The organism is Bacillus suaedaesalsae, assembly GCF_016890225.1.
Classification (GTDB): domain Bacteria; phylum Bacillota; class Bacilli; order Bacillales; family SA4; genus Bacillus_BS; species Bacillus_BS suaedaesalsae.
In genome coordinates, this window is sequence record NZ_JAFELM010000016.1 from 115,343 (window position 1) to 173,013 (window position 57,671).

Sequence of the window (57,671 nt, forward strand, 5' to 3'; positions counted from 1 at the left end):
AAAAAACAACGCAAACAACGTTTACGTGCAATGGGTCAAGGAAAACCCGCTAAAAAGCAATTACTGTATTCACCACCTATGCCAACAACAATTACAGAGACTAGCAATATGGAGTTCTCTTCTAGTTATCCAACAACTGTATCAGAAGTCGCTCAGAATCAGTCTGCTCTTTCATTAGAAGATGTTATTCAATTTTTATCCTCCATGAATGGAAATCAATATAACCAATCCATTATGAGGTATGAAAACGAGGCACTTGCTCGTGAAAACGAAATGCTCAAAAAACAAAATGAAGAACTTGAGAGAAAAGCTGAACAGTTAGATCGTGAATTCAAAACAGTTGAAGAAGACCACCAAACATTACTACAAATCATGAATCGCGCAAGAAAACTCGTATTGTTTGATGAAGAAGAAAGGCCTGCGACTAAGTTTAAAATGGACCGTAACGGTAACTTAGAAAAGCTTGCTGAATAATAAAAGAGCCTAGTTTGAAGATTCCCTCTCAAACTAGGCTCCATTTATTTTATGATAACCTCTGTCCCAATCGGAACGATTTCAAATAGCTGCTCGATATGAGCGTTATGTAGTCGTACACAACCTTGGGAAACATCTTTTCCTATTGAATTCGGATTACTCGTACCATGAATACCGTATGTTCTTCCAGTTGTATCCGGCACATTTAGCCCGATCCAGCGTGTCCCTAATGGGTTTAAAGGGTCACCTCCAGCTATTTTCTTTGGTGTGTATTCAGGATTTTTAAATTTTGTTATGACTTGAAAAGTCCCTCTTGGTGTTAAGGACTCTTTACCAGTTGCTACTGAATACGTTTTATAGACATTTTTATCTTTATATAAGGTTAAAGTATGATTGTTTAGTAGAATTTCGATTGACCAGCTAGTTTCGTTTATAGGTTCACTTGCTTTATAGAAGGGATTTGGAATGAATAGAGATTGACCTGCAGGAACCTGCTCTCCTATGCTATTAACATCTTTTATCAACTTTAAATAGTCTGAGAACTGATAGTAATGATTCATAATCCCAAATAACGTTTCTTTTTCTTTCACCGTATGTTTCGTTAGTTTCCCTTGATTAAACACAATCAAACTCTCTCCAGTTTTCACCTCAGAGGAATGGTTAATTTCAGTCATATACTGAACGATTTGTGATTTACTAAAATATTTTCTTCCTATTGAAAATAGCGTTTCTCCCTTATGAACTACATGTTTCCCTAAATAATATGGATTTGGAACTTTGATTGTATCTCCAACTTTTACGTCTACACTAGGATCATCTATACCATTGTAGTTAATCAAATACTGAAGTTTATCGTTCTTGTAATATCGCTTGGCGATACTATATAAGGTTTCTTTCTCATCTAACGTATGATGAATGATTACAACTCCACTAGTTGCCTGTGGCTTGATAGATTCCTGCTTTTCTTTTTTGTTCACTCCTTTAACAATCGGTGAACTTAGAGGAGAAACCGTTTTCCCTTCATTTTTTTGAATCACAACTTTTGGTTTCTCTGTTTCTACAAGCTCTTGTTTCACTTCAATTTCTTGAACCGGCTTAGTTTCCTCTGATTTTTCTACTTGTTTTTCTTTACTCACCATATCCGTTTTTACAATTGGTTTCTCCACTTCTACACTTTGATATTCATATAAGAAAAAAATTGAAATGCATATTATAATAGACGGTATTACTAGTTGTATTGCTCTTCTATTCTTGCGTTTTTGTTTGTACGTTTCTTTTCTTGACCTAGGTTCCATGTACCGCACTCTCATTTTCCAAAATTTGTCGATTACTTCCGAATCCTTCTCATTGTAATGGATACCATTTTAGACAACCATAGGTTGTAACACTTATTTTCCTATTTACATTACTAGTTCAAAGGAAATAGAGAATGTACAAACATCACCCAATAGTCCTAAGTAATATCTATAGCATGGTATGATATAATATGGAGCGCAACTATACGTAAGAGGAGTTAAGAATATGTCACTACTCACTCAACCACATTGGAGAATTATTGATCAAAGTTCATTAGGGTCACTTTTTGAGGCAAAACAATCATTTGCCATTGATGACACACTTTGTGCTTCTGTTGGAAGTAAGCTTTCACCTCCTGTTCTCCGTTCATGGGTTCATCATAATACGATTGTACTTGGTATCCAAGATACTCGTTTACCTCATTTAAGAGAAGGAGTTTCTTGGTTGCAATCACAAGGCTATCACTCCATTGTGAGAAATTCCGGTGGATTGGCAGTTGTTCTAGATCGAGATGTATTGAATTTATCGATAATTTTTCCTGATAGTGAAAAAGGAATTGATATAAATCGTGGATATGATGCGATGGTAGAGCTTGTTACCTATATACTAAAGGACTATCAAGTAGCCTTCGAAACAAGAGAAATAGTTGGATCGTACTGCCCGGGTAGTTATGACTTGAGCATTGACGGTCAAAAATTCGCAGGGATCTCCCAACGAAGATTACGTGGTGGTATTGCTGTTCAAATCTATTTATGTGTTGCCGGAAGCGGATCTGGCCGGGCTGAACTAATCAAAAACTTTTATGAAATTGGAAAGTCAGAAGATGAATCAAAATTCTCACCACCGATTATTGTACCAACAACAATGGCTTCACTTTCGGAGCTTCTAAATAAAGAGATAACAATACCACAAATTATGTTCTCATGCATGGTTGCGTTAAGGAATCTTGGTGCAACGTTAGAAAACTCTGGGTTAACGCTAGATGAAATTCCCGTATATGAAGGAAACTTAGACAGAATGATTGAAAGAAATGATAAGGCACTAGGTAGCTTAGGAACGAACCAATAAATCTTAAACTCATCAAAATTAAATATCGATTATTGAAAAGGAGCACATGTAAAATTTGTGCTCCTTTTTCTACATCCTACATGTTAAAATAAGGAAAAACAGAGGTGAAGCATGAGGAGAAATAAACCATTTTATCTTGTTTGCTTTTTGTTAACTCTTATCCTTTCTATTAATCCAACTACCGGTCAATATGAAACTTCTCATTACTACGGAAAGCCCACAATCGTTTTTTCTTATTATGGAGGATCGAATTTCGGTATTAATTTCCTTGGTCTTCTTATTAATTTCGCCATCCTTTTCTGTATGATTAGCCTACTCATTAGACTATATAGATTTTTATTTGTCCCTTCTCATCATTCCAACAATGATCATCTATGATAGTAACCGAAAGGAGAATTGTTTTTGCAAAACAAATTAAGAAAGTCTTACAAAGATAAATCCATATCCGGTGTTTGCGGTGGTTTAGCAGAGTTTTTTGGTATTTCTTCTCTTGCTGTGAGGTTAATATTCATTTTTTTACCTGCTAATTTACTCATCTATATTATTCTCGCTAATACGATGCACGATAACCCACCTTCATTGTAAAACTTCATTGATCCCATTGATAAGAAAGAGGCTGGGACATAACTAAATATATCATCCTAAACGGTTAATAATTCCGGAAGAACAAGTTCGTTCCATTGCGCTGCAGACACTCGCTTTCCGCGGGGAGGAAGCTGATGGTTATTTTCACTATCGTGAAAAAACCTACCTCCTCGGCTGCGCCTGCGGGGTCTCAGCCTTTCCTCTATCTCCCGCAGGAGTCGAGTGTCTTTCGCTCCATTCCACTAGTTTTTTAAAGAGTATGCAAAATAAAACAAATCTAAAGCAACAAATAAAGACCCGAACTATAGGTGAAAGATTCATTAAAATATCGCCTAATAGTTCGGGTTTATCACTGGCTGAAATACTTATGTCAAAGCCTTCTTCTCCTCTATAACGATTGCGCTGCAGTAATCAATGCTAACTTATAGACATCTTCTTCATTACAACCACGTGATAAATCATTAACTGGCTTGTTTAAGCCTTGTAAAATTGGTCCGATTGCTTCAAAGTTTCCTAGTCGTTGCGCTATTTTATAGCCAATGTTACCCGCTTCAAGACTTGGAAAGATAAATACATTCGCATCCCCTTTTAACACAGAATCAGGTGCCTTCTTCGCAGCTACGGAAGGAACGAAAGCTGCATCAAACTGGAATTCTCCATCAAGCACTAAGTTTGAATCTAATTCTTTTGCTATTCTCACTGCCTCTACTACTCTTTCTGTTTCAGGTGATTTTGCTGAGCCCTTCGTAGAAAAACTAAGCATTGCTACACGTGGAACAATTCCAAACAAACTAGCTGTTTTTGCACTTTCAACTGCAATTTCCGCTAAATCCTGACTATCTGGAGAAATGTTAATTGCACAATCAGCAAAAACATACTTTTCTTCAGCTCTTACCATAATGAACACACCGGATGTTTTCTTCACACCTTGTTTCGTTTTAATAATTTGCAAAGCAGGTCTGACTGTATCTGCTGTAGAGTGTGCTGCTCCACTTACTAAGCCCGCTGCCTTTTCCATATAGACGAGCATTGTACCAAAGTAGTTTTCATCCATCAGAATTTTTTTCGCACCTTCTTCCGTTGCTTTTCCTTTTCTTCTTTCAACAAAAGCCCGAACCATCTCATCTTGTTCTTCATAATTGGCAGGGTCTAAAATCTCGACTCCGTTTAACCCTAATCCTTTTTCAGCTGCTTTATTTTTTATTTCTGTCTCATTACCTATTAAAATGGGAGTTAGTATCCCTTCTTCTGCTAAACGATTTGTTGCAGATAAAATTCTCTCATCTGTTCCTTCAGGAAATACAATTTTAATATTTTTTCCTTCAACTGCATTCTTTACTGTTTGAAATAAATCACTCACTCTTTTTCCTCCTACTGTTTTTTAATAACGGGGTATATTCTGATTTCCATGGACTGCTGGCAAGTGCCAAAAAATCAACAATGCTCTAAAATAGTCAACTATTTCTGTATGTACACAAACTGTAAGGCCATTTCTATCCTTCCCAAATATACCAAAACTTATCGTATGATTCGTCACAAAATCGTTAAGAATACACATGGGTTTACGAACATCTATTTAGGTAAAACTATGATATAGTATTGATGTATACATATTCTTTTTGTTCTATGAGCGAAGGTATGCTCATGAATGCACAATTATTTATTATAAAGGAGTGTTATAGATGAGTGAAGCAGCAAAAACTCTTGATGGATGGTATTCGTTACATGAATTCCGTTCTATGAATTGGACTGCTTGGAAAAGCCTAAGCAGTGATGAAAGACAAATGGCAATTTCTGAGTTTCAAGGTTTACTTGAAAAGTGGGGTACGGCTGAAAATAGTAAAACAGGTAGCCATGCACTATACACAGTTGTTGGTCAAAAAGCAGACTTTATGTTCATGCTATTACGTCCAACTCTAGAAGAAATTAATGAATTAGAGATGGAATTCAACAAAACTATGTTGGCTGAATTTACAATCCCTACATATTCATATGTATCAGTCGTAGAATTAAGTAACTACCTTCCTGCAGGTGAAGATCCATATCAAAATCCTGAAATTCTTGCCCGTTTATACCCTACTTTACCAAAATGGAAGCACATCTGTTTCTATCCAATGGACAAAAAGCGTGATGGTGAAGATAACTGGTACATGCTTCCTATGGAAGACCGCCGCAGCATGATGAGAAGCCACGGTATGATTGGTAGACAATATGCAGGTAAAGTGAAGCAAATTATCACAGGTTCTGTTGGTTTTGATGATTACGAGTGGGGAGTAACGCTATTCTCAGATGACCCACTTCAATTCAAAAAGCTAGTCTATGAAATGAGATTTGATGAAGTAAGCGCACGCTTTGGTGATTTCGGTTCATTCTTTGTTGGGAACATTCTTCCAAGCGAAAAGCTACCTCAATTTTTACACGTTAATTAATACATGATGCCTCCTTATTTTAATAAGGGGGCTTTTCTTTTTTTAGTCATAATCTGATTTCACCATACATAGTATCAATAGTGGATTGATAGTCCTTTTCAATAAAAGTTGCTGCACCATTTTCAACACCAGCCCATATGCTAGTAAAGGATTTTACTGTGAATAGGAAGGGTGAGAGGATGGCTGTAGTTGCTCATACTGAAGAGGATGTGAAGCTTTTAGCTCGACTTTTACGTGCTGAGGCTGAAGGAGAAGGAAAACAAGGAATGCTATTGGTTGGAAATGTAGGGGTCAATCGTGCTCGTGCTGCTTGTTTAGATTTTAAGAAAATCACCAATATCCGCCAAATGGTGTATCAAAGTCCTGGTGGTTTTGAAGCAACACAAAAGGGCTATTTTTATCAAGCTGCTAGACCAACTGAAATTGAATTAGCACGAAGAGTTCTAAAAGGTCAACGTTTCAACCCTGCTGAATTTTCGTTATGGTTCTTTAAGCCAGGAGGGAATTGCCCTGCTCAGTGGTATAACCAGTGGAACACAGGGAGATTTAAATCACACTGCTTTTACAAACCAACTTCGGAGAATTGTCCAGATGTGTATCGTTAATCTTCATTACTAGGAGGGGTTTTCATGAATCAAAAGTATGCACAAACAAGTCCTTATGGATATTATGGTACTTCGTTTCCAACACAAGGGATGCAACAAGTACCTCCAGGACTGACGTATAACCCGTATGCTCAAGCAGGTGGACCGTTAGTTCAGCCTGGTGCTCCCAATGTAGGGATGCAAAATCCAGCTGATTTTGTACCTGGTATGCTTCCCTTAGAACAATCCTATATTGAAAATATTTTACGTTTAAACAAAGGTAAGCTCGCAACTGTTTACATGACATTCGAGAACAATCGTGAGGTATTTAAAGGAATTGTTGAAGCGGCAGGTCGTGACCATATCATATTAAGTGATCCTCAAACTGGAATGAGATACTTACTATTAATGGTATACCTAAATTACATTACATTCGATGAAGAATTAGCTTATGAATATCCTTTTGGTTCTGCATCTGCAGCACAACCAATAACAACTTATAGCCCTAGATAAAAATATATGGCTATAGGGGCAACATGCTCCCACACTTGAACAGAATGTGCTGAATTCAGTGTTGTGCCCAGGGTGTAACGCCCCCTATAGTTTGCTGAAAATCCTTATAATAGAGCACATTCCATTTCAAGCAACATACTACTTAAAAGAAATAACTTATTCCACCAATGGCCAATAAAAGCAACAGAGTATCCACTACCTTTGGATACTCTGTTTCTATTTTACAAGTATTTCACAGCCCCAATAATCACCATTAACCAAGCAATTAAAAAGGCAACTCCACCTAATGGAGTGATTGGCCCAAAAAATTTAATACCTGTTGTACTTAATGCATATAGACTACCAGAGAATAAAACAATGCCGATAAACATAAGCCATCCTGCCCATGTAAAGGACGCAACATTTTCATACTTGCCTACTAGTAGACCAATAACTAATAGACCAAGAGCATGGAACATTTGGTATGTTACTCCGGTTTTCCAAACTTCAAGCATTTTCGTTGATAGCTTACCTTCTAGACCATGTGCACCAAATGCACCTAGGCCGACTCCAATTAATGCATTAATCGCACCTAATACGATAAATAATTTCATTTTTTTCACACCTTATATATATTTTTTCTTCCATCATAATAGATTAGCCTTCAAAAATCCAAGATAATTCCTTGTTGCCCTAATTATGATATAATTATCCTAATATTCCAAAAATAATTAGGAGGCATATATGTTTCCGTACAACATTCAACCACTCGGTGATACTAGCTTACTCATAACATACTCACACAATCAGCCAGATAAGTTACTAAACCATATTCACGATACTGCACGAATACTATATGAAATAAAGCACCCCGCAATGATAGATGTTATTCCAGCATTTGAAACAATAGCCATTGAATATGACGTATCATTATGTACGTTTAAACACATGAAAAAGGTCGTTATTCCTTATCTTGAAGAAAAACGAAATTCCATCTCAATTGCTCCTGCACATCATAGAATACCGATTTGTTATGATGAAAAGGTTGCCCTAGACCTTATTGAAATGTCTCATACACACAACCTCACTCCTGAAGAAGTAATTGCGATTCATCAAGAAACTACATATAAAGTTGCGCTCATGGGTTTCCTCCCTGGATTTCCTTATTTAACGGGACTTGATAAACGATTACAAACACCACGAAAGTCAACACCAAGGACCTATGTTTCAAAAGGAGCAGTCGGAATTGGAGGAAATTACACAGGTATTTATTCTCTTGCATCTCCTGGTGGCTGGAATATTATCGGACAAACTCCTATCCAGCTTTTTAACCTATCCAATACAAAACCCTTTTTATTTCAACCGGGAGATACGTTATCATTCTATGCAATAACTCTTGAGGAATTGGAGGCTACTAAATGAAACAAATTGATATAAACTGTGACTTAGGTGAAGGATTTGGACACTATACAATAGGGCAGGATGATGTGCTTCTGCAGTATATTTCATCAGCAAATATTGCCTGTGGATTTCATGCAGGTGACCCGAATATTATGAATGCCACAATCAAAAAGGCAAAAGAAAAGGGAGTGAATGTTGGCGCACATCCAGGATTCTATGACTTACACGGATTTGGAAGACGCCCCCTTCACCTAGAGGCAGACGAAATCAAGCATTTAATGCTTTATCAACTTGGTGCAATTCAAGCCCTATGTTATGCAGAGCATGTAACGTTAACCCATGTTAAACCACACGGTGCTTTATATAATATGGCTTCAACTGAACCGTATATCGCAAAAGCAATTGCCCTAGCTGTAAAAGTATTTGATCCAAATTTAGTTGTCTATGGTCTGGCTGATAGTGAACTTATTCAAGCTTGCATCGATTTAAATGTACCGTATGCCATTGAAGCATTTATCGATCGAACTTACCAAGATGATGGAACGTTAACACCAAGATATCTTGAAAATTCATCCATAGCTACAATTGAGGAATCAGTTGCACAAGCCCTATCCATTATTGAAAGCAATGAAGTTACAACCATATCTGGCTCAACTATTCGAATAGAAGCAGATACACTTTGTATTCACGGTGATCATCAAGGCTCTGTAAAGTTAGCACAGGAATTACAAAAGGCACTAACCAATAGAGGTGTCCAAATAAAACCTTTAGGAGTACAAAAGTGAGTAGGAAACCAATTATTCATATAGAGAAAACAGGATTAGCAACTAGCTTTCAAGATAAAGGGAGATATGGATTTCAGCGTTATGGGGTTGTTACATCTGGTGCCATGGATTCTTTCGCTTTTCAAACAGCAAATGGACTAGTAGGGAATCCTCTAAACGCAGTATGTCTTGAACTATGTATAGTTGGCCCCACTCTCACCTTCCTTGACACTGTTACCTTCGCTATATGTGGTGCAAACCTTTCTCCGATATTAAATTCAACGCCAATTTTAGGATGGAGAACATATACCGCAAAAAGAGGTGATACACTCGAATTTGGAAAACAAATCGAAGGAACCTTTGCGTATTTAGCAATTAGAGGTAGTTTTGAAGTTGAAGAGGTATTAGGAAGTAAATCCACCTATACAAAGGCCGAAATTGGGACAACAGTGACCCCGAAGACGATATACTATAGTACTCACTCTACCCTGCTAAAAAGAAATCGAGGACTTATACAAAAAGAAATCCCTACGTATCATCATCATATAGAAGTTCGTTATATTAGAGGACCACATTTAGATTACTTGCAAGAAGATGCTGTCTCTAACTTTGAAGAACAAATTTTCACCTACACGCTTGGGGATCGAATGGGATTTCGATTACAGGGAGAAAGCCCTATACAATCTAAACAACAATCACTACCTTCCGACCCAATCCCTTTAGGCGGAATACAAATCCCTCCAGATGGTTGCCCAATTGTTTTACTTGCTGACCGTCAGACAACAGGAGGTTATCCAAGAATTGGGACGATCATTAGTTACGATATCCCTAAATTCGTACAACTACCTCTTCAAGGTAAAGTGTCGTTTTATCCAATTTCAGTTGAAAAAGCACAACAATTACATAGAAGGTCTATCTTTACTTACAATTAGGCTGGGACATAACTAAATAAATCATCCTCAAAGGCGAATATTATCTAAATTATTCTACCTATTAAGTATTATTTATCAGTTAAGCTGTAAGATCAAATTCGTTCCATTGCGCTAGTTTTTATAAATAGTATGCAAAATCAAACAAATCTAAAGCAACAAATTAACCCGAACTATTAGGTAAAAGATTCATTAAAATATCGCCTAATAGTTCGGGTTTATCATTGGCCGAAATACTTATGTTCCATCCTCATTTATTCTTATCGACTTGACAGGTAAATTTGAAGAGCCTCTTTCACACCAGCTTCATCCTCATCTACCTGGAATTCATAATGATCACCATCTAGCTTTGCTTCAAGATTTTGATAACCTTGCGCCTGTAAGAAATCATTAACATCTGAAATGGTTTCTGATTGAGTTAATAACGTTTTATGACCAACAAACTCACCATTTACATAAACATCATAGCGATCATGATTTAATTTCGTATCCGTACTCGAATGTATCTCATCGAATATAAAAGCACCACTATACAATCCATTTGTATTATTCGTCATGTAAGTACCTCCATTTTTCATTTCTTTACAGTCAGTTTTTCCTACAAAGAATGAAATATGGTTGGTAATGTTTACAGTTTAAAAGTCAAATAATGAATCACTATTTGAATCTACGTCATTGTCTTCTTTCTTGTTTGTAACAGATTCTATTTTATGTATCGGTGTCTGCTTTGAACGTATATGCTCCTCGCTTGTCATTCTTTCTTCTAAAACAAGTCCACAAAGCGTTTTAATCACAATGAGGTGCTCACGTAATGCATGGTTGTCTTTGGCTTCATATGCTTTTTGTAATTCGCGGTCCATTTTATTTAATATCGTTGAAATTGTCACTTCCATTGTCTCACAACCTAACTTATTATTGACGTTATCGTATCGCATAGCATACTAATTTACAATGCACTATTTTTCACTTGTAACTGTCAATTCATACAAAGTTTGGAGTTTTTACCTAACGTGTAATGATATAATGGAATGACAAGCCTATATATAGAAAAAGGAGTTAAACGTATGAAGTCATTTATTGAAGAAGCTAAGCTAGTGATTTTTGATTTAGATGGTACTCTATATGAAGATACGGATCATTTTGATTATTACGCTGACCTTATGAAGGCACAGTTACATAACGAAGAACTTCAACAAAAATTCCAGCAGGATTATGAGGCAATGAAAGCTGGTAACCATGTTGTGAAGATTGGAAAAGCATATGATGTTGAAAATGATTATGTGTTAACGCTTGATCCAATGAGCTTAACCGTTACAGAAGTACACGACTGGGATGGAAATGTAGTAGATACTTCTTCTATGTATGCAGAGCCTCTTACATTTAATTTTGAAAATATGATTGCCATTGGGGATGGTTGGTGGCTTCCATTTGCTGCAGCCAAACATTATGGAGTTGAAGACACTTATACTAGCTACAATAAGACAAAAGAGTATATGGTAACAGACAATTTTCAATTAACAAAAACTGCAGGACTTAAACAAGGACTTCTCGAACTAAAAGAATCGAAAAAAATTGTTCTATGTACGAACAGTGATATCGATGATGTTGGTCGTTTGTTAAAAGAATTAGAACTCGATACCGTATTTGAACATATCTTAACTTCTTCCATGAAGCCTACAAAAACAGAAGAACATTTCAAAAAGTTATTAGCACAATATGAAGTTGAGCCACACGAAGCCGTTTCAGTTGGTGATAACTTTATAAATGAAATTGCTCCCGCTCTTAAGCTTGGAATGAAGGCCGTCTACATTCACTCCGCTTCAGACGAACGTAATGAAAACTTATTTACAATCCCTACGTTGGCGAATGTTTGGTAATAACAATCATAAGAGGCTGCCCAAAAGTCATGAAAAGTTGACTAATTGGGCCGCCTCTTTTATTTCTTTAAAATATGTTTGCTCCATTACACTATGTAGTAGATGAATTACCTTGAAAAGCAGCTGACTCTATATGGGTCGTCATTAAACTATCTTTAGAGTCAGCCACTTTCATTATGCAGACAATGTGTTCTGCTGTATTTGTTTTTCATATCGTGCATTTCCAGCATAATAAAACCACATACTTGCCGCAATTACGCCACCAATTATGAAGAACAATAGCTGTCCGCTATATTGACTTAATATCCAACCTCCGAACATCGGACCTGCTGAATGACCAATTGATCGAAACTGCGCCGCCCCAAAATAAGTTCCCCTCATTTCGTCTGGAGCAATTTTATCGATGAATACACTTCCAGAAGGAAACAAGAAAATCTCACCAATCGTCACAATTGTCATGGAAAGGATGAATCCCGTCCAGCCACCTGATAATCCAAAGCCGATGAAGCCCGCTGTAAACAATAAACTACCAATCATCATCGCATGAAGTGTTTTCCATCTCTCTGCTAACCGACTAAGAGGTATTTGCAGGAGAACTACTGTTATCGCATTCGCTGATAAAAGAACTGAATATAGTACAACACCATCTTCTAATGATGAATTTAAATGCTGTGGCAGTGAAGATTCAATTTGAGAATAACCGATGTTGACTAGAATACCACCCACTATAAAATAGCGTAATGATACATCTCGACCAATCACGCGAAAAGCCTCTTTAAACGAAGCAACTGCTTTTCCTTCATTCACATTCGTGATTTTATATTTATTCATTAGGATTAATAAGACGATTCCATAAATCATATATGCAATCCCCGTAATAACAAACGTTAAGTTGGCTGAGATCATCCCTAAATAGGCTCCTAAAAGCGGTCCTACCGATGCCCCAATATTAATGGCCATATAACGCATGGAAAAAACCTTTAGTCTCTTTTCTTTTTCCGTTACATCAGCCATTAATGCTTGGCTGGTCGGTTCAAAAAAGGACCTTGAAAGGCCGTTTACTGCATTTAATAGCATAAATGCCAGTACATGCTCTGAAAATGCGAATCCAAAGAACACGGCTGCCCACACAAAAATAGTTGTTAACATGACGACTTTTCTACCGTAACGATCGGACAAATGTCCACCAATAAAACCACCTATTGTCCCTGTTAAAGGGCCTATTCCAATTGTAAGGCCAATTAATATAGGACTAACATCAGTTGTCCTTGACAAGTATAGCGCTAGAAACGGCATGGCCGCAAAGCTAGCTCCTCTAGCGAAAACTGTGCCCGCTAATAATGTCCATACAATAGGATGATAGGACTTAAATGTTTTCCTCATCCTGTTTCTCCTGCTCTCTTCATTGAAGTGTTATTTTTGTTTTGCCTCGAACTTCATACATGGGTTCCCTGACGATTGATGAACAGCAACTGACGGCATATGTGGTGTTTTGAAATTAAACGCCTTGCAACCTCTTGGAAACCGTTTATCCCATGTTGTATAAAAATGTTTGCATTGAAAACAATTTACACGTTTTTGTGTCATGCATATCAACCCTACCCTGAATTCATGAATTCCGCTATCGCCCATTCTCATATCTTTTACTTGAGCAATAGAATAATTATATATCATAACTCCACTTGCGCATGTAAACAAGATGGAAATTTTTGCTTAAGAAAGGAATGAGATGATAATGAAAGAAAATAAAAATCCTCTCTCCAAAAGAGATGAACCGATACATCATATTATGAAATCAATTGATAACTTCTTCCACTCTAGGCCTTTGCAAGGTGCAATAGGCTCCCTTGATGAGTTTTTCGGTCGAAGCAAAGCATTTGGAATTCCCATTGACTTATATGAAACAAATACAGAACTCGTCATAAAGGCTGAAATCCCTGGGGTAAAGCGTGAGCAAATCCAATTAGATATTGAAGGACATTATCTTCGGATCTCTGTAGAGCACAAAGAAGAAAACGAAGTGACTCATCGTAATCATAACTTTTACCGTAGAGAACGTTCATATCAACACTCAGAACGCAGCATTCAATTGCCCTATGCTATTTCTGAGAAACACTGTAAGGCTACCTATCAAAATGGTATCTTGACGATTACAGCACCAAGAGGTACAAAGGTGAAAAAGCGTATTCAAATTGATGAAGCGTAACAAAAATACACGGAAGCAATCGCTACCGTGTTTTTATTTTGGCCACTCCAAGAGCAAAATGACTCCACAATATGTTTTCGATTAGTTCAGCTTGCGACTCCTCACACTCTATAATGAGTATAATTTCCGAATGCTTCCCCTTTAGTCTCCTTCTTCTTTTCTTAACCACTAACTCAATAAAGAGGCTAATTAAAAATCCTAAAAGGAAGCCAATAAACGCCGAGATTAGCCCCCAGTAGATTGGTCCCCATTTCAATTTAAATCCGATACTTGCACCAACAACTGAAAATGCGGTAGCAAGAGCCATTCCTATATCAATAAGTGAAGTACCATCGGAACGATGAATGTTATCAAAAATTTTTCGGTTTTCTGACCGATTATCTAATGGGATCGCAAAAATATTCTCCTTATTTATTCCCTTTTTCTCTAATGTTGAAATAGCCATCTCTAAAAAAATGGTACTTTCATATGTAGAAAATAATTGCATGTTCATCTCTTCACCTTAATTCCTTTTAATACGTGAAAACTTGGTGAATGATAATGTTCGTTTAGAAACTTTCTTTGTTCTTTTTTGAATAATTTATTATTTTCAACGGTATTCATATAAGAGTCATATATAGCAAATCCATAAACAGATGGTAAGAATAATAGCCATTCTGGATCCAAAGCAGAAGTTGCCTTTTGAATTTCCCCTAACAACAATAGAGATACCCCTTCTAATGCATGAGAATTGTAAAAAAAGATAACGACCCAGATGATGACGAAAAAGGATGTTAAGATTCTATGTAAGTAGAGTTGTCCAAGCCCTGGTACAAAAAGCGACCATAAGACAGCAAATACAGGATTTCGCTTATCTAAATAGTTAATTTCTAATGATCCTATACTAAATGTGTTGTAACGATGGTCCTCTCGATCTGCCAGGAGATAAACCTTATTTAAATCCACTGTTGTTCGATAACTGTCCCATATCCCAAAAATATAAACAGGTATATACATGAGCAGCCATCTTGTGTCCAATACACTCTTTGCTAGTTCAATATCTCCTTGGAAAGAATAGATCATAGCCAAATTAACATTCGCTTGAATATTCACAATCACTTCCCACATAAATAGTAGATATCCTCTAATATATTTTGATAATAGGAGATGACCGAAACCTGGGAATGCTGCAGACCACCAAGCAATAATATACGGACTTCTTAAATGGATCTGAGTAGTTCCTAAAATACTTACATGAGCTTTATATCGCCTGGCACTATTATCATTATTGTAGTTTTCCATGATGCCACCTTACATTGTTTTTTCTATAGTTTTCTACCAATTATAATTTTTATCCCTGTTATTAGATGAATAACCAAAAAGAAGTGACTCTCGTCAATAAGAGTCACTTCTTTTTCAGAATTAGTAGGCCTTTGCCCAATATACCATTTGCTTCGCTCCTTTATCACAGCAAACACAAGTCGTTGTCAATTCTTCCTGTTCAAAAGGTATACATCTAGATGTTGCTCCTGTTTCTTCCTTTATACGATCTTCACAAGCTTGATCGCCACACCACATTGACTTAATAAATCCACCTTCAGCTTCAAGTTTCTCCTTAAAACTTTCCAGGTTTGTTACGGATTTTGTTTTTTCTTCGCGTAGCTGTAGTGCTTTATCATATAAATTTTGTTGGATATCTTCTAACAGCTGTTCAATTGTTTCATGTAGTTGATCTGTTGCCACTACAATCTTTTCAGCGGTATCACGTCTAACAAGAACTACCTGCTTGTTTTCAATATCCTTTGGTCCTACCTCTAAACGAAGTGGGATCCCCTTCATTTCATATTCATTAAACTTCCAGCCCGGCTTTTTATCACTAGCATCAATGTCAACACGTGCTAATTTAGAAAGCTCACCCTTTAATCCATAGGCATAATCTAATACACCTTCTTTATGCTGGGCAATTGGCACAATCATCACTTGAGTTGGTGCAGCTTTTGGAGGAATAACAAGCCCACGATTGTCACCGTGTACCATTATCAGTGCACCAATTACACGCGTTGTGAAGCCCCACGATGTTTGATGAACATACTGCAACTTACCTTCTTTATCTGTGTATTGAATGCCAAATGACTTCGCAAAGCCATCACCAAGATGATGAGATGTTGCTGTTTGTAATGCTTTGCCGTCATGCATTAAGCTTTCGATTGTGTACGTAAACTTAGCACCTGCAAATTTTTCCTTTTCTGTCTTTTGACCTTTCACTACTGGAATGGCGAGTACCTTTTCACAAATCTCAGCATACACATCAAGCATTCTTGTTGTTTCTTCATGCGCATCCTCATCTGTTGCATGAGCTGTATGACCTTCTTGCCATAAAAATTCTAACGTACGCAAGAATGGTCTTGTTGTTTTCTCCCATCTCACAACATTTGCCCATTGGTTATATAACTTTGGTAGGTCACGGTATGAATGAATGATATTTTTATAGTGTTCACAAAATAATACTTCAGATGTTGGTCTTACTACTAGCCTTTCTGTTAATTCCTCTGATCCTCCGTGAGTAACCCATGCTACTTCTGGTGCAAATCCCTCTATATGATCTTTTTCTTTTTGTAGAAGACTTTCTGGAATAAATAGAGGCATATATACATTTTGATGACCTGTTTCTTTTATTCGTTTATCAAGAGCGTCCCTTACATTTTCCCAAAGGGCATAGCCATAAGGACGGATAATCATCGATCCTCTTACACTCGAATAATCGACTAAGTCTGCTTTTTTCACAACATCTGTATACCACTGTGCAAAATCTTCTTCCATCGATGTGATGTCTTTTACAAATTCCTTCGCCATCTTCTTTCACCTCTGATAAATTTATATTCTAAGAACACAAAAAAGCCATAATCCCAAAAAGGGACCATAGCTTGGCGGTACCACCCTCATTTATAAAGTATGACTATACCTTATACACTTAAGCAGGATAACGGACTTCTCCGCTATATCTTATCGATACAGAACTCAAAGGCAGGTTCAAGTGGTGTTTTATAGAAACCTTGCAGCATTTGGTTTCCTCTCTGGATAAAACCTTCGTCACTTTACTAGTCCTTATCAACGTTTATTTTTATTGTTAATTTGCATAGATTTATTAAGTAATATAATGAGTCCTACATGTAATGTCAAGTATTTCTTAAATCCCCCCTACAAACAGAGATATGCATAGGTTTAGTCCCTTAGTTTTAATTGAGTTTGTCTAGACTAGAATCACAGATTCGAGAAGTTAGAAATTTTGGTGTTGATGAAAATAAATTATAAGAACGAAGGATAGTATCTGAAAAGCTAAAAAAAAAGTTCGCAATTATTGCGAACTTTTTCACGACCTCTTCACTGGCATTTTCTTAACCATTAAAGATAACAAAACAACACAACCAATGTAGCCAAAGAGAGGATATAAATATTTAATTAATGAATCAAAACCAATTAAACTAACAAGATAACAAATGAACAAAATCCAGATAATGATAGATTTTTTTGGTGTAGAAGAACCAGAAAGCTTTCTAGAAATGCCATATACGTTTCCGATTAACGTTGTATAAATCTCCCCGTAAATAACGATAACAAATAGGATATGAAGAACTGTCCCAATTTGTTTAATAATCTCAGCCATTGGAATGCTGTACGCTGTCATATTCGGAATTGTAATGAGTGCTAAATGGCTAGTAATCAGAATGAGTGTTAAACCTAATCCGCCTAAAAAACCGCCCCATTTAATAATGGTCTCATTTTCGCTATCTCTACCTAGTGGCACAAGCACAGCTTGACCAAGCACAATGTTATAAGAAGCATATGCAAGCGCACTCATTAGCACTTTTGCGAAATTCGGAGACTCTCCATAATAAACAGTTGATCCTGGGAAAGCCGCGATAATTACAATACTAAACAAAAGCATCATAGGAACAATAATAGAGTTTACAGCCAGAAGCCCTTTCATCCCTCTAATTACTGCTAAATAACAAAGAACAATCGTTAATAAGATTCCTAGTTGCGATGGTAACCCTAACTGTTCCCGAAAGACAGCACCTGTTCCAGAAAACATAACAGACGTAACCCCAAACAACATAATTAATAACACAGTATTGACGACTCTTCCGATTTTCTGGCCAAATAAATACTCATTAATTTCTTGATACGAATTGGCATTAATCCGTTTTGCCATTAGCATCGATTTTGTCCCAATCCAAATGAAAAAATAGCCACTTATTAAGATCCCGATGATTCCAATCATTCCATATTGAGAAAAAAATTGAACAACCTCTTTTCCAGTCGCAAAACCAGCTCCGACGATTGTCCCAATATATGTCGCTGCAACCTGTAAAATGGCCTTTACGTTCCTCATCTACTCACCTTCATTATAAAATATTGTATTTGTTACACTATATGTATAAGCCCTCACGAAAAGACGAGCTTTTTTCATTTGTGAAATAAACAGCCGTTGAAGTAACCCTTAGTACTTATAATCAAAAATAAAATGGTAAATAAAACACACGATTTCTAGATAATGTGAGGATACAAATGTTCTTTTCAGTAGATATTTGTTACAATAATGAAGATTTGTTTCATCTATTATTTTTTGCTAATACTAAGAATTGCAGAGGCACCTCGCATAGCCTCAAGAGAAGCAAGGAATCCCCTTTTTTTCCAGGAGATATAAAACGCAGGGCTTACTCTGTAACTAGCCACTTGAAAAACTATACTTTCTTATACAATGGCTCTGTTAAAGTACAGTGTTGAATTTTAACTATATGTTGATTGTAGTGGAAGGTGCGAGACTCCTGCGGGAGCAGCGGGTCAGGTGAGACCCCACAGGAGCATAGCTACGAGGAGGCTCACCGCCCGCCCCGCGGAAAGCGAGTGCCTTCCACGGAAATCAACATTATTGTTTAACAGAGCCTATACAATAAGAAAGTAAATAAGCAAGTTTACATATAGCATCCTATTAAAGTGAGGTCTAAGGCATTGAACGTAGAAAATCCTAAATCACTAATTGTCATTTTTGGAGCAACAGGAGACTTAGCAAATCGAAAACTGTTCCCATCCATTTATCGTTTATATTTGAATGGAAAACTTTCTGAGGAGTTTGGGGTTGTCGGTGTAGCAAGAAGACCAAATTCCAATGAGCAATTCCGTGAAAATGTTCGCGAGGCTCTACTTGAAGCAAAACTCGATGATTCAAAGATCGACCAATTTTGCGAGCACTTTTATTACCACCCTTTTGACGTTACAAACCGTGAGTCGTATCTTGAATTAAAGCTATTATTAGAAAACCTGGATTCTACATATCATACTTTCGGAAATCGAATCTTCTATTTAGCAATGGCTCCTGAGTTTTTTGGAACGATTGCATCAAAGTTAAAATCTGAAGGATTAACAGATACAACTGGCTGGAAGCGATTAATGATTGAAAAGCCGTTTGGCAGGGATTTACCATCTGCGAAAGAGTTGAATAAACAAATTCGCGACGCATTTTCTGAGGATGAAATTTACCGAATTGACCACTATCTTGGCAAGGAAATGGTACAAAATATTGAAGTAATCCGCTTTGCTAATGCACTTTTTGAACCGCTATGGAATAACCGCTATATCTCAAACATTCAAGTTACCTCTAGTGAAACTCTAGGTGTAGGCGAACGAGCAAGCTACTATGAAAAATCAGGTGCACTTCGTGATATGGTGCAAAATCATATGATTCAAATGGTCGCCCTGCTAGCGATGGAGCCACCGAGTCGTTTAAATACTGAAGAAGTTCGTAGTGAAAAGGTGAAAGTATTACGTTCATTGCGAGCAATTTCCTTGGATGAAGTGGACCAATATTTTGTAAGAGGTCAATATGGTTCTGGCATCGTCGCTGACAAGGAAGTTATGGGCTACCGAGATGAAAACGGGACAGAGCCTGAATCGAATACAGAAACCTTTGTAGCTGGAAAGCTATTGATTGATAACTTCCGTTGGGCAGGTGTTCCATTTTACATCCGAACAGGAAAACGTATGGCTGTTAAATCAACGAAAATTGTTATCGAGTTTAAAGATATGCCGATGAATTTATACTTCCCTGAGGGAGAAGAAAGACGCCCGAACGTACTCGTTATTCACATCCAACCAGAGGAAGGGATTACGCTACATATCAATGCGAAAAAATCAGGTCCCACCGGTGAAACAACACCTATTAAGATGGAATTTAGTAGTAAAAGCCAAAATAGTATTAATACGCCTGAAGCATATGAACGATTAATTTATGACTGCTTACGCGGTGATGCAACAAACTTTGCTCACTGGGATGAAGTTGGTTTGTCTTGGAAGTTTATTGATACAATTTCTGAGGCTTGGGCAACAAATAAAGCAAGTGACTTCCCGAATTACAAATCAGGCTCGCTCGGCCCAGAAAAAGCAGACAAGCTCCTGGAAAAGGACGGCTTCTACTGGTGGCCGTTAAGCGAGTAACTCGAGGTGAAATGAATGAAAATTTACGATATAACAGCTCCCGTTTTTGTTGGAATGCCTGTTTATAAAAACAAACCCGAAAAGCAACCAACCTTTGATACCGTAACAAATGGACATGTAACCGAAACGAGAATATCACTTGATGTTCATTCTGGTACGCATATGGATGCTCCTCTTCACATGATGAACGACGGTGCAACAATTGAAACGATAGATATCGAAAAAATTGTTGGTGCATCGAAGGTTTTGGACTTAACTCACGTTGAGGATGGAATTACTAAAAAGGACTTAGAAGCTCATGATATCCAAAAAGGTGATTTTCTCTTATTTAAGACGAAAAATTCCTTTGATGAAGAATTCAACTTTCAGTTTATCTACTTAAAAGAAGATGGAGCTCAGTATTTAGCTGAGTTAGAAGTACGAGGACTCGCGATTGATGCACTTGGGGTGGAACGTAGCCAAGAAGGACATCCCACTCATAAAGCGCTGTTTTCAAAAGACATCGTGGTAATCGAGGGTGTACGTCTTAAGGATGTTCCAACTGGTAATTTCTTTATGGTAGCTGCTCCAATGAAGTTAATTGGAACAGATGCCTCACCAACCCGTGTTTTATTGTTTGAAGATATGAATATATGATAAGAGGCTGGGACATAAGTATTTCAGCCAATGATAAACCCGAACTATTAGGCAATATCTTTCACCTACTAGTTCGGGTCTTTATTTGTTGCTTTCAATAGATTCGTTTGATTTCGCATACTATTTTTACAGTAAAGAAAGTTTAAAATTTTTGAGTGTATCTTACATATATGTGTATTATTAATCCAGCTCCAGCGCCCAGCTCCTCGAGGTCAAATAACCCAGAGAGAAGAAAAGGGAAAATGCACCCTTTTCTTCTCTCCGGAACATTTGCTTGTCGGGGCTAAACGGGGCGCTTGCGCCTTTTGTTCTAAACTAGTGGAATGGAGAGGAAGACACTCGACTCCTGCGGGAAGTAGAGGAAAGGCTGAGACCCCGCAGGCGTAGCGAGGAGGTAGGTTTTTTCACGATAGTGAAAATAACCATCAGCTTCCTCCCCGCGGTATCCGGCGAGTGTCTGCAGCGCAATGGAACGAACTAGTTCTTCCACTTAACTTGATTAATAAATAACAAAGGGTACGAGTAAAGTATAATATTTAATAGGTAGAATAATTTAGATATTATTCGCCTTTCAGGATGATTTATTTAGTTATGTCCCTGCGTCTTTTCGCTATCTATACTCGGTAAAATTCAATATTAACTAATGATGCTACTAGTAATTTTATATAAGACTTATTAATGATTCCATGAGGATAAACATCTTCTTCTATCATTTTGCTCATATAAATTTCATATAGAGCAATTCCCTCTTTGTCTTCCCATATTTCTTCGAATAACTCAATTTGAATTCCACATTTCCTTAAAATTAAGTTTCTTAACTTATACAATTGGGAATATAATAATGTCTCAATCTCTGAACTCACATTAATCAAGGCTTCATTATCGGAATGATGAATTCTAGCAGCCATGTTATCATTCAATACCTTACTTTCTATAGATAATGTAATGTAATTTTGAAGAAGATCCACGAGACTATCATCCTGTAAAAGTGCCTTTATCTTTTGTTTTCTCTCTTCTAGCGTTAATTCTATCATCCTGTCCACCTACCTATTCTCCTCATATATGTTCATTATGTCCAAATCTAGCAAAGGATAATACACTTCTATGAATTCTTTCAGCACTATTACACTAGTAAACCAATAGATGCTTTTTCGGTAGTTAAAGTACAAGTTAAGCAACACCCTTGTCTTAAAATTAACATAAAAAACCCCGCTTCTTTTTCGAAACGGGGATTACAGTTATTACTTTTCCATCCAATTCGTATGGTATGTTCCTTCTTTATCCACACGTTGGTACGTATGGGCACCAAAGTAGTCGCGTTGTGCTTGTAATAAGTTTGCAGGTAATGTTTCTGTACGATAGCTATCGAAATAGCTAATTGCACTTGAGAAACATGGTACTGGAATACCGTTTTGAACTGCAACTGCTACAACCTCACGCATTGCAGATTGGTAATTCTCAACAATGTCTTGGAAGTATGGATCAAGCAGTAGGTTTGCTAGACCCGGATCGCGATCATAGGCTTCCTTAATTTTTTGAAGGAATTGTGCACGTATAATACATCCACCTCGGAAAATCATGGCGATTTCACCATAGTTCAAATTCCAATCATACTCTTCTGACGCTGCACGCATTTGAGCGAAACCTTGTGCATATGAGCAAATTTTACTTGCATATAAAGCTCGACGCACAGACTCAACAAATTGCTTTTTGTCTCCAACGAACTCTTTCTTTTCAGGACCTTTTAAAATCTTACTAGCTTTTACACGCTCATCTTTTAAAGCAGAGATGAAGCGAGCAAACACAGATTCTGTAACAATTGGAAGTGGTACGCCTAGATCAAGTGCACTTTGGCTTGTCCATTTACCTGTACCTTTTTGTCCTGCTTTATCCAAAATCACATCAACCATAGGTTTTCCTGTTTCTTCATCAACCTTCGTGAAAATGTCTGCCGTGATTTCAATTAAATAGCTATCTAATTCTCCCTTATTCCATTCAGAGAAAATTTCATGAAGTTCTTCCGCAGATACACCAGCAATGTTCTTTAACAAGAAGTATGCCTCACTAATTAATTGCATATCACCATATTCAATACCGTTATGTACCATCTTCACATAGTGACCTGCTCCATCTGGACCGATATATGTGCAACAAGCATCACCATCAACCTTAGCTGAAATATCTTTTAAGATCGGTTCCACTAATGCATACGCTTCACGTTGACCACCAGGCATGATTGACGGGCCGTTAAGTGCACCTTCTTCTCCACCAGATACACCTGTTCCAACAAAGCGAATGCCTTTTTCGGCAAGCTCTTTATTTCTTCTCATCGTATCAGGGAAATACGCATTCCCACCATCGATAATAATATCTCCTTCATCTAATAATGGCACTAGTTGCTCAATCGTCGCATCTGTTGGTTGACCCGCTTGTACCATTAGTAGCATTCGACGAGGAGTTTCTAATGAATCTACAAACTCTTCCATTGTATATGTAGGTTTTAAGTTCTTTCCTGGGTTTTCTTGCAGCATACTATCTGTTTTCTCTCTTGAACGGTTATATACAGATACTGAGTAGCCTCTGCTCTCAATATTAAGTGCTAAGTTTTTACCCATTACTGCTAATCCAATTACACCGATTTGTTGTTTTGACATGTCAAACGCCCTTTCCGTTTCCTGCTTACAATACTAGTAGAAAATAACATATTGCCTTGACAAGAATCAAGTTGTCACTTCTTTTTATTATACCTGTATTACGGCATAAAACCTAAGTTTCGACCTATAACTTGAGTACTTTCCTATTAATTTATTTTAAAAAACGTTTTCTTAATTCTGGAGTTGGCAACACACACTGCTCTTGTTTACCAAACCATTTGTAGCGATTGCGAGAGACCCATGAGTATAGCTTATCTCGCAGCTTTCTTGGGATGATATAGAACACTGTACATAAGGTGAAAATGCCGCCTAATTCTCTGCATATTGCTAACGCAGCATCTGACTTTTCATATGCCCTTTGATTTGAAACATATATGAAGCTATTGAGCTGATCAGTTGGAAAGCCAAACTCAGATAATACCTTTTGACCTGATTCAGATTGAAGTGACGCAAATGTTAGTTTTTCTTTTTTATCGTGTTTGATCAAAAATTGGACGGCACCATTACACAAATTGCAGACACCATCAAATAAAACTAAAGGATGGTTCATTGTTAATCAACCCTTTCCCCTTCTTATATTCAGTATAGTGCAAACAACTGATGCTTTCTATATTCTAGTTTCCTTTTAGTAGAATATCTTCTAGAATAAGTTGTATAACGTTGAAAAGGAGAAACTCATGACAAACTTTACTGAAAATCTCAAGAAGTATGCAGAAGTTACAGTTAAAATCGGATTGAATATTCAAAAGGGGCAAACGTTATTAGTAGCAGCTCCTCTAGTTGCAGTAGATTATGTAAGAGCTGTTGCAACCGCTGCGTACAGTGCTGGTGCAAAAAATGTGCATGTAGAGTGGAACGATGAAGAATTAACTCGCATTAAATACGAGCAAGCACCTGATGAAGCTTTTTCAGAGTTTCCTGTATGGAAAGCAAAAGGCTATGAAGAAATGGCAAAGGAAGGTTGTGCGTATTTAGCAATCTACGCATCAAATCCTGATCTGTTAAAAGGGATTAATCCTGACAGAATCTCAACAGCGAATAAAACAATGGCTCAGCATATGAAGGAATTTAGAAACATAACTCAATCCAGTCAAATTAGCTGGTGTGTTGTATCTGTCCCAACTAAGGAATGGGCGGCAAAGGTATTTCCTAAAGTTTCTCAAGAAGACCAAGTTGATGCTTTATGGGAAGCAATTTTTACATGTACTCGCGCGAATTTAGATAATCCTGTTAAGGCATGGGAAGAGCATAGCTCAAATCTATTAAGTCGTGTTCAGTATTTAAATGAAAAGAAATACAAGAAGCTCCATTATCGTGCACCAGGTACGGATTTGACAATTGAACTACCTGAAAAGCATGTGTGGGTTGGCGGTGGAGGTAAAAATGCAAAAGGAATCTCCTTTACACCAAACATTCCAACAGAAGAAGTGTTCACAACACCTAAAAAAGACGGAGTAAACGGTATTGTCACTAGTACTATGCCACTAATTTATTCTGGTAATGTTATTAATGGTTTTTCATTAACATTTAAAGAAGGTAAGATTGTAGAAATTTCAGCAGAAGAAGGCTATGAAACATTAAAGCGATTAATTGAAACAGATGAAGGAGCAAGTTTCTTAGGAGAAGTAGCTCTTGTCCCTCATTCCTCTCCTATTGCTCAATCAAATACGATTTTCTATAACACACTATTTGATGAAAACGCATCCAACCATCTTGCAATTGGTTCTGCTTATCCAATATGTATGGAAAACGGTACAAGTATGAGTCAAGAAGAGCTAAGTCAAAATGGGTCAAACACTAGCTTAGTACATGTAGATTTTATGATCGGTTCTGCACAAATGGATATTGACGCTATTACTGCAGATGGAGAAATAGAACCACTATTCCGAAACGGAAGCTGGGTGAAGTAAGCACTAAGGGGAATTCCCTAGTGCCTTTTTTTTCCAATTGTGTTATGCTTTTATAAAAAAGGGTCGTTCACATCTGTTTTGTGAAAATGACCTAGCTTTGGGGGAGTATTATGAAGAAATTGAAAGCTGGTTTGCCGTTTATTTTACTATTAATTTTTGTACTTGCCGTTCAGTTTTTTAATTTTTTAGAGTCTGAACAAAATTCTAATCATGAGTCTTGGAGTCGATCTGTTAATTTAGAATTAGAAACAGACAACCGTTCTCCGTTAATGGTAACAACTGATGAAGGAATAGATTTATATACTTCTAATAACGGCATTATTCAACATCAAACTGTAAAACCAGATCTAACTTTGCAAAAACAAACAGACATTAAAGCACCAATTGGTTCACAAGATTCGTTCTGGACTAATGGATCTGATGTTATGTATGCAAAAAACAATACACTCACTGTATTGACTGCATCTGGTGAATCGAAAATTCTCCTAGAAGGTGTTCAGCAATTTAAAGCAAATGAAAGCCTAGCAGTTGCTGTAACAGATAATGAAATCTTCACTATCAATACTAAGACCTTCGAGCCTGTTAAACTATCAAACCTAGCTGGCAAAGTGGAAGACTTAGTCGTGACACTTGACACGAATTCCTTTGTTACTGCTACTAATGCAGATGCAAGTATTTTAACATTCACATTATACCAATTCGCTCAATCCAAATGGAGTGTAACTGAACTATTTCAATATGACACAAATCTTGACTCATACGCTGGTGTAGATTATTCCATTATTGATGGAACACTGCATATTATTTATACATCTACAAGCCGTAAAGGTGGAGGAGACTTACAAATAGCAAACTTCTATGCAAAAGCACCATTGGCAAGTCTTCCCGGTGAACTAGCATTCAATAAATTAAAAATTTATGATGGGGAGAATCAACTTCCACTTATCAAAAATTTTAATATTGTTAAAATGGACGAAAAGGTAAATCTGTTATTTGCCTCTACAAACGAAGTAAATGACCGGGAACTAACGAATGTCTTCAAGGCTGAGCTTGATAAAGAAAAGTGGACAGCAAGTCGTATAGGAACTAGTGACTTACAATCCTCTAAACCAGTAATGGTAGGTGAAGGACTCATTACTTGGTTAGACTTTGACGCTAAAAAAGATATTTATTATGTAATGGGTGCTAGTACAAATGAAAAGGCGATTGCATCAAGTTTAGAACTTACAAAAACAGATTATGTGCATGCTGTTTCTCGAACCATTTTCTCACTATCTGGAGCCTTAATTTTCTTAGCTGTTTCATTCCTTGTCCTCATTCCACCAACTGTGTTACTCATAGGGATGAACTACTTTAACGTTTACAATAAAACTAGATTTATGTGGATGGCCATTGCGTCATACTTTATTACACAATTTTATTTCATTCAACGTTTCTTTGATTCACCGAGTATTAGTTTCGGACCTTTCTTCATTAACTTTTCGTACAGTCAGTTTATATTGCCGTTAGTGACAGCTGCATTAGCTTTCTTACTATACTTCCTCGTTCGAAACAAAGAATGGAGTGAAGAAGTAAATGTGGTCTATATCGTATCCCTTCATATGTTCATGATGGTTATTATGGTTGGGCCGTTTGTATTCTGATGATTAAAGAGGCTGGGACATAAGTATTTCAGCCAATGATAAACCCGAACTATTAGGCAATATCTTTTACCTATTAGTTCGGGTTTTTAGTTGTTGCTTTAGATTTGTTTGATTTTGCATACTATTTTTACAGTAAGAAAGTATAAAATTTTTGGGTGTATCTTACATATATGTGTTTTATTAATCCAGCTCCAGCGCCCAGCCCGCCTGAGGCAAAACGGGGCGCCCTGAGCCTTTTGTTCTAAACTAGTGTAATGGAGCGGAAGACACTCGACTCCTGCGGAAAGTAGAGGAAAGCGAGTGTCTGCAGCGCAATGGAACAAACTAGTTCTTCCACTGAACTGATTAATAAATAACAAAGGGTACGAAAAAAGTATAATATTTAATAGGTAGAATAATTTCGATATTATTAGCCTTTGAGGATGATTTATTTAGTTATGTCCCAGCTTCCTTTTTACCTTTCCAACCAATCAACTCAAAAGTTATACTTAACATACATATAGTTATAACGGAACATTTCGAGAATAGGGGTGTTAGAAGATGCCAAATGTTTGGACTCATATTTTATTTGGTGAAAAGGTGGCAAAAGCAGCTGGACTAGAGGTATTTGCACGGGATTATAAACCATTTTATCAGCTTGGAACTCAAGGTCCTGATCCATTTTTTTATCACAACTTTTTCCCTTGGCAATCAAAGCCAGTCGGTGTAATCGGTAGCAAAATCCATTATGAAAAATGCGGATCGTTTTTATCTAAAATGATTCAGTATGGATTACTAAATAAAGACCGAAAACTACAGGCATATATAGCAGGATTTGTGACGCATCATTTACTAGATCGTCACACTCACCCGTATATTAATTATCGATCTGGTAATGAAGGCAACCGTCATCAACGACTAGAAATTATTATAGATACGCTATTAATGAAAAGATGGAAAAATATCGACACCTATAAAATGCAAGTACATAAAGAAATTTACGTTGGTAAAACTTTATATGATCCGATTAGCCATATGCTAACAGAACTGATTGAAGATACATTTCCTACTGAAGCACGCGAAATGCCAGCAGGTTATGTGAACCAATCTTATCAGCATATGGTACGGGCTTTACAAATTTTACATGATCCCTACGGTTGGAAAAATAGATTATTAAAAAATAAAGTTTCTCCTTTTTCCTATCAAAAATATGTAGATGAAAAAGATTATTTAAATGAAAAAGAAACGAGATGGCTACATCCTACAGATGAACAAGAAGCATCTGTAGAATCGTTCCTAACTCTGTTTGAGAAGGCTGAAAAGGAAGGTTACCAAATTCTTTCCCTTATTAAAGAGTATTGGACAACAGGAGAAAATCAATTGTTATCTCAACTAGAAGAAAAAATTGGAAACATATCGTATGATACGGGCAAAGATTGTTCTCTCGGATTGGAAAATAAATATTTTGAACCAATTTTATAGTTAACAATAAAAACCATCCATTTCGGATGGTTTTTGGTTTGTTTTACGAATTTTTGGGGATATCTACTCGTCAAAAAGATTACGACCACAAGTTTTAAATATAACTAGAGTAAGTAAATAGCAATCATTAATAGCTTACTTTATTACGAGTGTTTTTACTTGTGTACAATGCCTGGTCAGCAAGGTCAATTAAGCCTTCTCTCGTCATCGACATCTCTGGAAAAACTGAAACTCCAATAGAGACCGTTATACATTTATAGGGCATCTGTTCGCTACCTTCGAACTGATGACTTGCTACGGCAACGCGGATTCGTTCTGCAATGGCAACAGCACTTTTTTTATCAACATCCGGTAGGATTACAGTGAATTCCTCACCACCGTAACGACTCGCAATTGCAGATTCTGAGATGTTTTGCTTAATAATATTCGCGATGTCTCGAAGTAATACATCCCCCTTCGGATGACCAAATGTATCGTTATACTTTTTAAAATGATCTAAATCAATGATTAATAGAGATACTTTTTGTCCTTGTTCGATCACTTTCTCAAGATATTCTTGAAAATACCGATGATTATATAGTCTTGTTAACTCATCTTTTTCAGAAAGTGATTTAAAATGATCAAACATTGAATAAAAACTTCGATACGTAAGTGTTAGCCCAAATAAAATTAAGCAAAAGACAAGAAATCCTACTAAGCCTTCATGCTTTACAACAGTCACCATTAACAGACCGATGGCTAAGGTAGTGAAATAAATAATAATTGTCTTTTTTTCCATAAATATAGGGAACATCTCCCGATATTCTCTTCCATCCTGGAAGTGGATAAAAGTTGTAAGAAGTAGTACGTTCATAATGTAAAAGACAATAGAAAACCCTGCAAATGCAACAAGTTCATTCCATTCAAAAGTAAAATTTGATTCTATAAGTTTATAAACCCATAAACCTATTACTCCTGAAATCGTATACTGTACTCCATTAAAAATATGGATAAACCATTTCTTAGGGACAAAAAACATGAGGAGAATTGTTACTAACAGATTTATGAAGAAAATCGTAGATACACCGTACAATACTCCTGCAGTAAATAATAACGGTGTTGCAAGTGTGAGATTATCTCCTGAGTGTAATACAATGGGACGTAAATCATATACAGTTGCTACAAGAGAGAACGTAATGATCACCAACCAACCATAGGCACTTACTGGCTCATATAAGTAAAGAAACATGACAGCAAAGATCGTACAGTAACTATAATGATACAGCTTCAGCTTTTTGTTCTGCACATTTTACACTTCCTTTAGGTTTCCTCTAATCTTTTGAAGAGTGGTGGAAAATTCATTTCTTTATAGCGCTTACTAAAAAGCGAACCCAATAAAAAATGCCCACCTTTATCAAATACAATAAAAATGGGCAAAATAAGTCGTAGCTGGCTGGCATAGCACGAAATGCTGTAGCCCCTATAGCTTTGCGTCGTACTCTTTCGAGTAGTTTGCCCTATTATATAGTACTTTAGTTATATCGGTATATAAAAAGCGTGACAAATGTCCTTATTCTATTAATAGTAAATCACCAATATTTAGAAGTAAAGAATATCATTTCGACACCATTCGACCTTGACGAATGTTTTTTTACTATAAAAGTTGATAGAAGAAGCTGACTAAAAAAATCAATCCCAATAGGTAATTTTATACAAGTCTTGTTGGCATTGATTTACCCATTCTTTGAAGAATGTATCAAACTTGACTCTTCTTTATCATTATTATAAAGTAATAATTGTTATATTGATCGGAGGAGGCTTATTAATGGCTAACATTATTTTATATAGTAGTACAGGCTGTCCATATTGTGAGAAGATGAAAAATGAATTTAAAGAGTGGGGCTTTGAGTATGAAGAGCGCAATGTGACTGAAAATCCACAATTCTTTGAGGATCTTCATGAACAAGGGATATTTTCAACCCCTGTAGCGTTTATTGATGGTGAAGCTTTTATTGGCTATCGCCCTAACAAGATGAAGAAGGCTTTAGGTGTGACCGGAGACGGTGCTTCTAAAGCAACTTCTAACACTACAGAAGTAAATGAAGAGGTTTTATTCCAAGAACCTACAAAAGAAATCTTTGAAGAAGTGTATGATTTTGTTACAATTGGTGGTGGACCTGCTGGTGCATCCGCTGCAGTCTATGCTGCTCGTGCACGATTAAAAACTTTAATCATTGATAAGTCACCAACATCAGGTACACTTGCGATTACTCATAAGATCGCTAACTATCCTGGAGTTCCTGGAGAAGTAACAGGACAAGAATTACTTCAAAAGATGCATATCCAAGCGAAAGATTTCGGAACTACAATGATTCGTTCTAATGTTCTTAATGTAGATTTCTCAAATGAGGATATTAAGTTACTTGAGCTTCCTGAAGGAACAATTAAAGCAAAGAGTGTATTCATTGCTGTTGGAGCAAAAGCACCTGGAAGCAAAATTAAAGGTGAAGAAGAGTTTACAGGTAGAGGCGTAAGCTATTGTTCTACTTGTGATGCTGCTTTCTTTAAAGATCGCACTGTTGCCGTAGTTGGAGATACTGATGAAGCAGTACATGAAGCACTTGCACTTTCTAAATTTGCAAAAGAAGTGAATTTATTAGTACCTACTAATAAGTTAAAAGGTGACACGAGTGCAGATGAGCTAAAGTCCATTGAGAACATTACGGTACTATGGAATCATCGCTTAAAAGAAATTCAAGGTGAAAAGAAGGTTGAACGAATTGTTGTTCGTGACGCTGAGAAAAATGAAATCACTTGGGAAATTGATGGTGTATTCTTATACCTTGCAGGCCTAAAGCCAGGTACTGACTTCCTAAAAGACGCGGTTGAACGTGATGAAGAAGGCTATGTAAATGTAGACGAAACATTACGTACAAGTGTTGATGGTGTCTTTGCTGGTGGAGATGCGAGACGAACACCAATCAAACAAGCAGTTATCTCTGCTGCTGATGGTTGTATTGCCGCTTTAGGTGCAGATCAGCATGTGAATAAGCGAAAGAAAATGAAAGCCCAGTATAGTTAATTACCTTGGAGAGGTTATTCTCTCCTGGTTAATTATATAGATTATATATTTTTTAAGGAGGATGTACGATGCCAAAAGGAGCAACAGTTACAAAAACGCTCAAAATCGGTGATAAAGCACCAAACTTTACACTCAAAGCTCACGGCGATCGCGAAGTTAGTCTATCTGACTATCTTGGCCAAAAGAATGTATTCATTGCATTCTATCCTTTAGATTGGACACCTGTCTGAGGCGCGCAAATGCCTTCTTACGAGGATGCTCTCGAAGATTTTGAAGGCTTAAATACCCAAGTTTTGGGTATTAGTGTAGACAGTGTACCTAGCCATGAAGCATGGCAAAAATCTATTGGTGGTATTACATACCCATTATTATCTGACTTCCACCCACAAGGTGCAGTTACAGATGCTTATGGCGTTCGCCATGAAAAAGGTATGTCAGAACGTGCGCTATTTATCGTTGATAAAGAAGGAATTATCCAATTTATCGATGTTCATCCAATTAGCGAACTACCTGAAAACGATGAAATTTTCAACGAGCTTGCTAAGCTTGAGAATAAATAACTTACCACTTTCACACTTTAAAGTAATGGGGGACAGGCCCCCACCGCTTTAAAGTGGTGAAGAAAAAGTCCTGTGCATGTTGCATAGGACTTTTTATATTGTTTCATGATGCTCGAGTATATAATGTAGAGTAAAGAATAAGCAACCGAGGTAGGTGAAGAAGGTGTATTCAAAACCTGTTATATTAAGAAATGTTTACATTTATGCTGAAGATCGAGATTTTGAGGATGGCTATATAATTCTTAACAATGGAATAATTCAAGAAATAGGAGAAATGGTGTCATTAAAAGAAGAGGATATATTAGACTTTGAAGATATACTCGTCCCTCCAAAATGTAAACTACTCCCAGGAATGATTGATATTCATATTCACGGAGTAGCAGGAGCAGATACAATGGATGCATCATTCGAAGCGATTCATACTATGGCAACCTCTCTTCCTAAAGAGGGGACAACGAGCTTTCTTACAACTACGATCACTCAATCACCTGCAGCCATCGAAAATGCATTAAAAAACATTTCTAGTTATATAGAGAACCAAGACGACCGTAAAGCGGAAGTTCTCGGTGTTCACCTCGAAGGTCCATTCATTTCGGCTAAACGTGCAGGGGCGCAACCAATTGAATATATTCAAAATCCTAACTTACATACCTTTCAAAATTGGCAAAGGCTTTCTAACAACAACATTAAACTTGTTACACTTGCACCAGAAATAAATGGGGCAATTGAATTCACCCAATATCTAGTTAACCATGGAGTCATCGTCTCCCTTGGCCATTCAGATGCAAACTACGAGGAAGTAAATAAAGCCATTCAAGCCGGTGCCTCGCACGTTACTCATTTATTTAACGCGATGAGTGGTATTCATCACCGTGAGCCAGGACTTACAGGGTCAGCTTTATTACAGGACGCACTTTTTATCGAGATCATTGCCGATGGAAAGCATGTACATCCTGAAATGATTCGGCTAGCATACATGAACAAGACAAAGGACAAAATCATTCTCATTACAGACTCGATCCGTGCTAAAGGTTTAAAACCAGGTTTATTTGACTTAGGTGGGCAAACTGTAGCCGTTGACGAAACAAAAGCAACTCTTCAAGACGGAACACTCGCCGGAAGTATCTTGTCCATGGAGAAGGCTGTTCAAAACTTTCAAAAATATACAGATTGTTCAATAAGAGATATCATTCAGATGACTTCGACTAATCCAGCAAAACAATTAAATATATACAATCGAAAAGGGAGTATCGCTAAAGGTAAGGATGCAGATGTAATTGTTATGAATCAAAACCTTGAGGTGTTAATGACGTTCTGCAGAGGACATCTGGCATACGCAAAAGGATACTAGAAAGGAATAATAGCCTATAGAAAAAGCGCCTCTATGTTATGAGACGCTTACTATAAATCTATTACTCTTCAATTGTAGTATTATTTATAGTAACAAGGTTTTGGTAAAACGTCGCATATGAAGCGTTCATGTACGGAATCACCCATAGTAAACCAATTCCTAGTGTTAAAATCGATAATAAAATCCAGCCGATAAAGCTTAATTGTAAAAGGAAGTATTTCCACTTATAGCCATCCATAAGCTTTCTACTTTCTGTGATTGCTTGTAAAGTACCATACTCAGGCTTATCCTTTAATATATAGAAAGCCTGTGAGTAAGCTATACCTTTAATAATACCAGGAATAATTAATAATAATGACCAAAGTAATACAAAAAATCCAACTACAATACTTGTTACAATCAATTTAATACTTGTCTTAAGATCAGCATATACTTCAAAAACTGATCCAAGAGTTGGGTTTTCTTCTCTAACTAGACGTAAGAAAAACCAATAAAGTCCAATTCCTAATGGAATTAATAATACTGTAGTAACTAAATTGGCAATTGTAGCTGTAAGTGTTGGCTCTTCTTGTGCAAAGTAATTACTAAATCCTCCACTTACAAACACTTCCACTAAACCTGGAATAACACTAGAAATAAGTCCAATTAAAAAAGCTGTCCCTACTGCTAACCCCCATTTACCACTCAACGCTGCTCTTGCTTGTGATTTAACTTCTCCAATCCTCATGAACACACATCCTTTTTCTCTTTCTAGGGAAATTATAGCATAATTTAAAACGCTGCAACCTTAAAAATATATGCGCTGTCTTTTAATTCATTCCCCATTTCAATGTACCTAATATACGAATTATCTTTCGTTAGGTTTCATAAAACAAGGCTGTTTTTTCGCATAATTTGTTGCTATTTTTACAAAAAAAGAATTTATTTTAGGTCCGTTGATTTCCGCTTCAGGCACACGCTTTCCGCGGGGAGGGACGGGAGCCTCCTCGGCTTCGCCTGCGGGGTCTCACGATTCCCTCTATCTCCCGCAGTAGTCGAGTGCCTTCCGCTCCAATCAACTCAATGTTTTAACAGCGCTATCCAAATAGCGACAATCTTTACGAAAAGAGTCTAAAACAAAGACTTAGCTTAATCATTAGCTAAGTCTTAAAAGTCACTATTTAATTACATAAACTCTAGTTTCCCAAGGCTTCAATACAAATGAAGTCGCGTTCTTATGGTCCTCTACATCATAATTTTTTATTACTAACTGTTCACTTGATAGCGTCAAACTTTCATAGCTATATTTCGCTTCTTCACCGCTAATATTGCTAATCACCAATGCAACTTCAGAACCAAGAGTTCTCGTATACGCATAAATTTGCTCGTTATCTTCTAATAATAAATCATAGTTACCATATACGAATACCTCTTCGCTTTTACGGAGTCTGATCATGGACTTATAGAAATTTAAAATTGAGTTAGGATCCTTTTCCTGGCTCGCGACGTTGATTGTTTTGAAATTCTTATTTACACCAATCCACGGCTTACCAGTAGAGAAACCACCATTTTCACTATCATTCCATTGCATTGGCGTTCGTGAATTATCACGTCCACTTTTCCAAATTATTTGCATAATTTCTTCATGGGATCTACCTTTTTTCGTCTCAATTGCATAGTAGTTCTTCATACCAACGTCATCATATTCATCGATTGTCTCAAAGCGAACATTTGTCATTCCAATTTCTTCACCTTGATAAATAAATGGTGTCCCTTGCATGAAAAAGTACATCGTTGCAAGTGCTTTTGCACTTTCAATTAGGTAAACCTGATCATTCCCCCAAGTTGAAACAGATCTTGGTTGGTCATGATTTTCTAAAAAGAGTGCGTTCCATCCTTTATCTTCAAGGCCTTTTTGCCATTTTGTTAAAGTCTTCTTGAGTTGAATGAGATCAACCTCACCGTTGTCGCCTTTATCCCATAAACCCAGATGCTCGAATTGGAAAATCATATTGAACTTTCCGTTTTTCTCGCCAACCCAGTCATCAGCCTGTTCAAGCTTCACACCATTTGCTTCTCCAACTGTCATAATATCGTAGCGTGCAAACGTTTGCTCTTTAAGCTCTTCTAGGTACTCCTGAATTCCTTCTTGGTTCATATGACCGTCGAATGATGGAACATAATCCAGGTTCTTCGGATTAGGCATATCAGGGAAGCCTTCTTTTTTCTTGATATGAGAAATAGCATCAACACGGAATCCATCAATTCCTTTTTCTAACCACCAATTTATCATTTCATATACTGCATCTCGTACATCTTTGTTTTCCCAGTTTAAATCTGGTTGCTTTACAGCAAATACGTGTAAATAGTATTGCTCTGTTTTTTCATCATACTCCCATGCCGAACCACTGAATATACTTTCCCAGTTGCTTGGTTCTTTACCATCTTTACCGTCACGCCATATATACCAATCACGCTTCGGATTGTCTTTTGAAGAACGAGACTCAATAAACCAAGGGTGCTCATCACTTGTATGGTTTACTACAAGATCTAATATTAATTTCATTCCTCTTTTATGTACTTCTGAAAGTAATTCATCAAAGTCTTCCATCGTTCCAAAATCATCCATGATATCTTGATAGTCACTAATATCATACCCATTATCTGCATTTGGAGATTTGAAGATTGGACAAATCCAAATTACGTCAGTTCCAAGCTCTTTTATGTAATCAAGCTTCGAGATAACTCCTTTTATATCTCCTATACCATCTCCATTTGAGTCCATAAAGCTACGAGGATATATTTGATAAGCTACAGCTTCTTTCCACCAAACTTTATTCAATCACATTCACTCCTTTATCCTGCACCTATTACTTAAACATTCTACTTCTTAATGTAAACGTTTATGTGTAGGTTCATTCCTTTATTAAACCCTAAAAATCATTATATCAAAAATATTCCATAATAATCATGGAATTCAGTAGGAATATCACTACTTTTCTTGGAATAATGCTACCAGAAAACGTTTAGAGTTCAATCTATTTTAGTTTATAAACAACACCTAAAGCAATCTCGATAATGTAAACACTTTATATTCAATACTAAAAATGATATATTTCCTCTAATATAATCAGAAATAAGGAGAGATCAATATGTCAACTTTAAAAAACCTTTGTGTATTTATGGGTTCTAGTGAAGGAAACCATCCCGATTATGTAGCTCAAGCTAAAGAGCTTGGCATGCACTTAGCTGAGAAAAATATAGAGCTTATTTACGGTGGTGGCAACGTAGGAATAATGGGCGAGTTATCCCGCTCGGTATTATCGAATGGTGGTAAAGTCACAGGAGTTATTCCAAAGAAAATATATGACATGGTTGAACACGTTGACTTAACTCACCTACATATTGTGGAACATATGCATGAGCGGAAAGCTAAAATGTATGAGCTAGCTGATGGGTTTATTGCGTTACCGGGTGGGATTGGGACGCTCGAAGAAGTTGCTGAAGTAATGACATGGTTTCAAATTGGATATCATTCAAAGCCGATTGGATTGTTTAACGTACAACAATTTTATACACCGTTACTTCATCTACTCGAACATATGATAAAGGAAGGCTTCTTAAAAAAGGAGTTTTTACAAAACGTCATCATTGAGGATAACTTTGTCACACTTCTACAAAAAATGAACGATTTACAAACAACCTTTGTGGATAAGTGGAGTAATTAACAGAAAAGGTGCATTTCCTGTGGATATGCACCTCACCCTGTTTATAACTTCAATTACCTTTTATTAAATCCTTTTTCCTCTACAAACTTCTTCATATACATTCTCTTTGGCTCTTTTAACATATTCGCCATTTGAGCGGTCCATGTGTCTTTACGTGCTCCGTTTGTTCGTTCTTGATAATATTCAGTAATTGTTTCGTTATATTGCTCTAGTTGTTTTGTATAATGCTTATGATCTTGTTGATATACATTTTCATGATACACATTGGTAAAAGGTAGTCGCGGTTTTTGTCCGGTAATTGTTTTCGGATATCCTACTGCTAGTCCGAATAACGGAATAACACGTTTTGGTGTTTGTAATACGTCACAAACGGCTTCAAGATTGTTCCGTATGCCACCAATATAGCATATGCCTAGTCCCATTGACTCTGCAGCCAGAGCCGCGTTTTGAGCAGCAATCGTAGCATCAATCAAGCCAATCATAAACCTCTCTGTACTTTCTAATGCAGGCTCTAAATCTACATCTTCCATTTCAGAAACAACATCATGACGATGGAAGTCTGCACAAAATACGAAGAAATGACCATTTTTTTCAACATACGATTGATTTCCTGATAACTGTGCAAGCTCCTTTTTCTTCTCAACGTCATTTACACCAATAATGCTATATGCTTGGATGAAACTTGAGGTGGATGCAGCTTGTGCACAGTTTATAATGGTTATGATTTGCTCATCGGATAGCAGCTTGTCCTCAAAGTCTCGGATGGAGCGATGGTTTAATATTGTTTCTATCGTTGAATTCATTACAGCACCTTCTTTAGCTTTTATTCTTATTTTATAGTAGTGAAATCCAGCCGTGATTTCAAATTAGGTGCACATACCTACCTTTTATAAATTATCTTTTATGATTCAACAATCCTATCTCAGAGAAGCCTACAAACTTCTTCAGAAAAATAAAAAACCTTTCTCAAACCAGAAAGGAAATGGTGTAACTATTCTTTTTTCTCTATCTGATCTAGAAGTTTGTTAATCTCTGTTGAAAGGTATCTTACTTCTTTTACAGTTTTAGCATTTTTCAAATCCTCTAGGTAGTCTTCGTATAGCTCTCGTTGTTTTTCTGTCATGGAATCCAGTAAAGTCACAATACTTCCTCCCGAAAAACTCTCTCTATCTTTTTACACTATTTTACAACAAAACCATTACTTTTTACACACTTCTTTTTTACTACTCAATATCGTCTTCTCAAACATTATATTAGCTAATTATCATATTATGTGTTTGCTCTCTTTGAAATTTTATTCAATTCCTCTGTTTTTAGCTTTTCAACTTGTAGTTCCTTTTGAAGTAATACACTCTCCGCAGCCATTCCTGCCATCACCGCAATACCGATCATGTCACCAATGTCAGCTGGTGAAAATAAATACGTATTTGCAAATAACGCAGCCAAAGCACTTGTAAATATATCTGCCAAAAAACCAAGATCAATGCCAGGAGGTCGATATCTTCTTTTTGGAAACAAAACAATGCGGTCATTCTTGATTAGATGGGCCACAAAACCAGTTAACGCACCTGTCAAACTTACAATCATAAGATTCATAGCCGTTAATTCCATCATACCCCTCCTCTTATTTTCATAACCATTTTCTGGGCTTTAATTATTGGCGTAACATCTGCCACGTATAAAGCGCTTATATTAGCAAAAAAAGCCAGAGAAACTTGCTCCCTGACTTAAATTAATCTGTGATATTTAGTTTTTGTCCTTACTCATGTATATACTTTGTCCCTTTCATTCATTCTAACAAAAGTGGTAATTTCTAACAATAAATAGATATACCCATTACTTCAGTCACTAGTCTTACGTTATTTGTTTTAAAAATACAATTCTAGGGTAAAGATTAAACATTATTTTTCCATAATAGGGGAAAAGTAATGGTAATAGAAATGTGGTTGAAGGGAGAAAAAAATGAAAGAAACATCAAAGGTTTTTTGGATTTCCGTTGTGATTGCTTTAGCATTTGTCATATGGGGAGTCATCGCACCAACTCACTTAGGGGAAACAATGGATACTACAAAAGCTTTCTTTCTATCTCAGTTTGGTTGGTTCTATCAGTTGGCAGCGACTTTCTTTATTATATTTGCGGTCTTCCTCATTTTTAGTAGGTACGGAAAAATCAAATTAGGCAAGGATGAAGACAAGCCAGAGTTTAATCGAGTCACATGGTTTGCAATGTTATTTAGCGCCGGAATGGGAATTGGTTTATTATTCTTCGGTGTGTCAGAGCCAATGTCACATTTTATGAATCCACCTATGGGAGAGGGAGGAACACCTGAAGCAGCTAAATTAGCGATGAGATATACATTTTTACATTGGGGGCTTCATGCATGGGCCATATACGCAACAATTGCACTGATTTTAGCCTACTTCAAATTTAGAAAAGGGTTACCAGGACTAATGAGTATAACGTTGTATCCTATTTTAGGTGAAAGGGTTAAAGGACCCATTGGAATTACGATCGATGTAATTGCTGTGTTTGCCACCATTTTTGGTGTGGCTGCTTCCCTTGGATTAGGTGCACAGCAAATTAACAGTGGTTTATCCTATTTATTTGGAATTCCAAATACTTTTCCTGTCCAGATTATTATTATTACGATTGTAACCGTACTTTTTATCCTTTCTGCTTCAACTGGAATTCAGAAAGGAATTAAATACTTAAGTAATGCAAATATGGGGTTAGCAGTCTTATTATTTTTAGGTGTATTATTTTTAGGACCTACTGTTTTCTTATTAAGCTTCTTCGTCTCAACACTTGGAGAGTATATTCAAAACCTACCAAGCATGGGACTAAGATTAGCCCCATTTAATGAAGAACGCGCTTCTTGGATTCAAGGCTGGACCATTTTCTATTGGGCTTGGTGGATTGCTTGGGCACCGTTTGTTGGTACTTTTATCGCTAGAGTATCAAAAGGGAGAACAGTTAGAGAATTCGTTTTAGCCGTACTGATTATTCCATCACTCGTTTGTGCAATTTGGTTCTCTGTATTCGGTGGTACCGCTATCCATCTTGACATTAACTTTAATACAGACATTGCAAGTCAAAGCTTAGAAACTGCCTTGTTCTATATGTATGAACAGCTACCATTGACAGGTATTTTTACAATCGTCACACTTGTCCTAATCTCAACATTCTTTATTACATCTGCTGATTCTGCAACGTTCGTGTTAGGTGTACAAACATCACATGGAAGTTTAAATCCAAATAACTTCATTAAAGTTACATGGGGTATTTTATTATCCTTATCAGCAATTGTTTTAATGATATCCGGTGGATTAAATGCGATGCAAACAGCAATTATTGTCAGTGCCTTTCCTTTAACAATCATCCTCATCGCAATGTGTATCTCTCTCTTAAAGGAATTTGGGAATGAAGTCAAAGCTTTTAAGAAGCCAAAAACTAAATAATTTTAAAAAAACTGCCTTTTTATATGGAAGGCAGTTTCATGTTTTCAGTATAACTTTGTGATTTCCGCTCCGACTACTTGCTTGCGGGGTGGCGATGAGCCTCCTCAGCGTTACCGCCTGCCTCTATTTTCATTAAAAAAAGTCTATAATACTCGCGGAACGCTTTGGTATCATTTGATCGAGCAGCTGTACCTTTTTCACAGTACCTTTAATCATATCCGCTTCGTATAAAAACTGAGCTGTTTGTGCCTGAAGAATGATAGCCGTTAACTCTTTAATTGTTAGAGTTATCCCTTCCTCTTCAGCATTTCCGACAACTACTTCACCATTTTCAATGACAAGCGATTGATTGTTCCAATCTGCTTTGTCATCCTTTACGTGAAGTAAAAGTCTTTCATCAACTTTATTAAATGTGTATTGTTGTAAAAATCCTACAACATCTACAATACGTGCCATAAAATAAGGTTCTACATCGATTTTTACTTTTGGATTCTTTAGTAGATAATGAAGTTGCTCATTCTCCGGGACAATTATTTTCACTTTTTCCACCATCGAATCATGCTGACAAATAAAGTTCCATAGACCTCTTCTTGACTCTCCGTTTAAATAAAAAAATTCTTGAACATCTAGAAGCTTATCAGATACTTTATAAAATAAATAACCTGTTGGTCTAAGATCTTCATTAAAAAATACGGCAAACTGATATCCTTCAGAATAAACATGGTTTTCCCACCAATTTCGATCACGCTTTAACATTCCGTTATAGTTTTGAGCAAACTGTTCATAGATTGTATTAATTATTTCTAAATCTTTTTGTACGGATAATCGTTTGATTGTACCTGGGACTCCCGGCATAAACTGTAGGTCGGATTTTTCAATTGTATATTTTTTATGAGAGAAGCAAAGTTCCCAGCCGAATCGACGATAATATTCTATGTCAAAAGGATGCAGAAAACTAAGAACTTGACCCTTTTCTTTCATAGTCTTTAAAGCATGATCGATTAATCGTGCAACACTTCCACCACGGCGATACTCCGGCCATGTTGCAACACCTGCTACACCGCCCATTTTAACCTCTGCTTTTCCAATAAAAACAGATAAAGGATATAGATGTAGCTTTGATGTTAATGTGTCACCTTCGAATTCTCCCCAAACATCATGTAGATGAAAGCTTTCTCGTCTCTTCTGTTTGGATTCTTCAGACAACGAATATTGAAAGGCATATTGCGAAAGCTCTAAACTTTTATCGAATTCATCCAAAGTAATTTTTTTAATTTCACGCATAATTTTCCTCTTTTCTCCATTAAATTTTAAAAGTATTTAAAAAATTCGAGACTCGAAACATTTCCATTGCTTTTTTTCTATTTCGCTCCTAAACTATTATCAAGTCATAAACTAAGAGGTTACTAGAGATGAATAATAATACTCAAGGAGCAGGGATCATAGCCGCTGCCCTGTCTTATGTAATTTGGGGCTTTCTCCCATTATACTGGAAACTACTCGACCATGTCTCTGCGAGTGAAATTCTTGCTCATCGAATTGTTTGGTCTTTTGTTTTCATGATCGTGATATTACTCATTGCCAACAAGTTAAAGTTATTTTGGACTGATGTTAAAGAACTGATAACAAACCGAAAGAGGTTCATCGCTATTACATCTGCTTCCATCATTATCAGCTTAAATTGGGTGTTATATATTTGGGCTGTGAATACAGATCAAGTTGTTCAAGCAAGTCTCGGATACTATATTAATCCACTCATTAGTATATTACTTGGTATCTTTGTGTTGAAAGAAAGACTAACATTCTGGCAAACTATATCGTTTGCACTTGCCACTGTTGGCGTACTTTATTTAACCATTCATTTCGGTACGATTCCGTGGATCGCCTTATTATTAGCTATTAGTTTCGGGATATATGGACTGATTAAAAAAATGGTAAATCTAAGTCCTATGACTGGCCTTGCTATCGAAACAATGCTTATTACTCCTATTGCCTTGTTATTTTTAAGTTTTATTCAAATAGATGGCACTGGTAAATTTGCAAGCGGTACACTAGATTCTCTTCTCTTATTGGGAGCCGGTGTTGCTACTGCAGTTCCGTTACTTTTATTTGCAAGTGGTGCTAAGAAAATTCCACTTTCAATGATCGGTTTTTTACAATATATCGCACCAACCTTAATGTTAATCATTGGTGTATTTCTCTATCATGAACCATTTACGAAATATCATCTAATTGCCTTTGTATGTATTTGGTCAGCACTTGCGATTTATTATTTATCTAAGTCTAAAATTTTTGTTGCACTTGAAACGAAGATGTTAGCCCACAAGAAAAAGTATACTGCATAAACTTGTAACGTCTTTTGCTGAATATTAAAATTGTTTAAATTAGAGGTTGGGACAAAACTAAAACACGATACTCTAAAGACGAACAATTTGAAATTAGATAGCCTTTTAATACAGCTGTTAATTTCCGTGCAAGACTTCTCTTTCCGCGGGCGGTTGGTGAGCCTCCTCAGTCGTTCCTCCTGAGGGGTCTCACCTAACTCGCTTCTCCCGCAGGAGTCTTCATCTTGCACTCCAATTAACAGCTAGAACAAACTTAAAACAAAACGGAGTCTCTAACAAAACAAATAAAAAAATCCGAACTCATTCAAATCCTAAACGAATTTGAGATGATTGTTCGGATTTTTCTTCGCCGAAAATACTTTTGGCCCAGCCTCTTTTTCAGGATTCATGCAACGTTTGTAGAAGTTCTTTTACTAAGATTACAGGTGAAACTACAAGATAACATAATTCACCACTATGGGAACGTATGGAGGCAGAATACTAACAATCGTGAACATAATTAAGCATAGTAGGATAATAGATAATTGATTTTCAGCTAATGTAGGATTTCTGACAATATTTTCTTAGGAACTACTATTGAAGATTTGCTAATATAAGGTGTATGGTTAATAGATTATTTGATATTGAAGGTAGAGGTGGGTAACATTGCTCTATTATAAATCCTATGAATTAAGTGATTTTCATGAATGGGTAGTCTTTATTCATGGTGCAGGTGGAAGCTCGTCTGTTTGGTATAAGCAAGTGAAAGAGTTTAAAAAGCATTTTAATGTTTTGTTGATAGATTTAAGAGGTCATGGTAAGTCTAGAAACCCGAAGATCTTAAATAGGAAATATTCCTTTGATAATGTCAGCCGGGATATTATTGAAATTTTAGACCATATCAATATTAAGGAAGCCCATTTTGTGGGGATATCATTAGGAACAATACTAATTAGAAATATTGCTGAAATAAATCCTAATAGAGTAAAATCAATGATTTTAGGTGGAGCTATAATTCGCCTAAATACTCGTGTTAAAACACTCATAAGTCTAGGTAATTTCTCAAAGAAAATCATTCCGTATATGTGGTTATATAAATTCTTTGCTTGGTGCTTAATGCCTAAAAAAAGGCATCATGAATCTCGTATGCTATTTGTTAATCAAGCTAAAAAACTATGTCAAAAGGAATTTATTAAATGGTTCAAGTTAACAAGTGATGTAGTACCTCTATTAGTTCAATTTGAAGAGAATAAGGTTGATATTCCAACTTTGTATGTGATGGGGCAAGAGGATTATATGTTTCTCTATCCTGTAGAAGAAGTTGTGAAAAAGAGTAAACAAGCTCGGTTAGAGGTTATACAAGACAGTGGCCATGTATGTAATGTCGATAAACCTGAGATATTTAATCAGGTTTCCATTGAGTTCTTACTGAAGCTTTATAAGAGTAAGGTCGCCTTGCCTTAAGACTTGATAATTTTTTTCAAGGTAAAAAAGCTCTGGATAAAAACAAGACGCTAGAATAACAACTAGCGTCTTTTCTGCATTTTTTTCGTAATTACTTGTGAAAGATAGTTGCCTTCATCCAACGCAGCTTCAACTAGTTGATCATTAGGAAGAAAAGAGCTAACTCCCCCCTCCTATGTAGTCAACAGTTTAGCTAATGCTTGAGGCACATGGCTAATTATGATTTTTCCGCAACTATTGTATACGTTTTAGGAAGCCCTATGTCATGATTTTTATGATTCGGCTCTTCTTCTAAAACCCTGATCACGAGTCCTTCGTTTGCAATTGACGTTACCACTTCTCCAATTGTCCACTTACGTTGAAGCACTTTTCCTAAACTTCCTTCTGCTTCATCACCCATATGCTTTGAGAACGCTACACGTTGCTCTTCAAAATTAGGCGTGAAGTAATTTCCAGTCACTTTATGCTTCTTACCTGAAGAAGTAATAAGCTTTGTTGAAATAGGATGAAACTCATGAAGGATGAATTGTCCACCTTGCTTCAATAAAGAGTGAATCACTTGTATTAATGGCTGAAGATCAACAAAGTAGTGAAGGACACCTAATTCCATTAATACAAAATCCGCTGAGTCTTGGACCGTTTCCATTGGAATCGAAAACACATCAGTACGAATATAGTCCATTTTAACTCCCGCTGCTTCTGCTAACTTCTGAGCGTATCGTTCATTTTCCTGTGAAAAGTCTACAACCGTTACATGAGCTCCAAGTACGGACAATGCTACTCCTTTTATTCCGTTAGACCCTAATAGATGAACGATTTTTTTATCTTTCACATTACCAAAATACTTGTAAAAAGGATGAAGACGCCATGCAGGGTTTTCTATGATTTTTTGGGCCATCACTTCTTCTTCTCCATAGCGAGTGACAAGAGCATCATACTGGTCTTGATTCCATGCTTGTTCATTAATTGACGTTATTTCATTTTGTAATTGTCCTAAATAAGTATGTATTTCTTTCTCATATTTGTTTCGTTGATACAAGTACGAGTAGAGAGACTGAACCCATACTTCCACACCATTTTTCTCAATCACAATACGATATGGATTTGTTTTAATCGTTGTATTAAAGTGACATAGTATTTGCACTTCTACTTCGTCTATCTTGATTGAAAAATCGGCTTGTCTTGCCGTTTTAGTTATAGGTGTTATCACCTTATCTTGAAGCTGTGAATATAATTGTTCGAATGAATCCCACTGTACCTCTACATACTCACACTTAGAAAGTTGAACTTCTACCCCTTGAAGTAAAAGGGCAGTTTCTTGTATAAATTGATAAGGAATTTGTTTATTTAGAAGCTCCGAAAGCTTTACTAATGCATGTATTACTTTTTCATTTTTCATCTCATAAACACCTGTTTTCTTTATCGTTACAATCATTATTACCAAATTTTAGGCATCGTAAAAAAGTTGATCATGCTTTTAACATGATCAACTTTTCCATTACGATAATTTTTGTTTTAGCTTTTCTAGCATGTCCTTTGTCATTTTCTCAAGGTCATACTCTGCTTTGAAGCCCCATTCTTCCATTGCACATGTTGCATCTATTGAGTTTGGCCAGCTGTTTGCAATACCTTGTCTTACTGGATCGACATTGTAGCTCATCTCAAAGCTTGGGATATGCTTTCGAATCTCAGCAGCTATCTGTTCTGGTTCAAAGCTCATTGCCGTAACGTTGAAGGAATTACGATGTTTCAAGTTAGCTGGATCTGCTTCCATTAAAGAAACAATTGCTTGCAATGCATCAGGCATGTACATCATATCCATATATGTGCCTTTATCGATGTAAGACGTATATTTCCCCTCTTTAATTGCTTCATAATAAATTTCTACTGCATAGTCAGTCGTACCACCACCAGGAGGTGCAACATATGAAATTAAACCAGGAAAGCGTAATCCTCGCGTGTCTAATCCGAACTTATGGAAATAGTAGTCACATAAAAGCTCTCCCGCTACTTTATTCACACCATACATGGTAGTTGGACGTTGGATTGTATCCTGTGGTGTTGAATCCTTCGGTGTAGCAGGACCAAAAGCACCTATTGAACTTGGTGTAAAGAATTGACAATTTAATTCCCTACTAACTTCTAATGCATTAACGAGCCCACCCATATTTAAGTTCCACGCAAGAAGCGGCTTCGCTTCTGCTGTTGCAGATAATAATGCAGCCAAATGCATAACTGTATCTACTTCATATTTCTTCGCAATCGAAAACATTGCTTTATCATCCATTACATCGAGCAGCTCAAAAGGTCCGTTCGTCACAACGTCACTTTCTACCTTACGAATGTCTGTAGCAATTACATTTTCTGCCCCATAGATTCCTCTTAGCTTCCCGATAAGCTCAGAACCGATTTGTCCAAGAGCCCCTGTAACTAGTATCTTTTTCATTCCTCTTCCCCCATTAATACAAGATTTCGCAAAGTCCTAAATAATTCCCATTTCTTTTCCTACTTTTTCATAAATCGCTATAGCTGAATCAAGCATTTCTTTTGTATGTGCAGCCGTCGGCATATTACGCACACGTCCTGTACCACGTGGAACAGTCGGGAATACGATTGACTTTGCATATACTCCCTCTTCGTTTAATCTCTTACTAAATGTCTGAGTAACGGTTTCATCCCCAATAATACATGGAGTAATCGGTGTTTCACTATCACCTATGTTAAAGCCAAGCTCTTTTAAGCCCTTCTTTAAGTAATTTCCATTTTCCCAAAGCTTATCATGAAGCTCTGTGCTTGAAGAAAGAATTTCAATTGCCTTCATACTTGCTGCAACGTCGGCTGGAGTTAATGAAGTCGAGAATAAGAACGGACGACTACGTACTTTTAACCAATCGATTAAGTTTTGTTTACCAGCCACATATCCTCCAACAACACCAATTGCTTTTGAAAGTGTGCCAATTTGGAAATCAACTCGTGACTGTAATCCAAAATGCTTCACAGTTCCTGCACCTTTTCCAAGTACTCCTGAACCATGCGCATCATCCACATAAGTCATAATATCGAATTCTTCAGCTATATCGACAATATCTGGAAGATTTGCTACGTCTCCATCCATAGAGAAAACGCCGTCTGTAATAACCATTAACTTTTTATATTGACCCGATTCTCTCGCTTCTTTTGCTTTTTTACGTAAATCATCCATATCCGAGTGATTTACACGAATGATTTTCGCACGTGATAAACGACATCCATCAATGATTGAAGCGTGGTTTAATTCATCTGATAAAATCGCGTCATCTTTATCCATTACAGCTGAAATCGCTGCCATGTTACACATAAATCCAGATTGGTATGCAATCGCTGCTTCTGTTTGTTTGAACTGAGCGATTTTTTCCTCTAATTCAACATGAAGCTTTAATGTACCGTTAATTGTACGGACTGCACCAGCTCCTACACCATACTTTTCAATTGCTTCATCTGCTGCCTTTTTAAGTCGTTCGTCAGTTGCTAAACCAAGATAATTGTTAGACGATAAATTGATGAGTTCTCTACCACCGATTGTTATGACAGGACCATTCGGACTTTCTAATGGGTCGATTACGTTATATAATCCTCTTGCTTTTAAATCTTCTAAATTTTCGTTTAAGAATAGCTCTAATGTTTTACTAGACATGCTAATCCCTCCGATTTCATTTTATGTATTATTGAAAGCGTTTTCTATACCCATGTGAAACAGATGCCTTCAAATTTGAAAGACATCAGTTCTTTTTCTTTTTTTACCTACTATAGAATAACATATTTTACGAATTTGTTCGTAGTTTTCCTTCATCTGTATGGGCAAAACCTCTTGTCATCGTTTTAATTTTCGTTACAAGGCGAAACCTTAGTGCTGACCAGTCTTCATCAACCGCAACTTGTCTCACTGGCTCATACCCCTGCGATGCGAGAAGTGGGGCAACCGTATCACGGCTGCAGTTTAAGCCTTTATAAACTTTGGAAGATTTCTTCGGATAACATAACCATAACAATCCATCTTCAGTGATAACTTCTGTAGCTTTAAAGCCAAGCTCCTGAATTTCTTCATTTGATGTACCAAATAGTTGTACAAAAGAATATGTAGTATCTTTTATTTCAGTATGAATGTTTGCATCAAAAGAAGCCATCATCACTTGATATTCCTTCGGTGCATTCAAAATTAAGATAGGCTTGCTTAAATCTTTTACATTCAGCTTTTTTAAAATCGGATGAATTTCGTTCATTTGAATCTTCTCCTTTATTTATACCTAGTATTACTAGTTTATTGAAACTCACTATATAACGCAAATGGTGTCAATCAACTCTTTCATTTAGGTTGTTTTTGCATAAGTAGTTGTTTTACAAACAAGTATAGAATCACGTAGTTTAGTAAGGTTTCGGGCATCTTTTCGTTTAAGAAATGAATATCACATATTACTGAAGATTTAACTGAAATTAGAATAGGTAACAAGCAACATGTTTACGAAAAGAGCATTTCATTTATTCCTACTAAAAAGTGGAGTATAGCGTTTTTCCTTAGAAAATAGTATGATGATGCAAGATATTATTAGTGAAATTGGGGGATTTGAATAGATTATGAGCTTACTAACAGTTGAAGAGTTAAGTCATAGCTTTGGTGATCGCACATTATTTAAAGATGTTTCCTTCCGTCTATTAGCTGGTGAGCATATTGGTTTAGTAGGGGCAAACGGAGTAGGGAAGTCTACGTTGATGAACATCTTAACTGGGCAACTAGTTTACGATACAGGGCGAGTAGAATGGTTACCTACCGTTCAATACGGTTATCTTGATCAGCATACAGTATTAACACCTGGTAAAACGATTCGTGATATTTTAAGTGATGCCTTTTTACCTTTATATGAGAAGGAAAAGGAATTAAATGAAGTAACAGAAAAAATGGGAACAGCCTCTCCAGAAGAACTTGAGGAACTGTTAGAACAAATGGCAGAAATTCAAGATCGACTAGAAGCTGGCGGATTTTACATGCTAGACATTAAGATCGAAGAAACAGCTAGAGGTCTAGGTCTTGATGCAGTCGGTTTAGATCGTGATGTATCAGCACTTAGTGGTGGACAACGCACAAAGGTCCTTCTCGCTAAGCTATTGCTTGAGCAACCAGAAGTACTATTACTAGATGAGCCTACAAACTATTTAGATGTGGAGCACATTCGATGGCTTGTATCTTATTTAAGAGAATATCCGAATGCATTTCTATTAATCTCACATGATACCGAATTCATGAATCAAGTGACAGGTGTTATTTTCCACCTAGAATTCAGCAAATTAACTCGATATACAGCAACCTACGAGAAATTTTTAGAGCTTGCGGAAATTAATAAAAATCAGCACATTAATGCATATGAAAAACAAAAAGAGTTCATCAAGAAACAAGAAGATTTCATTGCAAAAAATAAAGCACGTTACTCAACTACCGGTCGTGCAAAAAGCCGTCAAAAGCAACTTGACCGTATGGAACGTATCGACAGGCCCGAAACCGCACTTAAGCCTACGTTTGAGTTTAAAGAGTCTAGAGGTAGTAGCCGTTACGTATTTGAAGGAACAGATTTAGAAATAGGTTATTCATCGCCACTTCTTCCGAAAATGTCTATGACCATTGAACGTGGAGAAAAAATTGCGATTGTAGGCTGTAACGGAGTAGGGAAATCTACATTATTAAAAACTATCTTAGGTAAAATCAAACCATTAGGCGGAAAAGCTGTTCAGGGTGACTTCTTATTTCCATCTTATTTTGAACAAGAAGTAAAGGCAGAGAATATGACACCGATCGATGATGTATGGAATGCCTTTCCTAGCATGGATCAACACCAGGTTCGTGCAGCTCTTGCAAGATGCGGACTCAAAAATGAACATATCTCGCGCCCACTTAGTCAATTAAGTGGTGGAGAGCAAGCAAAGGTTCGTTTATGTAAGCTATTAATGGAAGAAAGTAACTGGCTTCTATTTGATGAACCAACAAACCATTTAGATGTTGTCGCAAAGGAAGAACTAAAGCGAGCAATGAAAGCTTATAAAGGGACAATTGTCCTTGTATGTCACGAACCAGACTTTTACGAAGACTGGATAACGAAGGTTTGGGATGTAGAGGAATGGGCAAACCAAGCTGAGACTAAATAAAAATGAACAACCTGCCAACTGGCAGGTTTTTTTTGTTTAAGACTTATTTCACCCCAAAACATAACGTTTCGAAAAAACACTATCTACGAAGACAGTCTTGTTTAATTTAATAAGTAATTGCGAAGTAGGTAAGAAACCCATTTCAAATGTGGGTGATGTTGTATGTTACCCAAGAGACCAATTACAATAGCTTGTGGTAGCCTGGGCTCTAGAATATGATCTTTTATGAGAAGTAAGGACTCCTTCTCAACAGAATCGCCTAACTCTTCAATTTTTTGATCGATAAATTTCACAATATGTTGTGGCGAAAGTTCTTCTTCATTAATAGGTAACTGAGATAGTTGAATTAATTCACTTGTTATAAAAGGAACTGTCATATTACTAGCTAGTATTTTCGTCTTATCTTCTAATGACTTTGACAATAAATCTAAGTCCAACTGAACATTCGAAAATATAAATAATTCTGAGTAAATTCTTATTAATCCTTTTATACAGTACAACAAGTCGTATTGAATTTGTTCCACAGTATTATCATATAACTGTTTAATCATTGCTAATATAATCTTATCCAGTAACTGATCGTAGTACCGCATTTTTAAAATGAGTTCATGATTATTTATCGTTTGACTCTGTTCTTTCATAAGAACTTTGGCAAAGTCTGAATGCTTATAAAAGGAGTTAAATGTTGCATAATAAAAATTATATAGTAATTGTTGGTTATTTGTCACATTTTTGACCGAGTGGTCAATATCCGATATGAACTGCATCATAAAGTGGTCGATCAACGCTACAACTAACTCATCCTTTGATTTAAAGGCTAAATAAAACGCTCCTTTAGAAATCCCGCAGTGCTCTGTTATTTGTTGCACTGAAGTAGACTCAAACCCTTGTGCAGCAAACAACTCTAATGCCTTTTCCATAATTAATTGTTTTTTTGCCATCTCTCATACTCTCCTAGTTTATACGTTGACATTTGACCCATTAGTCATTAGTATATGTAATTAGAATTAATAAGTCAATTAGGGTAGGTGTAAACGTGAAAGGAATCGTTAATTTCGTCATAGGCAACAAGCTTGCAGTATGGTTACTTACAATCATCATTACAGTTTCTGGTATTTATTCCGGAACACAAATGAAAACTGAAACAATTCCCAATATCTCCATTCCATACTTAATGGTTATGGATGTTTACCCAGGAGCCACTCCTGAGAAGATAATGGAAGAAGTCTCTATGCCGATCGAAAAGGCATTAGAAGGACTAGAAGGTGTGAAAGCTGTTTACTCAAATTCATATTCAAACATGGCAAGTCTTCAAGTGGAATATGAATATGGTGAAGATATGGACGAGGCCAATCGTGCCTTGCGTTCTGCTCTAGATTCTGTGAAATTACCAGAAGGGGCACAGGAGCCAATCGTTACTGCTATTAGCATGAACATGATGCCTGTAGTCGCTCTTAGTGTGAGTAGTGATGAAGAGGACATCATTGAAATAACATCTACAGTTGAAGAAGTAATACTACCTAAGCTTGAAAAGTTGGAAGGAGTGGCTTCTGCAACAATTACTGGTCAACATATTGAAGAAATCGAGCTAACGTATGACCAAGGTAAACTGAAGGAGTTCGGTTTAACAGAAGATACAGTGAAACAAATGATTCAAGCAAGCAATCTTGCTGTTTCATTAGGATTACAAGAGTTTGAAGAAGGTGAACAAGCAGTTGCGATTGATGGTAAATTCATGACAACTGAGGAACTAAATGAAATGTTAATTCCCGTAACACCATCTCAGACAAATCCCTCACCATTCGTAAAACTTAGCGATGTAGCCAAGGTTGAATTAGTAGGAAAAGTTCAATCTGTTTCACGTACAAACGGTAAGGATGCGATCGCTATTCAAATCGTGAAAGAACAACAAGCAAATACAGTTGATGTTGTAAATCAAGTAAAAGACTTAGCAGAAGAACAAAAAGAGAAAATTGACGGAATCGTCATCGACATTTCGTTAGACCAGGGTGAACCAATTGAAAAGGCTGTTTCTACAATGGTTGAAAAAGCATTATTCGGTGGATTAATTGCCGTATTAATTATTCTTCTTTTCTTACGTAATATAAAATCAACGATTATTTCAATCATATCCATTCCTGTTTCAATCTTTATGGCGTTATTATTATTAAACTGGTTGGATATTACCTTAAACTTAATGACACTTGGAGCTATTACGGTTGCAATTGGACGTGTAATTGATGACTCCATCGTTGTTGTTGAAAACATATATCGCCGTCTTCATTTAAAAGAGGAAAAACTTACAGGTCGTGCTTTAATTCGTGAAGCGACAATTGAGATGTTCATTCCTATCCTATCTTCTACATTAGTTACAGTCGCAGTATTCGCACCACTGATCTTTGTAGGAGGAATGGTTGGAGAACTATTCACACCATTTGCATTAACGATGACATTTGCTCTTGGAGCTTCATTACTTGTCGCGATTACGGTTGTTCCTGCCTTATCTCACACCTTATTCAAAAAGAAGTTGTATAGTGAGAAAACAGAAAGCAACCATAAAGAAGTTGGTAAATTAGCGTTATGGTATAAAGGGATCCTTCGTTGGACGCTAAACCATAAAATTATTACGTCTATTGTTTCAATTGTGTTATTAGTAGGAAGTTTAGCCCTTACTCCATTAATCGGATTTAGCTTTATGGGTAGTGAAGAAGAAAAAGTTATGTATTTAACATATACTCCAGGCACAGGCGAATTAATGGATGAAACATTACAAAATATCGAAAAAGTAGAAGAAGAGTTATTAAAGCGTGATGACATTGATATTCTTCAACTATCTGTAACAGAAAGTGGAGACCCAATGGCAGCGATGATGGGTGGCGCGGGAGATGGTGCATTAATGTACTTGATCTTTGACCCAGACATGGAGGATTTCCCTAAGGCTCGTGAAGAGGTTGAAGACTATGTATTCAATCTTGGACAATCTGGGGAATGGAAGAGCCAAAACTTCGCTCCGACATCGATGGCTTCAAATGAAGTTAGCTATACATTTTACAGTGAAGACTTAGATAAGCTAAATGAATCTGTGAATATGGTTGAAAAAGTCATGAGTAAGAACAAGAAATTAGAGGATGTTTCTTCAAGTACAGAAGATGCGTATGTTGAATACACATTTAATGTTGACCAAGCAGAATTGTTAAAGTATGGTTTAACAACTGGTCAAATGGTGATGATGTTAAGCCCTAACTCTACTCAAGATGTATTAACAACCATTGAAAAAGACGGTGAAACGTTAGATGTCATCGTACAACAAGAACAAACTACTCAAGCAAAATCAGTTGATGATATATTAGATAAGCAAATTCCAACAGCTATGGGTACTACTGTTGCCCTTTCTGAAATTGTAAAAGTAGAAGAAGGAACTACATTAAACACATTAGCACGTAGTAAAGGTGAATATTACGCAACAGTGTCCGGAACCATTATTGGCAAAGACTTATCAAAGGTAACAAAGGACATCGATGAGGAAGTAAATGACTTAGATTTACCAAAAGGAGTCACAATCGGTATCGCTGGAGTTACTGCAGATATGAATGAAACCTTTACACAACTTGGCTTAGCGATGCTAGCTGCCATTGCAATCGTATACTTTATCCTTGTTGTTACATTTAGAGAAGGGGTTGCACCATTTGCAATTTTATTCTCTTTACCATTCGCAGTAATTGGATCTTTCGTTGGACTGTTAATTGCAGATGAAACGATTAGTGTATCCGTTATGATGGGATTACTAATGTTAATAGGAATTGTTGTAACAAACGCTATTGTTCTTGTTGATCGTATCATTCATATGGAACGCGCGGGACTGACAATGCGTGAAGCAATCCTTGAAGCAGGAGCAACTCGTCTGCGCCCAATCTTAATGACAGCCATTGCTACAATTGGGGCATTAATTCCATTAGTAGTTGGCGATTCTGGCGGCGGTGGAGGACTAATCTCCAAAGGTCTAGGTATTACGGTTATTGGAGGACTTGCTAGTTCAACATTATTAACACTAATTGTTGTGCCAATTGTATACGAAGTGTTATCTAAGATTTTCAAGAAAAACAGAAAAGATGTTATAGAAAATTAATGATTTAGACTAAGCTAATCTGTGACTAGCTTAGTCTTTTTTATCGCTCTTTTCGTTATCATTGTTGCTAGTTACCTATTTAATTACATTTAAATCCTCATGATAATTGATTCATTCTATGCTAGGACGAAAAGATGACCCGAAACCTTACTCTTAAGTGTTTCTAGACCTTTTTCGAAAAACAAATTTATGAAAAATAGCATTTTTTATTTTCCTTCATAAGAATAGATTAGACTTTTAAGTGGAAAATTAAGTAAAGGTCTAATCTGTAGGAGGAGTAAAATGAATTGGGAATCTAAACTTCCACAATTTCCAGAGCCTTTTTGGCGTGATACAACCAAATTACCTAGTTTCCAAAGTCTAAGAGAAGATACGACAGCTGATGTTGTCATAGTTGGTGGTGGAATAACTGGCCTAACAACTGCTTATCGTTTATCAAAAGAGGGAGTAAAAGTCGTCCTTCTTGAAGCAGGTAAACTACTGAATGGTACAACCGGTCATACTACAGCTAAAATTACTGCACAACACGGCTTAATTTATGATGAGTTTATCCAACACTTTGGCGTGGAAAAGGCGAAGCAATACTATAATGCCAATTCAGAAGCCTTAAACTTTATCAATAAAACGACGAAAGAATTACATATTGATTGTGATTTGATTCAAGATGATGCTTATATTTATACAAATGATGATTCATATATAAGTAAGATTGAAAAAGAGGCTGAGGCTTACAGAAAATTAGGGATATCTGGTGAAATGGTATCGTCTATGCCACTTGAGGTAGAGATGAAACGTGCACTTGTAATGAAGGATCAGGCACAATTTCATCCATTAAAATACTTTAAAACTCTAATACAAAGCATGATTGACAAAGGAACGAGGATTTTTGAACATACCACTGTTGATGATATTGAAAAAGGAACAAATCCAACTGTTGTAACAAAAAGCGGACATCGAGTTACTTGTAACTACGTTGTGGTAGGTTCACATTTCCCTTTTTATGATGGCAAAGGCTTTTACTTTACAAGAATGTATTCTGAGCGTTCTTATTTGTTAGCTGCTCGTACGAAAAAGAAGTATCCTGGTGCCATGTATATAACAGCAGAAGAACCGACAAGGTCGCTTCGTTATACTCCATATGAAGGTGAGAACTTAGTCATTATTGGTGGAGAAAACCATAAAACAGGACACGGTACTAATACGATGAAGCATTATGAAGAGTTAGCCACTTACGGAGATTCACTTTTTGAAATTGAAGGAATTGTAAACAGATGGTCAGCACAGGATTTGACTACACTCGATAAACTTCCTTACATTGGAACTATAACAGAAAATACGCCAAATATTTTTGTTGCTACTGGTTACAGAAAATGGGGAATGACAAACGGTACATCGGCTGGATTAATATTGAGTGATCTGATTGTAAATGGCAATAGTCCATATGAAGAGTTGTTCAGTCCGTCTCGCTTCTACACAGATCCATCACTGAAGCAGCTCATTAAACAGAATTCAGATGTTGCTGGTCATTTTATAGCTGGTAAGCTCGATATGACTCATCAAAAAATTGAGGAACTCCAAAATAATGAAGGTGCTGTAGTCAAAGTTAACGGACAACGCGCTGGCTGTTATAAAGATATTAATGGTAAATTGCATATTGTTGATACGACTTGTACCCATATGGGGTGTGAAGTAGAGTGGAATGATGGTGAACGTACGTGGGACTGTCCATGTCACGGATCAAGATTCTCATTTGACGGTAACGTTATTGAAGGACCAGCAAAAAAACCACTAAAAAGAATTGATATTTAACTTGGTTAAACCTTGGCTAAGCCAGGGTTTTTCTAATGGTTTTATCGTACTTTTAGCTTATCTTACAGTTTGATGAACGCATTTCTACCACTTTTTGCATATAGTAGCTATGAATACGTTAAAAAGGAGGTTACTATGGCATATTCAATTACAAGGGATTATATACGAAAAGGTAATTCACGTCCCGGAACAAAAAATGGTGATGTTAAATTCATTGTTAGTCACGATACCGGAAACCCTGGGTCAACTGCATATGCAAACCGCAATTACTTTAACAATTCACAGCCCTCTGCATCTGCACATACTTTTATAGATGACAAATATATTTTAGAGATTATTCCACTTGATGAAGTAGCATATCATGTTCGAAACAATGTCACAACAGATAATCGAATGTTTGGTGCAAATGCAAATAATGCTGCTATTGGTGTTGAGCTTTGCTTCGGTGGGAGCATAAACTTTACTGAAGCTTATACACGATACGTATGGTACCATGCATATTTACTTGATTTATTTGGATTAAATCCAGATAAGCATATTGTGGCCCATAGCACATTAGATCCATCTAGAAGGCGTGATCCACAAAATGCCCTTCAACAAAACGGAATTTCATGGGAAAAATTCAGAAGCGATGTGAAAGCAACCTATCAATCAAGTTTCAAAGGTGGTCAAGATTCAGGTAGTACACCTGCACCTGCACCAACTCCAGTTCCACCTCAAGTGAAAGGCGTCTCTGTTGACCTACCTTTAAAAGAG

General features: G+C 36.7%; 51 protein-coding genes, 1 pseudogene, 1 riboswitch and 1 other annotated feature (1 of these 54 cut by a window edge). Of the genes and pseudogenes, 27 read left to right on the forward strand and 25 right to left on the reverse strand.

Going from position 1 to position 57,671, the window contains the following annotated elements; genetic code table 11:
- A protein-coding gene (locus JR050_RS03805) for an RsfA family transcriptional regulator (RefSeq protein WP_204202183.1) crosses the window boundary here: on the forward strand, positions 1–474 show its 3' portion. 201 nt of this gene lie to the left of the window's left edge; the window shows 474 of its 675 coding nt (coding positions 202–675); its start codon lies beyond the left edge, outside the window; the stop codon is at positions 472–474.
- Positions 475–518: 44 nt separating this feature from the next.
- Here the strand turns inward: JR050_RS03805 and JR050_RS03810 are convergent, their stop codons facing one another.
- Positions 519–1,769 (reverse strand): L,D-transpeptidase family protein, encoded by a 1,251-nt coding sequence (locus JR050_RS03810; RefSeq protein ID WP_204202184.1) that lies wholly within the window; start codon positions 1,767–1,769, stop codon positions 519–521.
- 226 nt (positions 1,770–1,995) lie between these two features.
- On the opposite strand from JR050_RS03810, the gene lipL reads away from it, so the two are divergent.
- On the forward strand, positions 1,996–2,838 hold the full coding sequence (gene lipL, locus JR050_RS03815) for an octanoyl-[GcvH]:protein N-octanoyltransferase (RefSeq protein ID WP_204202185.1): 843 nt from the start codon (positions 1,996–1,998) through the stop codon (positions 2,836–2,838).
- A gap of 402 nt (positions 2,839–3,240) precedes the next feature.
- Positions 3,241–3,423: a PspC domain-containing protein gene (locus tag JR050_RS03820; RefSeq protein ID WP_204202186.1), complete on the forward strand. Its 183-nt coding sequence runs from the start codon at positions 3,241–3,243 to the stop codon at positions 3,421–3,423.
- A 388-nt stretch (positions 3,424–3,811) separates the two neighbouring features.
- Here the strand turns inward: JR050_RS03820 and pta are convergent, their stop codons facing one another.
- Positions 3,812–4,783, reverse strand: a complete 972-nt coding sequence (pta, locus tag JR050_RS03825; protein ID WP_204202187.1) for a phosphate acetyltransferase — start codon at positions 4,781–4,783, stop codon at positions 3,812–3,814.
- Positions 4,784–5,105: 322 nt separating this feature from the next.
- Here pta and hemQ point away from each other — a divergent pair, with 322 nt between their 5' ends.
- The 3 genes from hemQ to gerQ all read left to right on the forward strand — a co-directional run bounded on the left by hemQ (position 5,106) and on the right by gerQ (position 6,949).
- Complete coding sequence (gene hemQ, locus JR050_RS03830; RefSeq protein ID WP_204202188.1) at positions 5,106–5,852, forward strand: hydrogen peroxide-dependent heme synthase; 747 nt, start codon at positions 5,106–5,108, stop codon at positions 5,850–5,852.
- Between the two features lie 179 nt (positions 5,853–6,031).
- Positions 6,032–6,457: a cell wall hydrolase gene (locus tag JR050_RS03835; RefSeq protein ID WP_204202189.1), complete on the forward strand. Its 426-nt coding sequence runs from the start codon at positions 6,032–6,034 to the stop codon at positions 6,455–6,457.
- A 24-nt stretch (positions 6,458–6,481) separates the two neighbouring features.
- Positions 6,482–6,949 carry a spore coat protein GerQ gene (gene gerQ / locus JR050_RS03840; RefSeq protein ID WP_204202190.1) on the forward strand — a complete coding sequence of 156 codons (468 nt, stop codon included), beginning with the start codon at positions 6,482–6,484 and terminating at the stop codon, positions 6,947–6,949.
- Between the two features lie 221 nt (positions 6,950–7,170).
- On the opposite strand, the gene JR050_RS03845 is transcribed toward gerQ, so the two are convergent.
- The gene (locus JR050_RS03845; protein ID WP_204202191.1) at positions 7,171–7,542 is read right to left on the reverse strand and encodes a DUF423 domain-containing protein; all 372 of its coding nucleotides are present in this window, start codon (positions 7,540–7,542) and stop codon (positions 7,171–7,173) included.
- A 130-nt stretch (positions 7,543–7,672) separates the two neighbouring features.
- Here JR050_RS03845 and pxpB point away from each other — a divergent pair, with 130 nt between their 5' ends.
- Genes pxpB through JR050_RS03860 form a run of 3 tightly spaced genes read left to right on the forward strand, consistent with a single transcriptional unit; the run spans position 7,673 to position 10,025 of the window.
- On the forward strand, positions 7,673–8,350 hold the full coding sequence (gene pxpB, locus JR050_RS03850) for a 5-oxoprolinase subunit PxpB (RefSeq protein ID WP_204202192.1): 678 nt from the start codon (positions 7,673–7,675) through the stop codon (positions 8,348–8,350).
- A complete protein-coding gene (locus JR050_RS03855; protein ID WP_204202193.1) occupies positions 8,347–9,114 on the forward strand; it encodes a LamB/YcsF family protein in 768 nt (255 codons plus the stop codon). The genes pxpB and JR050_RS03855 overlap by 4 nt, the downstream gene beginning before the upstream one ends.
- Positions 9,111–10,025: a 5-oxoprolinase/urea amidolyase family protein gene (locus JR050_RS03860; protein WP_204202194.1), complete on the forward strand. Its 915-nt coding sequence runs from the start codon at positions 9,111–9,113 to the stop codon at positions 10,023–10,025. Before JR050_RS03855 ends, JR050_RS03860 begins: the two co-directional genes overlap by 4 nt.
- Positions 10,026–10,282: 257 nt before the next feature.
- Here JR050_RS03860 and JR050_RS03865 read toward each other — a convergent pair whose 3' ends face one another.
- A complete protein-coding gene (locus JR050_RS03865; RefSeq protein WP_239454082.1) occupies positions 10,283–10,579 on the reverse strand; it encodes a hypothetical protein in 297 nt (98 codons plus the stop codon).
- 78 nt (positions 10,580–10,657) lie between these two features.
- Complete coding sequence (locus JR050_RS03870; protein ID WP_204202195.1) at positions 10,658–10,915, reverse strand: YwdI family protein; 258 nt, start codon at positions 10,913–10,915, stop codon at positions 10,658–10,660.
- 171 nt (positions 10,916–11,086) lie between these two features.
- On the opposite strand from JR050_RS03870, the gene JR050_RS03875 reads away from it, so the two are divergent.
- Complete coding sequence (locus JR050_RS03875; protein ID WP_204202196.1) at positions 11,087–11,899, forward strand: HAD family hydrolase; 813 nt, start codon at positions 11,087–11,089, stop codon at positions 11,897–11,899.
- A gap of 174 nt (positions 11,900–12,073) precedes the next feature.
- Here JR050_RS03875 and JR050_RS03880 read toward each other — a convergent pair whose 3' ends face one another.
- On the reverse strand, positions 12,074–13,282 hold the full coding sequence (locus JR050_RS03880) for an MDR family MFS transporter (protein WP_204202197.1): 1,209 nt from the start codon (positions 13,280–13,282) through the stop codon (positions 12,074–12,076).
- Between the two features lie 352 nt (positions 13,283–13,634).
- Between JR050_RS03880 and JR050_RS03885 the strand changes: the two genes are divergently transcribed.
- Positions 13,635–14,105, forward strand: coding sequence for an Hsp20/alpha crystallin family protein (locus tag JR050_RS03885; RefSeq protein ID WP_239454084.1), 471 nt, complete (start codon positions 13,635–13,637; stop codon positions 14,103–14,105).
- A gap of 22 nt (positions 14,106–14,127) precedes the next feature.
- Here JR050_RS03885 and JR050_RS03890 read toward each other — a convergent pair whose 3' ends face one another.
- The 4 genes from JR050_RS03890 to JR050_RS03905 form a co-directional block, all read right to left on the reverse strand.
- On the reverse strand, positions 14,128–14,592 hold the full coding sequence (locus tag JR050_RS03890) for a hypothetical protein (protein WP_204202326.1): 465 nt from the start codon (positions 14,590–14,592) through the stop codon (positions 14,128–14,130).
- 2 nt (positions 14,593–14,594) lie between these two features.
- Positions 14,595–15,386 (reverse strand): hypothetical protein, encoded by a 792-nt coding sequence (locus tag JR050_RS03895; RefSeq protein WP_204202198.1) that lies wholly within the window; start codon positions 15,384–15,386, stop codon positions 14,595–14,597.
- A gap of 120 nt (positions 15,387–15,506) precedes the next feature.
- Complete coding sequence (gene proS, locus JR050_RS03900; RefSeq protein WP_204202199.1) at positions 15,507–16,937, reverse strand: proline--tRNA ligase; 1,431 nt, start codon at positions 16,935–16,937, stop codon at positions 15,507–15,509.
- Between the two features lie 56 nt (positions 16,938–16,993).
- Positions 16,994–17,205, reverse strand: a binding site (T-box leader).
- A 249-nt stretch (positions 17,206–17,454) separates the two neighbouring features.
- Positions 17,455–18,477: a YkvI family membrane protein gene (locus tag JR050_RS03905; RefSeq protein ID WP_204202200.1), complete on the reverse strand. Its 1,023-nt coding sequence runs from the start codon at positions 18,475–18,477 to the stop codon at positions 17,455–17,457.
- A gap of 620 nt (positions 18,478–19,097) precedes the next feature.
- Here JR050_RS03905 and zwf point away from each other — a divergent pair.
- Together zwf and JR050_RS03915 are read left to right on the forward strand one after the other, a co-directional pair.
- Positions 19,098–20,579 carry a glucose-6-phosphate dehydrogenase gene (gene zwf / locus JR050_RS03910; protein ID WP_204202201.1) on the forward strand — a complete coding sequence of 494 codons (1,482 nt, stop codon included), beginning with the start codon at positions 19,098–19,100 and terminating at the stop codon, positions 20,577–20,579.
- Between the two features lie 15 nt (positions 20,580–20,594).
- A complete protein-coding gene (locus JR050_RS03915) occupies positions 20,595–21,215 on the forward strand; it encodes a cyclase family protein (protein WP_204202202.1) in 621 nt (206 codons plus the stop codon).
- Between the two features lie 614 nt (positions 21,216–21,829).
- Here JR050_RS03915 and JR050_RS03920 read toward each other — a convergent pair.
- The 3 genes from JR050_RS03920 to JR050_RS03930 form a co-directional block, all read right to left on the reverse strand.
- The gene (locus tag JR050_RS03920) at positions 21,830–22,258 is read right to left on the reverse strand and encodes a hypothetical protein (protein ID WP_204202203.1); all 429 of its coding nucleotides are present in this window, start codon (positions 22,256–22,258) and stop codon (positions 21,830–21,832) included.
- A gap of 198 nt (positions 22,259–22,456) precedes the next feature.
- Positions 22,457–23,869 carry an NADP-dependent phosphogluconate dehydrogenase gene (gene gndA / locus JR050_RS03925; RefSeq protein ID WP_204202204.1) on the reverse strand — a complete coding sequence of 471 codons (1,413 nt, stop codon included), beginning with the start codon at positions 23,867–23,869 and terminating at the stop codon, positions 22,457–22,459.
- 151 nt (positions 23,870–24,020) lie between these two features.
- Complete coding sequence (locus tag JR050_RS03930; RefSeq protein ID WP_204202205.1) at positions 24,021–24,419, reverse strand: thiol-disulfide oxidoreductase DCC family protein; 399 nt, start codon at positions 24,417–24,419, stop codon at positions 24,021–24,023.
- Positions 24,420–24,546: 127 nt separating this feature from the next.
- Here JR050_RS03930 and JR050_RS03935 point away from each other — a divergent pair, with 127 nt between their 5' ends.
- From JR050_RS03935 to JR050_RS03945, 3 genes are all read left to right on the forward strand, one after another.
- Entirely contained in the window at positions 24,547–25,779 is a 1,233-nt protein-coding gene (locus tag JR050_RS03935; RefSeq protein ID WP_204202206.1) for an aminopeptidase, read from the forward strand.
- A gap of 110 nt (positions 25,780–25,889) precedes the next feature.
- Positions 25,890–27,422 (forward strand): hypothetical protein, encoded by a 1,533-nt coding sequence (locus JR050_RS03940; RefSeq protein ID WP_204202207.1) that lies wholly within the window; start codon positions 25,890–25,892, stop codon positions 27,420–27,422.
- Positions 27,423–27,962: 540 nt separating this feature from the next.
- Positions 27,963–28,883 carry a zinc dependent phospholipase C family protein gene (locus tag JR050_RS03945; RefSeq protein WP_204202208.1) on the forward strand — a complete coding sequence of 307 codons (921 nt, stop codon included), beginning with the start codon at positions 27,963–27,965 and terminating at the stop codon, positions 28,881–28,883.
- A 127-nt stretch (positions 28,884–29,010) separates the two neighbouring features.
- Here JR050_RS03945 and JR050_RS20665 read toward each other — a convergent pair whose 3' ends face one another.
- Entirely contained in the window at positions 29,011–30,168 is a 1,158-nt protein-coding gene (locus tag JR050_RS20665; RefSeq protein ID WP_204202209.1) for a diguanylate cyclase, read from the reverse strand.
- A 135-nt stretch (positions 30,169–30,303) separates the two neighbouring features.
- Positions 30,304–30,389: riboswitch (cyclic di-GMP riboswitch) on the reverse strand.
- Between the two features lie 298 nt (positions 30,390–30,687).
- Between JR050_RS20665 and JR050_RS03955 the strand changes: the two genes are divergently transcribed.
- The 3 genes from JR050_RS03955 (at position 30,688) to nagA (ending at position 33,855) form a co-directional block, all read left to right on the forward strand.
- Positions 30,688–31,944, forward strand: a complete 1,257-nt coding sequence (locus JR050_RS03955) for an FAD-dependent oxidoreductase (protein WP_204202210.1) — start codon at positions 30,688–30,690, stop codon at positions 31,942–31,944.
- Positions 31,945–32,012: 68 nt separating this feature from the next.
- Positions 32,013–32,504, forward strand: coding sequence for a peroxiredoxin (locus JR050_RS03965; protein WP_239454085.1), 492 nt, complete (start codon positions 32,013–32,015; stop codon positions 32,502–32,504).
- 154 nt (positions 32,505–32,658) lie between these two features.
- A complete protein-coding gene (nagA, locus tag JR050_RS03970; RefSeq protein WP_204202213.1) occupies positions 32,659–33,855 on the forward strand; it encodes an N-acetylglucosamine-6-phosphate deacetylase in 1,197 nt (398 codons plus the stop codon).
- A 61-nt stretch (positions 33,856–33,916) separates the two neighbouring features.
- Here nagA and JR050_RS03975 read toward each other — a convergent pair whose 3' ends face one another.
- Both JR050_RS03975 and JR050_RS03980 read right to left on the reverse strand, forming a co-directional pair.
- On the reverse strand, positions 33,917–34,582 hold the full coding sequence (locus JR050_RS03975; protein WP_204202214.1) for a DUF975 family protein: 666 nt from the start codon (positions 34,580–34,582) through the stop codon (positions 33,917–33,919).
- Positions 34,583–35,011: 429 nt separating this feature from the next.
- Positions 35,012–36,676: a glycoside hydrolase family 13 protein gene (locus JR050_RS03980; RefSeq protein ID WP_204202215.1), complete on the reverse strand. Its 1,665-nt coding sequence runs from the start codon at positions 36,674–36,676 to the stop codon at positions 35,012–35,014.
- A 310-nt stretch (positions 36,677–36,986) separates the two neighbouring features.
- On the opposite strand from JR050_RS03980, the gene JR050_RS03985 reads away from it, so the two are divergent.
- Positions 36,987–37,562, forward strand: a complete 576-nt coding sequence (locus JR050_RS03985; RefSeq protein ID WP_204202216.1) for an LOG family protein — start codon at positions 36,987–36,989, stop codon at positions 37,560–37,562.
- Between the two features lie 53 nt (positions 37,563–37,615).
- Here JR050_RS03985 and nfsA read toward each other — a convergent pair whose 3' ends face one another.
- The 3 genes from nfsA to JR050_RS04000 form a co-directional block, all read right to left on the reverse strand.
- A complete protein-coding gene (gene nfsA, locus JR050_RS03990; RefSeq protein ID WP_204202217.1) occupies positions 37,616–38,365 on the reverse strand; it encodes an oxygen-insensitive NADPH nitroreductase in 750 nt (249 codons plus the stop codon).
- A 188-nt stretch (positions 38,366–38,553) separates the two neighbouring features.
- Entirely contained in the window at positions 38,554–38,703 is a 150-nt protein-coding gene (locus JR050_RS03995) for a hypothetical protein (RefSeq protein ID WP_204202218.1), read from the reverse strand.
- A gap of 128 nt (positions 38,704–38,831) precedes the next feature.
- Positions 38,832–39,176: a DUF4257 domain-containing protein gene (locus tag JR050_RS04000; protein ID WP_239454086.1), complete on the reverse strand. Its 345-nt coding sequence runs from the start codon at positions 39,174–39,176 to the stop codon at positions 38,832–38,834.
- A gap of 348 nt (positions 39,177–39,524) precedes the next feature.
- Here JR050_RS04000 and JR050_RS04005 point away from each other — a divergent pair, with 348 nt between their 5' ends.
- The gene (locus JR050_RS04005) at positions 39,525–41,021 is read left to right on the forward strand and encodes a glycine betaine uptake BCCT transporter (protein ID WP_204202219.1); all 1,497 of its coding nucleotides are present in this window, start codon (positions 39,525–39,527) and stop codon (positions 41,019–41,021) included.
- Between the two features lie 132 nt (positions 41,022–41,153).
- Here the strand turns inward: JR050_RS04005 and JR050_RS04010 are convergent, their stop codons facing one another.
- Positions 41,154–42,305: a GNAT family N-acetyltransferase gene (locus JR050_RS04010; protein ID WP_204202220.1), complete on the reverse strand. Its 1,152-nt coding sequence runs from the start codon at positions 42,303–42,305 to the stop codon at positions 41,154–41,156.
- A 128-nt stretch (positions 42,306–42,433) separates the two neighbouring features.
- Here JR050_RS04010 and rarD point away from each other — a divergent pair, with 128 nt between their 5' ends.
- Positions 42,434–43,366 (forward strand): EamA family transporter RarD, encoded by a 933-nt coding sequence (rarD, locus tag JR050_RS04015; RefSeq protein WP_204202221.1) that lies wholly within the window; start codon positions 42,434–42,436, stop codon positions 43,364–43,366.
- Between the two features lie 645 nt (positions 43,367–44,011).
- On the forward strand, positions 44,012–44,809 hold the full coding sequence (locus JR050_RS04020) for an alpha/beta fold hydrolase (protein WP_204202222.1): 798 nt from the start codon (positions 44,012–44,014) through the stop codon (positions 44,807–44,809).
- 217 nt (positions 44,810–45,026) lie between these two features.
- On the opposite strand, the gene JR050_RS20225 is transcribed toward JR050_RS04020, so the two are convergent.
- From JR050_RS20225 to JR050_RS04040, 4 genes are all read right to left on the reverse strand, one after another.
- Positions 45,027–46,208: a class I SAM-dependent methyltransferase gene (locus JR050_RS20225; protein ID WP_239454087.1), complete on the reverse strand. Its 1,182-nt coding sequence runs from the start codon at positions 46,206–46,208 to the stop codon at positions 45,027–45,029.
- A gap of 99 nt (positions 46,209–46,307) precedes the next feature.
- Complete coding sequence (locus JR050_RS04030) at positions 46,308–47,255, reverse strand: L-threonine 3-dehydrogenase (protein WP_204202223.1); 948 nt, start codon at positions 47,253–47,255, stop codon at positions 46,308–46,310.
- 36 nt (positions 47,256–47,291) lie between these two features.
- Positions 47,292–48,482 carry a glycine C-acetyltransferase gene (locus JR050_RS04035; RefSeq protein WP_204202224.1) on the reverse strand — a complete coding sequence of 397 codons (1,191 nt, stop codon included), beginning with the start codon at positions 48,480–48,482 and terminating at the stop codon, positions 47,292–47,294.
- A gap of 127 nt (positions 48,483–48,609) precedes the next feature.
- On the reverse strand, positions 48,610–49,068 hold the full coding sequence (locus tag JR050_RS04040; RefSeq protein ID WP_204202225.1) for a DUF3052 domain-containing protein: 459 nt from the start codon (positions 49,066–49,068) through the stop codon (positions 48,610–48,612).
- 352 nt (positions 49,069–49,420) lie between these two features.
- On the opposite strand from JR050_RS04040, the gene JR050_RS04045 reads away from it, so the two are divergent.
- Complete coding sequence (locus JR050_RS04045) at positions 49,421–50,980, forward strand: ABC-F family ATP-binding cassette domain-containing protein (protein ID WP_204202226.1); 1,560 nt, start codon at positions 49,421–49,423, stop codon at positions 50,978–50,980.
- A 101-nt stretch (positions 50,981–51,081) separates the two neighbouring features.
- Here the strand turns inward: JR050_RS04045 and JR050_RS04050 are convergent, their stop codons facing one another.
- On the reverse strand, positions 51,082–51,921 hold the full coding sequence (locus tag JR050_RS04050) for a TetR/AcrR family transcriptional regulator (protein WP_204202227.1): 840 nt from the start codon (positions 51,919–51,921) through the stop codon (positions 51,082–51,084).
- Between the two features lie 95 nt (positions 51,922–52,016).
- Between JR050_RS04050 and JR050_RS04055 the strand changes: the two genes are divergently transcribed.
- The 3 genes and pseudogenes from JR050_RS04055 to JR050_RS20230 all read left to right on the forward strand — a co-directional run.
- Positions 52,017–55,106 (forward strand): efflux RND transporter permease subunit, encoded by a 3,090-nt coding sequence (locus tag JR050_RS04055; protein ID WP_204202228.1) that lies wholly within the window; start codon positions 52,017–52,019, stop codon positions 55,104–55,106.
- 282 nt (positions 55,107–55,388) lie between these two features.
- On the forward strand, positions 55,389–56,915 hold the full coding sequence (locus JR050_RS04060; RefSeq protein WP_204202229.1) for an FAD-dependent oxidoreductase: 1,527 nt from the start codon (positions 55,389–55,391) through the stop codon (positions 56,913–56,915).
- 135 nt (positions 56,916–57,050) lie between these two features.
- Positions 57,051–57,569 (forward strand): annotated as a pseudogene (locus JR050_RS20230) (peptidoglycan recognition protein family protein); the annotation flags it as partial.
- Positions 57,570–57,671: the final 102 nt, after the last annotated feature.

What these genes read in the sequence shown, in the direction of transcription:
- JR050_RS03875 (WP_204202196.1), top strand. Translation starts at nt 11,087, where the DNA reads ATGAAGTCATTTATTGAAGAAGCTAAGCTAGTGATTTTTGATTTAGAT.
- rarD (WP_204202221.1), top strand. Translation starts at nt 42,434, where the DNA reads ATGAATAATAATACTCAAGGAGCAGGGATCATAGCCGCTGCCCTGTCT.
- nfsA (WP_204202217.1), bottom strand. Translation starts at nt 38,365, where the DNA reads ATGAATTCAACGATAGAAACAATATTAAACCATCGCTCCATCCGAGAC.
- JR050_RS03885 (WP_239454084.1), top strand. Translation starts at nt 13,635, where the DNA reads ATGAAAGAAAATAAAAATCCTCTCTCCAAAAGAGATGAACCGATACAT.
- JR050_RS04045 (WP_204202226.1), top strand. Translation starts at nt 49,421, where the DNA reads ATGAGCTTACTAACAGTTGAAGAGTTAAGTCATAGCTTTGGTGATCGC.
- pxpB (WP_204202192.1), top strand. Translation starts at nt 7,673, where the DNA reads ATGTTTCCGTACAACATTCAACCACTCGGTGATACTAGCTTACTCATA.
- JR050_RS04040 (WP_204202225.1), bottom strand. Translation starts at nt 49,068, where the DNA reads ATGAACGAAATTCATCCGATTTTAAAAAAGCTGAATGTAAAAGATTTA.
- JR050_RS04060 (WP_204202229.1), top strand. Translation starts at nt 55,389, where the DNA reads ATGAATTGGGAATCTAAACTTCCACAATTTCCAGAGCCTTTTTGGCGT.
- JR050_RS03870 (WP_204202195.1), bottom strand. Translation starts at nt 10,915, where the DNA reads ATGGAAGTGACAATTTCAACGATATTAAATAAAATGGACCGCGAATTA.
- JR050_RS03890 (WP_204202326.1), bottom strand. Translation starts at nt 14,592, where the DNA reads ATGCAATTATTTTCTACATATGAAAGTACCATTTTTTTAGAGATGGCT.
- JR050_RS04010 (WP_204202220.1), bottom strand. Translation starts at nt 42,305, where the DNA reads ATGCGTGAAATTAAAAAAATTACTTTGGATGAATTCGATAAAAGTTTA.
- JR050_RS03915 (WP_204202202.1), top strand. Translation starts at nt 20,595, where the DNA reads ATGAAAATTTACGATATAACAGCTCCCGTTTTTGTTGGAATGCCTGTT.
- JR050_RS03955 (WP_204202210.1), top strand. Translation starts at nt 30,688, where the DNA reads ATGGCTAACATTATTTTATATAGTAGTACAGGCTGTCCATATTGTGAG.
- JR050_RS03975 (WP_204202214.1), bottom strand. Translation starts at nt 34,582, where the DNA reads ATGAGGATTGGAGAAGTTAAATCACAAGCAAGAGCAGCGTTGAGTGGT.
- JR050_RS03845 (WP_204202191.1), bottom strand. Translation starts at nt 7,542, where the DNA reads ATGAAATTATTTATCGTATTAGGTGCGATTAATGCATTAATTGGAGTC.
- hemQ (WP_204202188.1), top strand. Translation starts at nt 5,106, where the DNA reads ATGAGTGAAGCAGCAAAAACTCTTGATGGATGGTATTCGTTACATGAA.
- gndA (WP_204202204.1), bottom strand. Translation starts at nt 23,869, where the DNA reads ATGTCAAAACAACAAATCGGTGTAATTGGATTAGCAGTAATGGGTAAA.
- JR050_RS03940 (WP_204202207.1), top strand. Translation starts at nt 25,890, where the DNA reads ATGAAGAAATTGAAAGCTGGTTTGCCGTTTATTTTACTATTAATTTTT.
- JR050_RS03945 (WP_204202208.1), top strand. Translation starts at nt 27,963, where the DNA reads ATGCCAAATGTTTGGACTCATATTTTATTTGGTGAAAAGGTGGCAAAA.
- JR050_RS03905 (WP_204202200.1), bottom strand. Translation starts at nt 18,477, where the DNA reads ATGAGGAACGTAAAGGCCATTTTACAGGTTGCAGCGACATATATTGGG.
- JR050_RS04050 (WP_204202227.1), bottom strand. Translation starts at nt 51,921, where the DNA reads ATGGCAAAAAAACAATTAATTATGGAAAAGGCATTAGAGTTGTTTGCT.
- JR050_RS03895 (WP_204202198.1), bottom strand. Translation starts at nt 15,386, where the DNA reads ATGGAAAACTACAATAATGATAATAGTGCCAGGCGATATAAAGCTCAT.
- JR050_RS04030 (WP_204202223.1), bottom strand. Translation starts at nt 47,255, where the DNA reads ATGAAAAAGATACTAGTTACAGGGGCTCTTGGACAAATCGGTTCTGAG.
- JR050_RS04000 (WP_239454086.1), bottom strand. Translation starts at nt 39,176, where the DNA reads ATGATGGAATTAACGGCTATGAATCTTATGATTGTAAGTTTGACAGGT.
- lipL (WP_204202185.1), top strand. Translation starts at nt 1,996, where the DNA reads ATGTCACTACTCACTCAACCACATTGGAGAATTATTGATCAAAGTTCA.
- JR050_RS04035 (WP_204202224.1), bottom strand. Translation starts at nt 48,482, where the DNA reads ATGTCTAGTAAAACATTAGAGCTATTCTTAAACGAAAATTTAGAAGAT.
- gerQ (WP_204202190.1), top strand. Translation starts at nt 6,482, where the DNA reads ATGAATCAAAAGTATGCACAAACAAGTCCTTATGGATATTATGGTACT.
- JR050_RS03880 (WP_204202197.1), bottom strand. Translation starts at nt 13,282, where the DNA reads ATGAGGAAAACATTTAAGTCCTATCATCCTATTGTATGGACATTATTA.
- JR050_RS04005 (WP_204202219.1), top strand. Translation starts at nt 39,525, where the DNA reads ATGAAAGAAACATCAAAGGTTTTTTGGATTTCCGTTGTGATTGCTTTA.
- proS (WP_204202199.1), bottom strand. Translation starts at nt 16,937, where the DNA reads ATGGCGAAGGAATTTGTAAAAGACATCACATCGATGGAAGAAGATTTT.
- JR050_RS03835 (WP_204202189.1), top strand. Translation starts at nt 6,032, where the DNA reads ATGGCTGTAGTTGCTCATACTGAAGAGGATGTGAAGCTTTTAGCTCGA.
- JR050_RS20225 (WP_239454087.1), bottom strand. Translation starts at nt 46,208, where the DNA reads ATGAAAAATGAAAAAGTAATACATGCATTAGTAAAGCTTTCGGAGCTT.
- JR050_RS03985 (WP_204202216.1), top strand. Translation starts at nt 36,987, where the DNA reads ATGTCAACTTTAAAAAACCTTTGTGTATTTATGGGTTCTAGTGAAGGA.
- JR050_RS03865 (WP_239454082.1), bottom strand. Translation starts at nt 10,579, where the DNA reads ATGACGAATAATACAAATGGATTGTATAGTGGTGCTTTTATATTCGAT.
- JR050_RS03810 (WP_204202184.1), bottom strand. Translation starts at nt 1,769, where the DNA reads ATGGAACCTAGGTCAAGAAAAGAAACGTACAAACAAAAACGCAAGAAT.
- JR050_RS03935 (WP_204202206.1), top strand. Translation starts at nt 24,547, where the DNA reads ATGACAAACTTTACTGAAAATCTCAAGAAGTATGCAGAAGTTACAGTT.
- JR050_RS03855 (WP_204202193.1), top strand. Translation starts at nt 8,347, where the DNA reads ATGAAACAAATTGATATAAACTGTGACTTAGGTGAAGGATTTGGACAC.
- JR050_RS03930 (WP_204202205.1), bottom strand. Translation starts at nt 24,419, where the DNA reads ATGAACCATCCTTTAGTTTTATTTGATGGTGTCTGCAATTTGTGTAAT.